The sequence below is a fragment of the Thiohalomonas denitrificans genome (genome assembly GCF_016841685.1).
In the GTDB taxonomy this organism is placed as follows: domain Bacteria; phylum Pseudomonadota; class Gammaproteobacteria; order Thiohalomonadales; family Thiohalomonadaceae; genus Thiohalomonas; species Thiohalomonas denitrificans_A.
This window is the reverse complement of sequence record NZ_JAENYR010000012.1, coordinates 1-56369: the sequence shown is the minus strand read 5'-3', so window position 1 is coordinate 56369 and position 56369 is coordinate 1. Positions and strand designations below refer to the sequence as shown.

Annotated in this window: 57 protein-coding genes and 1 tRNA gene (1 of these 58 running past the window's edge); 19 read left to right on the top strand and 39 right to left on the bottom strand. The window is 60.8% G+C overall.

Going from position 1 to position 56369, the window contains the following annotated elements; genetic code table 11:
• Both Q7L05_RS04295 and Q7L05_RS04290 read left to right on the top strand, forming a co-directional pair.
• Positions 1–27, top strand: partial view of a MarC family protein gene (locus Q7L05_RS04295; RefSeq protein WP_303902460.1) — the 3' end only. Its footprint begins 615 nt before the window's first position; the window shows 27 of its 642 coding nt (coding positions 616–642); its start codon lies beyond the left edge, outside the window; the stop codon is at positions 25–27.
• A 73-nt stretch (positions 28–100) separates the two neighbouring features.
• The gene (locus tag Q7L05_RS04290) at positions 101–1012 is read left to right on the top strand and encodes a transporter (RefSeq protein WP_303902458.1); all 912 of its coding nucleotides are present in this window, start codon (positions 101–103) and stop codon (positions 1010–1012) included.
• A gap of 621 nt (positions 1013–1633) precedes the next feature.
• On the opposite strand, the gene Q7L05_RS04285 is transcribed toward Q7L05_RS04290, so the two are convergent.
• The 4 genes from Q7L05_RS04285 to Q7L05_RS04270 form a co-directional block, all read right to left on the bottom strand.
• Positions 1634–2062, bottom strand: coding sequence for a YidH family protein (locus Q7L05_RS04285; protein ID WP_303902455.1), 429 nt, complete (start codon positions 2060–2062; stop codon positions 1634–1636).
• A gap of 359 nt (positions 2063–2421) precedes the next feature.
• Entirely contained in the window at positions 2422–3009 is a 588-nt protein-coding gene (locus Q7L05_RS04280; RefSeq protein WP_303902452.1) for an HdeD family acid-resistance protein, read from the bottom strand.
• A 32-nt stretch (positions 3010–3041) separates the two neighbouring features.
• Positions 3042–4520, bottom strand: coding sequence for an arylsulfatase (locus Q7L05_RS04275; protein ID WP_303902450.1), 1479 nt, complete (start codon positions 4518–4520; stop codon positions 3042–3044).
• A gap of 236 nt (positions 4521–4756) precedes the next feature.
• Complete coding sequence (locus tag Q7L05_RS04270) at positions 4757–6106, bottom strand: anaerobic sulfatase-maturation protein (protein ID WP_303902447.1); 1350 nt, start codon at positions 6104–6106, stop codon at positions 4757–4759.
• 206 nt (positions 6107–6312) lie between these two features.
• On the opposite strand from Q7L05_RS04270, the gene Q7L05_RS04265 reads away from it, so the two are divergent.
• Positions 6313–6876, top strand: coding sequence for a hypothetical protein (locus Q7L05_RS04265; protein WP_303902445.1), 564 nt, complete (start codon positions 6313–6315; stop codon positions 6874–6876).
• Positions 6877–7185: 309 nt separating this feature from the next.
• Here Q7L05_RS04265 and Q7L05_RS04260 read toward each other — a convergent pair whose 3' ends face one another.
• Together Q7L05_RS04260 and Q7L05_RS04255 are read right to left on the bottom strand one after the other, a co-directional pair.
• Positions 7186–8511: a DUF2254 domain-containing protein gene (locus tag Q7L05_RS04260; protein ID WP_303902442.1), complete on the bottom strand. Its 1326-nt coding sequence runs from the start codon at positions 8509–8511 to the stop codon at positions 7186–7188.
• 51 nt (positions 8512–8562) lie between these two features.
• Complete coding sequence (locus tag Q7L05_RS04255; protein ID WP_303902439.1) at positions 8563–8952, bottom strand: hypothetical protein; 390 nt, start codon at positions 8950–8952, stop codon at positions 8563–8565.
• 195 nt (positions 8953–9147) lie between these two features.
• On the opposite strand from Q7L05_RS04255, the gene Q7L05_RS04250 reads away from it, so the two are divergent.
• The 3 genes from Q7L05_RS04250 to Q7L05_RS04240 all read left to right on the top strand — a co-directional run bounded on the left by Q7L05_RS04250 (position 9148) and on the right by Q7L05_RS04240 (position 12900).
• Positions 9148–9870 carry an outer membrane protein gene (locus Q7L05_RS04250; RefSeq protein ID WP_303902436.1) on the top strand — a complete coding sequence of 241 codons (723 nt, stop codon included), beginning with the start codon at positions 9148–9150 and terminating at the stop codon, positions 9868–9870.
• Between the two features lie 198 nt (positions 9871–10068).
• Positions 10069–12435: a metallophosphoesterase gene (locus tag Q7L05_RS04245; protein WP_303902433.1), complete on the top strand. Its 2367-nt coding sequence runs from the start codon at positions 10069–10071 to the stop codon at positions 12433–12435.
• Between the two features lie 147 nt (positions 12436–12582).
• A complete protein-coding gene (locus tag Q7L05_RS04240) occupies positions 12583–12900 on the top strand; it encodes a potassium channel family protein (protein WP_303902430.1) in 318 nt (105 codons plus the stop codon).
• Here the strand turns inward: Q7L05_RS04240 and Q7L05_RS04235 are convergent.
• From Q7L05_RS04235 to mnmG, 17 genes are all read right to left on the bottom strand, one after another.
• Complete coding sequence (locus Q7L05_RS04235) at positions 12897–13691, bottom strand: bestrophin-like domain (RefSeq protein WP_303902427.1); 795 nt, start codon at positions 13689–13691, stop codon at positions 12897–12899. The two genes, Q7L05_RS04240 and Q7L05_RS04235, sit on opposite strands and share 4 nt — an antisense overlap.
• Before the next feature lie 400 nt (positions 13692–14091).
• Positions 14092–15924 carry a glutamine--fructose-6-phosphate transaminase (isomerizing) gene (gene glmS, locus Q7L05_RS04230; RefSeq protein WP_303902425.1) on the bottom strand — a complete coding sequence of 611 codons (1833 nt, stop codon included), beginning with the start codon at positions 15922–15924 and terminating at the stop codon, positions 14092–14094.
• 140 nt (positions 15925–16064) lie between these two features.
• Complete coding sequence (gene glmU / locus Q7L05_RS04225; protein ID WP_303902422.1) at positions 16065–17438, bottom strand: bifunctional UDP-N-acetylglucosamine diphosphorylase/glucosamine-1-phosphate N-acetyltransferase GlmU; 1374 nt, start codon at positions 17436–17438, stop codon at positions 16065–16067.
• 25 nt (positions 17439–17463) lie between these two features.
• Positions 17464–17952 (bottom strand): FKBP-type peptidyl-prolyl cis-trans isomerase, encoded by a 489-nt coding sequence (locus Q7L05_RS04220; protein WP_303902419.1) that lies wholly within the window; start codon positions 17950–17952, stop codon positions 17464–17466.
• A gap of 185 nt (positions 17953–18137) precedes the next feature.
• On the bottom strand, positions 18138–18566 hold the full coding sequence (locus Q7L05_RS04215; RefSeq protein ID WP_303902416.1) for a F0F1 ATP synthase subunit epsilon: 429 nt from the start codon (positions 18564–18566) through the stop codon (positions 18138–18140).
• 44 nt (positions 18567–18610) lie between these two features.
• Positions 18611–19987: a F0F1 ATP synthase subunit beta gene (atpD, locus tag Q7L05_RS04210; protein ID WP_303902413.1), complete on the bottom strand. Its 1377-nt coding sequence runs from the start codon at positions 19985–19987 to the stop codon at positions 18611–18613.
• Between the two features lie 42 nt (positions 19988–20029).
• Positions 20030–20893, bottom strand: a complete 864-nt coding sequence (gene atpG / locus Q7L05_RS04205) for a F0F1 ATP synthase subunit gamma (RefSeq protein ID WP_303902409.1) — start codon at positions 20891–20893, stop codon at positions 20030–20032.
• Between the two features lie 14 nt (positions 20894–20907).
• On the bottom strand, positions 20908–22449 hold the full coding sequence (gene atpA / locus Q7L05_RS04200; protein WP_303902406.1) for a F0F1 ATP synthase subunit alpha: 1542 nt from the start codon (positions 22447–22449) through the stop codon (positions 20908–20910).
• A 27-nt stretch (positions 22450–22476) separates the two neighbouring features.
• Positions 22477–23013 (bottom strand): F0F1 ATP synthase subunit delta, encoded by a 537-nt coding sequence (locus Q7L05_RS04195; protein WP_303902403.1) that lies wholly within the window; start codon positions 23011–23013, stop codon positions 22477–22479.
• Positions 23014–23025: 12 nt separating this feature from the next.
• On the bottom strand, positions 23026–23496 hold the full coding sequence (locus Q7L05_RS04190) for a F0F1 ATP synthase subunit B (RefSeq protein ID WP_303902400.1): 471 nt from the start codon (positions 23494–23496) through the stop codon (positions 23026–23028).
• 48 nt (positions 23497–23544) lie between these two features.
• Entirely contained in the window at positions 23545–23817 is a 273-nt protein-coding gene (gene atpE / locus Q7L05_RS04185; protein ID WP_092998002.1) for a F0F1 ATP synthase subunit C, read from the bottom strand.
• 50 nt (positions 23818–23867) lie between these two features.
• Positions 23868–24650: a F0F1 ATP synthase subunit A gene (atpB, locus tag Q7L05_RS04180; protein WP_303902395.1), complete on the bottom strand. Its 783-nt coding sequence runs from the start codon at positions 24648–24650 to the stop codon at positions 23868–23870.
• Between the two features lie 18 nt (positions 24651–24668).
• Positions 24669–25067: an ATP synthase subunit I gene (locus Q7L05_RS04175; protein ID WP_303902392.1), complete on the bottom strand. Its 399-nt coding sequence runs from the start codon at positions 25065–25067 to the stop codon at positions 24669–24671.
• Positions 25068–25636: 569 nt separating this feature from the next.
• Positions 25637–26521 (bottom strand): ParB/RepB/Spo0J family partition protein, encoded by an 885-nt coding sequence (locus Q7L05_RS04170; RefSeq protein WP_303902389.1) that lies wholly within the window; start codon positions 26519–26521, stop codon positions 25637–25639.
• A gap of 197 nt (positions 26522–26718) precedes the next feature.
• Entirely contained in the window at positions 26719–27519 is an 801-nt protein-coding gene (locus tag Q7L05_RS04165; protein WP_303902386.1) for a ParA family protein, read from the bottom strand.
• A gap of 19 nt (positions 27520–27538) precedes the next feature.
• Positions 27539–28186 carry a 16S rRNA (guanine(527)-N(7))-methyltransferase RsmG gene (gene rsmG, locus Q7L05_RS04160; protein ID WP_303902383.1) on the bottom strand — a complete coding sequence of 216 codons (648 nt, stop codon included), beginning with the start codon at positions 28184–28186 and terminating at the stop codon, positions 27539–27541.
• Positions 28187–28484: 298 nt separating this feature from the next.
• Positions 28485–30383: a tRNA uridine-5-carboxymethylaminomethyl(34) synthesis enzyme MnmG gene (mnmG, locus tag Q7L05_RS04155; protein ID WP_303902380.1), complete on the bottom strand. Its 1899-nt coding sequence runs from the start codon at positions 30381–30383 to the stop codon at positions 28485–28487.
• Between the two features lie 363 nt (positions 30384–30746).
• Between mnmG and Q7L05_RS04150 the strand changes: the two genes are divergently transcribed.
• Positions 30747–32063: a single-stranded DNA-binding protein gene (locus tag Q7L05_RS04150; RefSeq protein WP_303902377.1), complete on the top strand. Its 1317-nt coding sequence runs from the start codon at positions 30747–30749 to the stop codon at positions 32061–32063.
• 240 nt (positions 32064–32303) lie between these two features.
• The gene (locus Q7L05_RS04145; RefSeq protein WP_303902374.1) at positions 32304–32675 is read left to right on the top strand and encodes a DUF6763 family protein; all 372 of its coding nucleotides are present in this window, start codon (positions 32304–32306) and stop codon (positions 32673–32675) included.
• A gap of 6 nt (positions 32676–32681) precedes the next feature.
• Here the strand turns inward: Q7L05_RS04145 and Q7L05_RS04140 are convergent, their stop codons facing one another.
• The 3 genes from Q7L05_RS04140 to Q7L05_RS04130 all read right to left on the bottom strand — a co-directional run bounded on the left by Q7L05_RS04140 (position 32682) and on the right by Q7L05_RS04130 (position 33982).
• The gene (locus Q7L05_RS04140; RefSeq protein ID WP_303902371.1) at positions 32682–32954 is read right to left on the bottom strand and encodes a hypothetical protein; all 273 of its coding nucleotides are present in this window, start codon (positions 32952–32954) and stop codon (positions 32682–32684) included.
• Between the two features lie 16 nt (positions 32955–32970).
• On the bottom strand, positions 32971–33429 hold the full coding sequence (locus Q7L05_RS04135; protein WP_303902368.1) for a CBS domain-containing protein: 459 nt from the start codon (positions 33427–33429) through the stop codon (positions 32971–32973).
• 202 nt (positions 33430–33631) lie between these two features.
• A complete protein-coding gene (locus Q7L05_RS04130) occupies positions 33632–33982 on the bottom strand; it encodes a hypothetical protein (protein ID WP_303902363.1) in 351 nt (116 codons plus the stop codon).
• Positions 33983–34391: 409 nt separating this feature from the next.
• On the opposite strand from Q7L05_RS04130, the gene Q7L05_RS04125 reads away from it, so the two are divergent.
• The 4 genes from Q7L05_RS04125 (at position 34392) to Q7L05_RS04110 (ending at position 37361) form a co-directional block, all read left to right on the top strand.
• A tRNA-Asp gene (locus tag Q7L05_RS04125) sits at positions 34392–34468 on the top strand.
• A gap of 185 nt (positions 34469–34653) precedes the next feature.
• A complete protein-coding gene (locus Q7L05_RS04120) occupies positions 34654–35346 on the top strand; it encodes a hypothetical protein (protein ID WP_303902360.1) in 693 nt (230 codons plus the stop codon).
• Between the two features lie 64 nt (positions 35347–35410).
• The gene (locus Q7L05_RS04115; protein WP_303902357.1) at positions 35411–36091 is read left to right on the top strand and encodes a TIGR00153 family protein; all 681 of its coding nucleotides are present in this window, start codon (positions 35411–35413) and stop codon (positions 36089–36091) included.
• A gap of 16 nt (positions 36092–36107) precedes the next feature.
• Positions 36108–37361 (top strand): inorganic phosphate transporter, encoded by a 1254-nt coding sequence (locus tag Q7L05_RS04110; protein WP_303902354.1) that lies wholly within the window; start codon positions 36108–36110, stop codon positions 37359–37361.
• Between the two features lie 77 nt (positions 37362–37438).
• Here the strand turns inward: Q7L05_RS04110 and Q7L05_RS04105 are convergent, their stop codons facing one another.
• Positions 37439–38341, bottom strand: coding sequence for a Wzz/FepE/Etk N-terminal domain-containing protein (locus Q7L05_RS04105; protein ID WP_303902351.1), 903 nt, complete (start codon positions 38339–38341; stop codon positions 37439–37441).
• Positions 38342–38515: 174 nt separating this feature from the next.
• Here Q7L05_RS04105 and aroE point away from each other — a divergent pair, with 174 nt between their 5' ends.
• Positions 38516–39364, top strand: coding sequence for a shikimate dehydrogenase (aroE, locus tag Q7L05_RS04100; RefSeq protein ID WP_303902348.1), 849 nt, complete (start codon positions 38516–38518; stop codon positions 39362–39364).
• Between the two features lie 286 nt (positions 39365–39650).
• Here the strand turns inward: aroE and Q7L05_RS04095 are convergent, their stop codons facing one another.
• The 4 genes from Q7L05_RS04095 to gorA all read right to left on the bottom strand — a co-directional run bounded on the left by Q7L05_RS04095 (position 39651) and on the right by gorA (position 42719).
• A complete protein-coding gene (locus tag Q7L05_RS04095; protein WP_303902345.1) occupies positions 39651–40175 on the bottom strand; it encodes an RNA-binding protein in 525 nt (174 codons plus the stop codon).
• A 3-nt stretch (positions 40176–40178) separates the two neighbouring features.
• Positions 40179–40592: an RNA recognition motif domain-containing protein gene (locus Q7L05_RS04090; RefSeq protein ID WP_303902342.1), complete on the bottom strand. Its 414-nt coding sequence runs from the start codon at positions 40590–40592 to the stop codon at positions 40179–40181.
• A gap of 135 nt (positions 40593–40727) precedes the next feature.
• Entirely contained in the window at positions 40728–41249 is a 522-nt protein-coding gene (locus Q7L05_RS04085) for a gamma carbonic anhydrase family protein (protein ID WP_303902339.1), read from the bottom strand.
• Between the two features lie 123 nt (positions 41250–41372).
• Entirely contained in the window at positions 41373–42719 is a 1347-nt protein-coding gene (gene gorA / locus Q7L05_RS04080) for a glutathione-disulfide reductase (protein ID WP_303902337.1), read from the bottom strand.
• 220 nt (positions 42720–42939) lie between these two features.
• On the opposite strand from gorA, the gene Q7L05_RS04075 reads away from it, so the two are divergent.
• Positions 42940–44037: a GGDEF domain-containing protein gene (locus tag Q7L05_RS04075; RefSeq protein WP_303902334.1), complete on the top strand. Its 1098-nt coding sequence runs from the start codon at positions 42940–42942 to the stop codon at positions 44035–44037.
• A 174-nt stretch (positions 44038–44211) separates the two neighbouring features.
• Here Q7L05_RS04075 and Q7L05_RS04070 read toward each other — a convergent pair whose 3' ends face one another.
• Positions 44212–45192: a serine/threonine protein kinase gene (locus Q7L05_RS04070; protein ID WP_303902331.1), complete on the bottom strand. Its 981-nt coding sequence runs from the start codon at positions 45190–45192 to the stop codon at positions 44212–44214.
• A gap of 138 nt (positions 45193–45330) precedes the next feature.
• Here Q7L05_RS04070 and prlC point away from each other — a divergent pair, with 138 nt between their 5' ends.
• Together prlC and xth are read left to right on the top strand one after the other, a co-directional pair.
• On the top strand, positions 45331–47373 hold the full coding sequence (prlC, locus tag Q7L05_RS04065; RefSeq protein WP_303902328.1) for an oligopeptidase A: 2043 nt from the start codon (positions 45331–45333) through the stop codon (positions 47371–47373).
• 96 nt (positions 47374–47469) lie between these two features.
• Positions 47470–48249, top strand: coding sequence for an exodeoxyribonuclease III (gene xth / locus Q7L05_RS04060; RefSeq protein WP_303902324.1), 780 nt, complete (start codon positions 47470–47472; stop codon positions 48247–48249).
• A 126-nt stretch (positions 48250–48375) separates the two neighbouring features.
• On the opposite strand, the gene Q7L05_RS04055 is transcribed toward xth, so the two are convergent.
• Both Q7L05_RS04055 and Q7L05_RS04050 read right to left on the bottom strand, forming a co-directional pair.
• Complete coding sequence (locus Q7L05_RS04055; protein ID WP_303902321.1) at positions 48376–49353, bottom strand: Clp1/GlmU family protein; 978 nt, start codon at positions 49351–49353, stop codon at positions 48376–48378.
• 158 nt (positions 49354–49511) lie between these two features.
• The gene (locus tag Q7L05_RS04050; RefSeq protein WP_303902318.1) at positions 49512–49697 is read right to left on the bottom strand and encodes a hypothetical protein; all 186 of its coding nucleotides are present in this window, start codon (positions 49695–49697) and stop codon (positions 49512–49514) included.
• 368 nt (positions 49698–50065) lie between these two features.
• On the opposite strand from Q7L05_RS04050, the gene Q7L05_RS04045 reads away from it, so the two are divergent.
• Positions 50066–50545 carry an FKBP-type peptidyl-prolyl cis-trans isomerase gene (locus Q7L05_RS04045; RefSeq protein WP_303902316.1) on the top strand — a complete coding sequence of 160 codons (480 nt, stop codon included), beginning with the start codon at positions 50066–50068 and terminating at the stop codon, positions 50543–50545.
• A gap of 139 nt (positions 50546–50684) precedes the next feature.
• On the opposite strand, the gene Q7L05_RS04040 is transcribed toward Q7L05_RS04045, so the two are convergent.
• Positions 50685–52037: a deoxyguanosinetriphosphate triphosphohydrolase gene (locus Q7L05_RS04040; RefSeq protein WP_303902313.1), complete on the bottom strand. Its 1353-nt coding sequence runs from the start codon at positions 52035–52037 to the stop codon at positions 50685–50687.
• 92 nt (positions 52038–52129) lie between these two features.
• Positions 52130–52447 (bottom strand): DUF2288 domain-containing protein, encoded by a 318-nt coding sequence (locus tag Q7L05_RS04035; protein WP_303902309.1) that lies wholly within the window; start codon positions 52445–52447, stop codon positions 52130–52132.
• A gap of 287 nt (positions 52448–52734) precedes the next feature.
• On the opposite strand from Q7L05_RS04035, the gene Q7L05_RS04030 reads away from it, so the two are divergent.
• Positions 52735–53019: a hypothetical protein gene (locus tag Q7L05_RS04030; RefSeq protein WP_303902306.1), complete on the top strand. Its 285-nt coding sequence runs from the start codon at positions 52735–52737 to the stop codon at positions 53017–53019.
• A gap of 69 nt (positions 53020–53088) precedes the next feature.
• On the opposite strand, the gene cspE is transcribed toward Q7L05_RS04030, so the two are convergent.
• The 3 genes from cspE to Q7L05_RS04015 all read right to left on the bottom strand — a co-directional run bounded on the left by cspE (position 53089) and on the right by Q7L05_RS04015 (position 54450).
• On the bottom strand, positions 53089–53292 hold the full coding sequence (cspE, locus tag Q7L05_RS04025) for a transcription antiterminator/RNA stability regulator CspE (protein WP_092997917.1): 204 nt from the start codon (positions 53290–53292) through the stop codon (positions 53089–53091).
• A gap of 402 nt (positions 53293–53694) precedes the next feature.
• Complete coding sequence (locus Q7L05_RS04020) at positions 53695–54084, bottom strand: DUF3775 domain-containing protein (protein ID WP_303902302.1); 390 nt, start codon at positions 54082–54084, stop codon at positions 53695–53697.
• A gap of 45 nt (positions 54085–54129) precedes the next feature.
• On the bottom strand, positions 54130–54450 hold the full coding sequence (locus tag Q7L05_RS04015) for a DUF4156 domain-containing protein (RefSeq protein WP_303902299.1): 321 nt from the start codon (positions 54448–54450) through the stop codon (positions 54130–54132).
• A gap of 182 nt (positions 54451–54632) precedes the next feature.
• Between Q7L05_RS04015 and Q7L05_RS04010 the strand changes: the two genes are divergently transcribed.
• The gene (locus Q7L05_RS04010; protein ID WP_303902297.1) at positions 54633–56327 is read left to right on the top strand and encodes a B12-binding domain-containing radical SAM protein; all 1695 of its coding nucleotides are present in this window, start codon (positions 54633–54635) and stop codon (positions 56325–56327) included.
• Positions 56328–56369 lie beyond the last annotated feature (42 nt).

Genomic DNA, 56369 nt, shown 5'->3' with positions numbered 1-56369 from the left:
GGGCTCATCTCGCTGACCGGCCATTGAGAGGAAAGGCGTTGCGACACCAATGAATATGGAGATTCTCCCGGTACGAGTGACAGCCGCTGTCCGGAGAGGGATGCTAAAGCCCGCTCTCCTGCTCTTGGCTGCCATGACCGCATCAGCCCTGCAGGCTCAGGAGCTGGAGCCGAGGTCCTATGCCAACCTGCCGGTGGGCACCCGGTTCCTGCTCACCGGCTACTCCTACTCCGAGGGTGGCATTCTCGCGGACCCGGCCGTGCGTCTGGAAAATGCGGACGCAAAGGTCCATGCAGGCTTCGTTGGATACCTCCAGGCATTGGATGTAGCCGGCCGATCCGCCCGGCTCAAACTCCTGGTGCCCTACGCACGGCTATCCGCCAGCGGCCTACTGGCCGGACAACCCGGCGAGAGGGAGGTCTCCGGGCCGGCGGATCCGGCGTTGGGATTCTCGCTCAACCTCTACGGGGCACCCGCCGTGTCACCTGCGGAATTCGCCGACTACCAACAGAATCTGAGCGTCGCTGTCTCCTTTCTGCTGAGGTCGCCACTCGGCCAGTACGACAAGGAGAGACTCGTCAACATAGGCACCAACCGCTGGACCCTGCGCAGCGAAGTGGCCCTGTCGAAAACCCTGCGGCCGTGGACCTTCGACGCCTCGCTGGCGGCGAGCTTCTTTACCGACAATAACGAGTTTCTCGGCGACGGCACCCGTGAACAGGAACCCATCTACGCCCTCCAGCTCCACGCCATCCACGATTTCCCGTCAGGCATGTGGGCGTCCCTCGGAGGGACCTATTACGAGGGCGGCGAGGTCAACTCGACCAGCAATGGTGAATCCACCCGGCTCGTGGGCCCCCGCAACTCCCGAATCGGGGCCACTTTTTCATTTCCCGTCAATGCGAAGAACTCGATCCGACTCCAGGGAAACACTAGCGTCTCGACACGCGCTGGGACCACCTTCGATGTGGGCAGCCTGGTCTGGCAGCATCGGTGGGGCGGGAGCAAATAGTGCGCCCATGGCATGTCTGATAGGGGACCGGACGTTTGTTCCGCCTATATTTGGCGGCACGCCAGCACGGGCTCAGTTATGCGGCGCCAGGGAAGGCAGCCTATATCCGTATGAAAGGAGTCAACAGACTGTTACTCCACTGTCGGCGATGATCTTTGCCATCGCGTTGACCACCCCGGGTTTCGCTCCGCAACAGGGGAGCCCGATCGTCATGCCGGTCACTGAACTGTCCGCCACGGTGGAGAGCACCAATGCGGACAAGCGGACCCTGATCCTCGAAAAGGCCGAGGGGCATTCGATGAAGCGATAGCTACCTCGGTGAGGAAATCGTCTTAGGCCCCCGGCCTGGAGAAGAGGGGCGAGAAATCGCCCTCCTTTTTCCCTTTAGATGAGCCTGATTGGGTGCGAAGCCGGCATTTCTCGAACGCCAGCACTACGCCAACAGTTGTCATGAAGTATTTGAATCGCGCCAAGACGCGAAGAACGCCAAGACAACGACATCGATCTCTTGGCATCCTTTGCGCTTTGGCGAGAGTCTCCTATCGTGTTCAACACGTCGACTGACGCATAGGTCAACACTGGTTAGTCTCCCCGGCAACGCCAGGAGATTACCTCACTGATTTAGAAAAGCCGTATACCGAAAAAAATACTAGCAAAGGTGGCACAACCGAGCAGGATGACCGCGCCGCCAGCGACCAGCGTGGGTGTCATGGGAACCCGCTTTTTTCCCTGCTGCCTGCTAAGCCTTTTCAGGAGTTGATAATACTGCCAGGTCTGCCACACCAGCAGCACGGTCGAAACCGTTACCAGGATCATTCCAAACCGGCGCGGCCCGGTGGGCTGCCAACCGGTCGAGACGGCGCCGGACTCTTCGAGATACTGGAAGAATTTGTAGATGCTGAAGCCGAACGTCATCAACGCCAGCGAGGTACGTACCCAGGCGAGCAGTGTACGGTCGGCGGCGAAGATCGTGCGCCGCAGGGCCAGTTCGGTGCGCTCCTCGGCCAACGCCCGTCTGCTGTCGCCCGGCTTCTGCGTCTGCCTTTCCATGGCTACTCCGTTGAGGAAGCGGCCTTCCTCTCCCTCTTGATCGCTTCCTGCTCCTTTAAGAGGAAAAAATTGAGGAACGTCCTTGTAGCCTGACCGCCCGAGTTTCCCGAATTCTTGTCAGCTCGGTGCCTTCGGAGTGGTCAGGATGTTCGGGGCCAACTGAAACTCCAAGCCAGGACAAGCAAGTGCCGCAGCCGCAGGCGGGGCATCTGCTAGACGTCACGCCCGGTTTCGAGCGCGTTCTTACGCCGTTCCAAACGGTAATGACCACACCGACCCCGATGATCAGCACGCTGGCGGCCTCAGCGGCCAGCCGCAGCCGGCCGACGAGAACCTCTATTGCCTCCGCGCCGATCACCCTACGGGGTAAAGGTCTGCAGTCGCTTGGCCGCGATGCCCAGCATCATAAGGGCGGCGCCGTTGAAGATGAGCTCGATACCGATAAACAGACCAATCACCCACAGCCCGCTCTCCGGCCAACCCTGCCAGATGAGAATGCCGAGCGCGAGCGACACCACACCGTGCAGCGCCAGCCAGCCCCAGTTCGGATAGCGGGCCGATAGCGCCGCGACAATGCGGAAGATACCCACCACGATCAGGAACATCGCGATGAGCAGCGTCAAGGCAACCGCCGTGGCCGCCGGATTGGCTATGATCATGAAACCCACCACGGCGTAGAGCACCCCGACGAGGAGGTCGATAAAAAAGCCGCTCCAGGTCTTGCGCCAAACGCCGTAGGCGATCTCCATCACCCCACCGATGACCAGTAGCCAGCCGAACAGATACAGCGATGCCACCGTGGTGAAGATCGCCGAGCCGGCGGCGATGAAGCCGAGGATCATCAGGGCGATCCCGAGTCCCAAGAACCAGCCCGAATGGCGCTGCAACTCGTCGAGGCCCGCCAGATTCAGACGGTCCGCGGTTTCGGTATGTATCTTCTCTGCCATTTCCCACTCCTCCTTGTGTGCGGAACAACCACTCAGTGCGATGTGATTGCGCCGTGCTGTAACTGCTCCAGCACGCGATCCAGGTTGAACGCCGCCGGTTTCTGCCGGGGCGGGAAGTCCATGAGAGACTGTACTTGTTCGGCCACGAACGCCTGCGCGGGGACGAGAATGAAGGCGTGATCAAGCACCCAATCCCAGTAGGTGTTGGAGTTCTCGTCCGCCCGCTCGAAGGGATCGCGGCGAAGATTGAAGATCTTCGGAACGCGCAGCGGCACAAAGGGTTCGCTCCAGCAGGCGAGGGTCTTCGCGCGCTGCTCCATGAAGACCACCTTCCAGTCGCCGTACCGCAGGGCCACCAGCTGGCCGTCGTCGTTGACGTAGAAAAACGAACGGCGTGGGCTTTCGTCAGCGTCGCCCGCGAGGTAAGGGCGCAAATCGTAACCGTCGAGATAGGCCTTGAAGTGCTTGCCGTTAGCCTCGTGCCCCTGCTTGAGTTTCTCCACGACCTCGCCCTCGCCCGCCGCGGTAAGGAAAGTGGGCAACCACTCCTGGTGGGAGACGATGCCATTCAGCACGGTTCCGGCGGCAATTTGGCTCGGCCAGCGGACGAAGGCCGGCACCCGGAACGCCCCCTCCCAGTTGGTGTTCTTCTCACTGCGAAAGGGCGTGATGGCGGCATCAGGCCAGGTGTTGTAATGCGGACCGTTGTCCGTGGAATACAACACGATGGTATTGTCGGCGATGCCCAGCTCATCGAGCTTGTCCAGCAGGGTCCCGACATGGCCGTCGTGCTCGACCATTCCATCGTTGTAGGGGCCTTGGCCGCTCACGCCTCGGCTCTCCGGCTTGATGTGGGTTCGGAAGTGCATCTTGGTGGCATTCCACCAGATGAAAAAGGGCTTCCCTTCCCCCTGCGTCCGATCGATGAAGTCGAGGGTCTTCGCCGTTACCTCGTCATCGATGGTCTCCATCCGCTCCCGCGTCAGCGGCCCCGTGTCCTCGATCCGTCCGTCGGCGAAACTGTGGATGACGCCACGCGGCCCGAAACGCTGCCTGAATGCCGCGTCCTTCGGGTAGTCGGGATGTTCCGGTTCCTCTTCGGCGTTCAAGTGGTAGAGGTTGCCGAAGAATTCGTCGAAGCCGTGATTGCTGGGCAGAAACTCGTCCCTGTCGCCGAGGTGATTCTTGCCGAACTGACCCGTGGCATACCCCAGCGGCTTGAGCAGTTCGGCGATGGTCGGGTCCTCGCCCCGCAGCCCCACGTCCGCGCCGGGCATGCCCACCTTGGTCAAGCCGGTTCGAAAGGGATTTTGTCCGGTAATGAAAGTGGCCCGTCCCGCGGTGCAACTTTGCTGTCCGTAGTAGTCCGTAAACGCCGCGCCCTCGTGGCCGATGCGATCAATGTTCGGCGTGCGATAGCCCATCATGCCACGGTTGTGGTAGCTGATGTTCCACAGGCCGATATCATCGCCCCAGATGACCAAAATGTTCGGCTTCCCTGCCTTTTCCACGTGATCTCCTCCTCGATAAGCCACACTCCGGCGGTCGCCCGTCTTTCCCTTTACGCTAGTCCCAGGTTCCGATCATGCAAGACCTGAAGATGTATTCCGAAAGGGTTTTCCTCCACTACGAATCCGTTGCCGACGATACGCAGACCGTATCGGTGCGGCGGGAGCCGTGGATCGCATTTATCGCGGCTCTCCGCCGCTCCTGTGTGAGCCGTACGATGAAACCGCGTCCGCATCATCTATTTGCCGACGCGCTGCTCCCGCTTGAGCATTCGCATCACCTCCGCCGGGCTACGCTGTTGGCGGAGCAGGTTCGTCATGATCCGCATCGGCCGATCGATGTGCTTGAAGAAACGCTTGTAGCCGGCGCATAGATAGTTGAGCCCCGGCTCGCCATCCGGTGTAGTCGCAAAACGATTGCGGGGGCACTCCCCGTGGCAGGCAAACCGCACCTCGCACTCCCGGCAGTAACGGGGGAGCGTATCCCGCTTGGCGGCTCCGAACGACCGCTGTTGCGTGGATGACATCAGCTCCACCATGTGTTTTTCGGTAATGTTGCCGAGGCGATACTCGGGCTCCACGTAGTGGTCGCAGGAATAGAGATCCCCGTTGTGCTCCAGTGCCACAGCGTCACCACAAGTCTCGGCGAAGATGCACATGGAGGGCTGCAGCCCGACCCAGGAAGCAAGGGCCGACTCGAAAATTTGGAGATAAACCCGCCCGACGTCCCGCTTCACCCACTCATCGAAAATGGTGTTAAGAAACCGCCCCCACTGTTCGGGCCTGACGGAGCGCTCGGTGACAATGTCGCCCTGTTGGCTATAGAACGGCCTTGCGTGCTTGCGATCGCCCCACCCTTCGTTAGCGGCGTCACGCAATTCGGGCGTGACCCGCTCGACGATGGGGATGAATTGAATAAAACGCGCTTTCAACTCCTCGCGGAAGAATCGATAGACCCTCAGAGGTCGCATCACATTGCCGGCGTGGACGGTGCACAGAATGTTGAATTCGACCCCGTGCCGTTTCATCAGACGGGTCGCCCGCATCACCTTGTCGAACGTGGGACGGTTGTGCTTGTCCACCCGGTAGGCGTCGTGTAGCTCTCTCGGCCCATCCATCGACAGTCCGACAAGAAAGTTGTTCTCCCGCAGGAATTCACACCAGGCGTCGTTGAGCAGCGTACCGTTGGTCTGAATGGTGTGCTCGAAGGTCTTGCCGGACCGGGTGTACTTTTCCACAAGCGCCATTGCCCGCCGAAAGAAGTCCAGCCCCATCAGGGTCGGCTCTCCCCCCTGCCAAGCGATAGTAACGTGCGAACTCTCCTGCGACTCAATCAGCTGTTTGACATACGCCTCCATCACTTCGTCACGCATTCGAAAGCGGCTGCCGGGATAGAGGCTCTCTTTCGAGAGAAAGAAACAGTACTTGCAATCGAGGTTGCAAACCGCGCCGGTCGGTTTGGCGAGCACATGGAAATTGGAGGGGGCATCGCGCGGCCAAACCTTCGGCGGCTCCGGAAAAGCAGCGGGTTGCCGGCCGGCCGAACCCGGCGAACGGAAGTGCAGCGTGTGTTCACGGGTTTGCATCATTCGCCTCTCATTCCATTGGCCCATTCAAGTAAGCGGTGCCGACTTATGCCCGCCGGCACTTTGAGCATAGGGCACATTCCCATAAAGAGGTCGGGCGGCATTCTGAAACTCGCTTGGCCAATGTAGAGGAGCCAACAAATAGGCTATATTCTGGTCTATCCCGAAGCCCGGGATGAGTAATCTTTACTCTAGGGAAGGAGATCGCAATGAAAGGATTCAGCATCATTCCGGCTGCGCTGCTGGCTATGGCTTTCGCGTTCGCTTCGCAGGCACAGACCGCCGAGCAGCCGACCAAGCCGATTCTGGTGTCCGTATCCGAAACGGTGGCCACCGTGGAGGATATCGACAAGGACAAACGCCGTCTGACCCTCAAGGGGCCGGAGGGGCGCACGTTCGATCTGAAGGTGAGCGAAGAGGTGCAGAACTTCGATCAAATCGAAAAGGGCGATGAGATTGAAATCGAGTACCTGGGTTCGGTCTCCCTTCGCCTTAGTAACGAGCCGGCTCCGCCGGCCGAGTTTGCCCAGTTCACCGAAGTGGCCCCTTCCGGCGAGAAACCCCGGGTGGTTGAGGCGGCGACGCTTCAGATGGCCGCCACGGTCGACAAGATCGACAAGGACAAGCGAGAGGTCACCGTTACGGGACCGCGCGGCAATACCCGGATACTCAATGCCCCCGAGGAGGTAGACCTGGACAAACTCAACGAAGGCGACCAGATCCTGGTGACCTACACCGAAGCAGTCGCGACCTCGGTGAAAGAGCGGTCTTAAGGTTCCATCGAATCGGAGGGGGGGGCGGTTCCCCGCCCTCTCTCCGTCGAACGAAACAGCTGCTCCAAAGTAACTATTCACCCCCCCGTCATTCCCGCGAAGGCGGGAATCCACAGAACAGAAGCATGGATCAAAATGGATCCCCGCCTACGCGGGGATGACGAGTATCCTGGGACGGGGCGTTATCACCCCGGCGAGCAGTCACTCCCGATTTCAGTAGGTGCGGCATCCCTGCCGCAAACGACCTCCGAAAAAACGGCTTCGCGGCTGGAAGCCGCTCCCACTCGGATAGGAGTCTGAAGATCATCCTTAGATATCCCCGCCTCCTCCCAGTCCGCTGTGGTCAGGCGTTTCGGCCCACTGCCGGAGCGTGTCGTCTTCCCAGGCGCTGGAAATAAAGACCTCCCGCTCTTTGGCGAACTGCTCGACCACCGCTGCCCTATCGGGCGGGACAGCACGCGACAGGAACTGCAGCAGTGCCGCGAGACGCCTCTGGACCTGGAGCGATGTGGCACCGTACTGCATGATCTCCGAAAGCCCCAACCGTAGCAGGACCTCCCAACCGGGAGCGGCATAGACCACCCTGACCCTGCCCTCACGGTCCCGTACCGTCCCGATATCCAGATCCGAGTTGCCGAGCCGGTGCAACAGAAGCTCGATATGGTCGAGTGCCTGCACTGCCGTCGTGGGATCGTTGATTGCCGGCGACAGCGCGCGAATCGCCATGTCGACAAGGAGCCGCAGGGCGTATCGGGGATCGTCCCGGAAAGCGCGTTCGCGCCCTAGGATGATAGCCGAGTAGATTTTCGGCTCAGGAATCTCGGTTTCGCCTCCGCGTATCTGGGCCACCGCTTCGCCGTCACGCAGGGCGTCGCCCACCGCATAGGGAAGATGGATCACCTGGCCGGCGGGTCTGGCCAACTCCATGAGCCGCCGCGTGTCATAGCGGATGACGTAGCCCGGTGCGCCTTTGTACAGTACAGTCTGGGCAATGGGCAGCTCCGGCAGTGTCTGCCCTTCCCCGCCGCTGGCCCGGTTGGTGTTACCCGCCGTCAAGGGTGTGTACAGCCGGGCGATACTGAAGCGTCCGGCCGTGCTCAAGGCGAACAGCACATTGCCGATAGTGAGTGTCGTAAACACCCGAACCAAATTCGCCAGAATCACCACGGAAGCCAGCAGCCAGGCGAACGCCAGCCATACGGTGAAGGCGCTCACGATTTCGCCCCTCTCCAGCCCCAGGGTCCTAAGCGCCATCAGGCAATAGATGAATGTACCCGTGAAGATCCCCAGCGAGTGGCGCAGGCTGCGGACGTGGGCGAATACGCGGGTGATTCGCGGCGAGTAGGTACTGCTGCCAAACTGGACAATGACGAAAACCAGGGAAAAGACGATGCCGGTAAGGGTGATCATGCCCGAGGCGATGGTCGCCAGAATGGTGGAGATACTGGATTTGTCCAGCGGCGATACCAGCCAGGGGAAGAACCATTGATTGAACTGGGGCGCGGCATACCCCAGTGCAATGGCGCTGCCGATGTAGACCCAGGTGATCAGCCCCAGCCGCGGGCTTCGGGTGTGCTCCCGATGAAACTTGGGGACCCCCAGGCGGGCGATAATCGCACGGTAAATGGAAATCATGCCAGTTTCCCTCATTGCGTTGATCGACAGCCTAGGCCAAGTTATGCCGGCTCAACGTTCCCTCACGTACCGACGCAAACTACGGTTGACGGGGCCGCGAATTAGAAGGTAGGGAACAAATGCGAGAAGGAATGCCACCACAAGGGCCTCGATCGGATAGAACCAGCGAAACACGATGACCTGATAGACCCCGTCGATAATCAGCGCAAAGACGTAGACCCGCGCCACTGCCTTCCAACCCTCAGCGAGCAGACTACGTCGATGGCCGGGATCGGTGAATACCGCCCAGAAATAGGGCGGGCGTCTGGCCCGCGCATCCCGATAACCGTCACGAATGGCGAAGGAGAGAGCCATGATCGGCTGGAGTATCAACCGAAAGGTGAGCGGCCCGTGGATCCGATCCGCCAGGTTCTCCCAGAATCGACTGAAGATTTCATCCATGCCTTTATCCTCGGGCGCTTGTACGGTCTGCGGGATGAGAGCGTCTCCATCAACCTTTAGCCGATCTTCGGGTTGCCCGGCCGATATCGTACGGTGGCGGGATGCTGCGCAGGCCGCCAGTTTATGGCGAAGTGGCTTGGCCTCGCCTAGCCTTCCGCTTGAACAAGCACGAGCGACACAGGAGATGCAGACGTGATGAGCAGAGAAAAGGATTTCATGCGCATTGCCGCAACGTCGGTGGCCGGGCTCCTGATTTCAGGGGGTGCGTTGGCGCAGGACGTCGATCAAACCGGGTGGAAGTACGTTATCGCCCCTTATGCGTGGGGCACCAGCATCGACGGAAAAGTCACCGTGGGAGACCGTGAGGCGGATGTGAGCGCCGATTTCGGCGATGTTGTGGATTTCGTGGACACCGCCGCCGCCCTGCGCTTCGAGGCGATGAAGAAGTGGGGTTTTTTCGGTGATATCTGGTTTGCGAGCCTTTCCAATGAGGAAGAGACTCCCATCGGCAACGTCGAGGTCACTTTCGATCAGACCATTGCTGAAGCCGGCGCACTCTATGCCTTTCAATCCGACCTGGTTGGCTATTTCGGCGCCCGCTACCAACAACTGGATGGCGAGCTCGACATCCCGATCGGTGGAGAACGGAGTTCTGACAAGGATTGGACCGACGCCATTATCGGAGCCCGCTATACACCGGCACTCAGCCATCGATGGCAAGGCATTCTGCGCGCCGATGTGGGAGGGGGCGACTCGGACCTGACCTGGCTGGCCCAAGCCGGCGTAGGCTACCGGTTCAGCGACAGCTGGTCGGGACGCATCGCCTACCGCTACCTGGATACGGACTTTGACGAAGGCAATTTCCAGTGGGATATCGCCCAGGAGGGGCTGGGGCTCGGTCTGGCCTATGAATTCTGATTTCACCTTCCAGGGCGGCTCGACCGAGTCTCCCCGTATGTCATCGATGCAGAGCATCCACCAGGTCGGGCTGACCACGGAGCCTGGAGCATCGGGGGCTCAGGCACTGGCCGCAACAACGCGAAATTTCACGCTAGCCTTTCCGAGCTGCTATAGCCGAACGGAGCGCGAGCGCTGAAAGCCGGGGAGGGAGCGGACATGCCAGTGAAGACACAGCGGCCAGCCCTGAGCCACCGCCTGCTGCTCGGCCTCCCCGTTATCCTGGGCGGGATGCTCGCGCTGGCCGCCCCCCTCCTGGCCGGTTCCACCTCCGCCGCGGTTTTGGGCTTTCTGTTAGTTGCCGCTGGCGGCGTTCAGATCGTCAATCTGCTCGTCACCCCTGGAGGGATACCTAGCAAAGCCGCCTTCGTTGCACCCGGCGCTTCGGTGGTCGCCGGCCTGCTGCTTATGGAGGCTCCCGGTTTTACCTTTTCGGCTCTTGCCGCGCTGCTGGGACTGGCCATTGTCGTAGACGGCGGCGGCAAAGTGGTCGCCGGGCTGCGGTCCGGGGCCCGAGAGATCGCACCGTGGGCGGCAGTCGATGGCGGTTTCAAGGTCTTGTTGGGGCTGGCGGTCGCCCTGCAGTGGCCGATCGCCGGCGAGTGGTCCCTTGGCGTCGTAGTGGGACTCTGGCTTCTCTCAACCGGATGGGAACTCCTATCGGGCAAGGAGCCGAAGCCGGTCAGCGCCGAGGAGGTGGACATCACCAAACGCCACCCGGACCCGAAGCTAAAGCTGCCCCCGAATCCGCTCTTCGCCCGGGTGCGTGAGCGGTTCCTGGCCGAAGAGAAGCCGCGCCACCAAATCTCAAGATACTGGCGATGGGTCTTCATTCTCACCTTTTTCATTATTCATGCCGGCCGGATGCAGGTGGAGGGCACGGTTGGTGGCTGGTGGGGACCGGCAATGGCCACCGTGGGGGATGTTCTTGTCGCCCTGCTGCTGGCCTTTCTGGTAGTAGGCCCGGTGCGCCTGTTTTGGCGCTGGCTGACCCGGCCTTGGGAGCGCCGTGCCTGGCGGCGCTACCTGAGGCGACTGGACAGCGACCCGGACGCCCGCCCCTCGTTCCGCGAGCGTTGGGTCCTGCGGCGCATGCGCGCCGATCTCTATGACCTGCGCGGGCGCCGCTCGCCGAGCGCGATTATTGGGTGGGGTCTTACCTACGGGCTGCCCCTTGCGGCGGTGTTGGTGGCGATTACGCCGGTTTTGGGTTTCAGCTGGTTCTTCAACACCGAGAGTTGGACGGCCGCGCTCAATGAGCAGTGGGCCACCGAGCGCACCGATCCGTGGCGAGAGGCGATGGTCAAGGCAGTTCGGGAGGAATTCCCGACAGTGAGCGATAGCGAACGCTTCCAGGTGAACCCGGAGGGGGTACAGGGCGGCGATTTCAGTTTCCTGGTGATCGGCGATCCGGGCGAGGGGGATCCATCGCAGTACGTGTTGCATGACCAGATTCTGCGTGTCGGGAACCGGCCGGAAGTGAAGTTCATGGTGATCTCTTCCGACGTCATCTACCCCTCCGGCGAGATACATGACTACGAAGACAAGTTCTATCTTCCCTTCAAAGGCTTCGACGAGCCTATTTACGCTATACCAGGCAATCATGACTGGTTCGACGGCCTGGATGGTTTCAGCGCGAACTTTTTTGAGCCGAAAGCGGCCGTGACGGCCATGCGGGCGCGGCGCACGGCGGATCTGAACCTCACCGCTCCGACCGAAGAGCAGGTCGACGATTTGGTCAGCCGGGCCAGGGCGCTTCGCGACTACTACGGCCTTTCGGTCGCCCATCAGCGCGGGCCATTTTTCGAGCTGCAGACCGACGACTTTGCCCTGCTGGCGCTCGACACCGGTGTATTGCGCACCACCGACCCGGCGCAGATGGCCTGGTTCCGTAATGCACTCGACCGCGCACGGGACAAGTTCAAAATGGTGATTTTGGGACACCCGCTCTACGCAACCGGCCGCTATCAGGGTAATGCCAATCCCGACTTCCGCGCGATCCATCATTTGCTGCGGGAGCACAGCGTCGAGGTGGTCATGGCAGGCGATACCCATGCCTTCGAGTTCTACCGGGAACCGGGTACGGAGAGCGCTCGGCCGACACTCTACTTCACCAACGGCGGCGGTGGGGCCTACCTCAGCATCGAGTCGCCGCTGGACTGGGCGGAGCAACCGCCGGTCAAGAATTGGGCCTATTACCCGCGCACCGATCGAATCACCGCCAAGCTCGACGCCCAGGTGCCGCTGTGGCAAAGGCCGCTTTGGCTATGGGTGAAGCACTTCGACGCATGGCCGATGTCGATCCAGCCGTTGGCCACCGCTTTCAGTTACGACAAGGCGCCTTTTTTCCAAAGCTTCATGGAGGTTCGCGTGGAGCGTTCGGCCAACCGCGTGCTGCTGCGGCTCTATGGGGTCCAAGGGGCTTTACGTTGGAGGGATTTGCAGATCGGCGGCGAAGTACTTCCATCAGGCAAGGGGAGAAATGACAACGTCGAGTTCGTCGTGCCCCTGAATTCGACCGAATAAATTAAAGCGGTCAAACGGACGCATCCGCATGACCGCGTGGGCCAATACGCTGCTGGTAACGGGTACGGTTTTTCTCACAACCTTGAGTATCCAGGGACTGGTTGCGATAGGCCTTTTACGGGGAACCGGGGAATCGGCCAACGCGTGATGCCGAAATACCCCTATTGGGACGCTACTTTGTTGCTGGAATTGACGCTGTTGGCGCTGCTACAGATGGCCGTATGGGCCGCCGTCTTAGTCCTTTGTGGCGAGTTTGTCGAATACACGGCGGCGTTCTACCACTCGGCCGTGAATTTCACCACGCTGGGTTACGGCGACATCGTGATGTCCGAGCGCTGGCGTGTGCTTGGCCCCCTCGAGGCCGTCAACGGCATACTGATGCTGGGTCTGTCCGCTTCGATGCTGTATGCGACCTTTACCCGTATCGGTCAAGCGATGGCCGAGCAACCAAATAGAGGTTCCTAGGGCTCACCCATGCTTCGTCGAAGATCGACTAACGATTGCTGACTGACGCTGAACAGGGTCTGTCCCGGCCGGTCGATATCGATAACCAGCATCAACACCATCGACAACGTCATCGCCAGCAGGACCGTGACCAACCAACTACGCCCACCCGATAGCCCGGCGTGCACCCCCACCACCGTGATCGCGGCAAAGGCAAGAAAATAGAGGGCGCTCCACACGCTCCGCGGTATTCGGTAGCGGGCGACTGTCATGCGGGTCTCGTGCAGGTCGATCACTTCGTTGAGCGAATCGATGAACAGCCCCAGCGTAACCGCGCGCGGGAATTCCTTGCCCAGGGTCACCGCATGCTGCCAAAGCTGCTCGTGGATTTCCGTCGATTCGGCGACGGCTAGGCGCAGTTCCTCTAACGACTCGGCTTCCGCCCCTTCGATCCGCAGTTCGACGTAGCGCTTGAGCAGCGTTTCAATTTGAGCATCGTGTGGCGCCGGCAGCAACTGCGAACGCAGCCATGTCGTGCCGATGGCGTTTGCTTCATCCAGCACCGCCTGCTTGCGGGCGTCTAAACGGTTTCCGGCCATACCGAAGGAGAAGGCGAGCATAAAGGCAAGCAGCCCAAGAGACGCGGCCATGATCGCACCTGTCTGCGAAGATTCCGCCACATCAGTGGATTGCCAGCGTTTGCCGACCCGGAAGCCCACTTCGCTGAAAGCAAGCAGCAATACGACCGAAAGCAGGAAGATAGCCCAGAGCGGAAGATAGTCGAGATAGCGAATGGGTAATATGTCCGACATCCCAGCGACACTCCGTGTCGTTCCGCTACGGGGGCGCGGCCTGTCTTGAACTCGCGCTTCGCGTTCGAAGGGGTGAGGCCCGTTGTTCCAAAAGTGTAGCTAACCGCTCCGCCTTCGTGCGTTTAGATCCTTCCAATTATCGACTTATGGGGGCGCGAGTCGAGAGCTTCATCGTTGAGGCGCTATCGCCCCTGAAAACCGGGTTGCGGAGAGTGGCTATTCTACAGCGCCAGACGAATGACGTACCCCGTCCTCGATATTGGGGGCAGGGACGACTCCAGAGTAAACGGCGTTCCGGAGCGCACTGTGGCTCATGCCGAGACTGCCAGTGCATCCCCGATCGGGATGCAACCATCCGAAAGAAGTACTGCGGCATCAACTTGAAGGGGTGATCTGATCCCTACTCCACCGTTACCGATTTCGCCAGGTTTCGCGGCTGGTCCACATCCGTGCCCTTGAGCACGGCCACGTGATAGGCGAGTAGCTGCAGGGGGACCGTGTAGAGAATGGGAGAGGTGACTGTGTCGACAGCATCGAGTTCAAGCACGTGATCGCCGTCGTCCATGTGAATGCCTTTGCCTGCAAAGACGAACAGTTCGCCGCCCCGGGCCCGGACTTCCTGCAGATTGGATTTAAGCTTTTCCAGCAGGGAGTCGTTGGGCGCCACGGTGATGATGGGCATTTCGCTGTCCACCAGTGCCAGGGGACCGTGTTTGAGCTCGCCCGCCGGGTAGGCCTCGGCGTGGATGTAGGAGATCTCCTTGAGCTTGAGTGCTCCCTCCATGGCCACCGGAAAGTGCGGGCCACGGCCGAGAAACAGGGCATGGCGCTTTTCCGCGAAGTGACTGGCCATGGCCTCGATTTGGCTATTGAGTTCCACGGCACGCTCCACCTGACGCGGAAGTTGCTCCAATGCGGCGACAATCGACTCCTCCCGTCCGGTCTGTGCGAGGCGATGCCGACGCCCAACGGCAATCACCAACAGAAGCAGCGAGACCAGCTGAGTCGTGAACGCCTTCGTGGAGGCGACACCGATTTCGGGGCCGGCCCGGGTCATGAGTACCAGGTCGGTCTCGCGTACCAGCGAGCTTTCCGGAACATTGCAGATCGCCAGGGTATGGTCGGCAAATCCGGTGCGCCGAGCCTCCCGGAGAGCAGCCAGCGTATCGGCCGTCTCACCGGACTGGGAGATCAGCACCAGGAGATTGCCCTCCTCGGGAATCGGCTCCCGATAGCGGAACTCGCTGGCGACCTCGACGCTGCACGGCACGCCCGCGATACCCTCGAACCAGTAGCGGGCCACCATCCCGGCGTGATAGCTGGTGCCACAGGCCACGATGGTGACGCGGCGCACCTGGTCGAGAACGGCACCGGCTTCGTGGCCCAGGCTGGCCTCGAGGAGCCGTCCCGCGCTGATGCGACCCTCCAGCGTGTCGGCGATGGCCCGCGGCTGTTCATGGATCTCCTTGAGCATGTAGTGGCGGAACTCACCACGCTCGACGGAATCGGCAGAGAGTTCGGAATCTCTGATGGGGCGGGTGACCTTCCTTCCGTCGCCATCGTAGATCACGACACGTTCGCGGTTGATGTCGGCAATATCACCCTCTTCCAGGAAGATGAAGCGGCGGGTAACCGGTAACAGGGCCGCCACGTCGGAGGCGATGAAGTGCTCACCAATGCCAATACCGATGACCAAAGGACTACCCTGTCGGGCCGCCACCAACCGCTCCGGGTCACGATCGGTGATAACGCCAAGGGCGAACGCCCCTTCAAGATCGGAGGCAGTGTTTCTGACCGCATCGAGGAGGTCGCACCCCTCGTGCAGATAATCGTGAATCTGGTGGACGACGACCTCGGTGTCGGTCTCGGAGGTAAAGAGGTAATCCCGTGCCAGCTGGCGGCGCCGCAGCTCTTCGTGGTTTTCGATGATGCCGTTGTGGACCACGGCCACCATATTGCGACAAACGTGCGGATGGGCATTGTTTCCACTGGGCCTGCCGTGAGTGGCCCACCGGGTATGGGCGATGCCGATGTTGCCGGTCAATGCCTGTCCGTCCAGGGCATCCGCCAGTCCGTCGACCTTCCCCGGCAGACGCACGCGCTGCAAGGCCCCTTCCTCATCGATGACGGCTACCCCTGCCGAATCATAGCCCCGATACTCGAGGCGACGCAGGCCTTCGATGAGAATCGGAACGACATCCCTTTCCGCTACTGCTCCGACGATTCCGCACATGCTCTAAACCTCAATGTTCAGTTGCTAGTTGCTAGTTGCTAGTTGCTAGTTGCTAGTTGCTAGTTGCTAGTTGCTAGTTGCTAGCAACGCACATAACAGTCACCTTTTTCAACGCTATCCTAGCAACTAGCCACTCGCAACTAGCCACTTTTCTTAATCGGCCGTTTCCAGCCCTTGATGGTGATCTGCTTGCTCCGGCTGAGGGTCAGTTCGCCCACCGGAGTGTCTTTGGTAATGGTAGATCCGGCACCGATGGTTGTACCATCAGCGACGTCAACCGGAGCCACGAGTTGCGTATCGGAACCGATGAAGACAGCGTCGCCGATGACCGTCTGATGCTTGTTGGCGCCGTCGTAGTTGCAAGTAATGGTGCCGGCACCAACGTTGACATCGGAACCCATGGTGGTATCGCCGATGTAGCTGAGGTGGTTGACCTTGGAGCCGGGGCCGATGCGGCTCTTCTTTACTTCCACGAAGTTGCCCACCTTGGCCCCTTCGGCCATCTCCGTGCCGGGACGGATGCGGGCAAAGGGGCCGACCTGGCAATTCGGTCCAATGCGGGCCTGTTCGATGATGCTCATCGGCTCGACGGTAGTGCCCTCTCCGATAACCGCGTCCCGCAGGATGCAATTGGCGCCGATGGTGACTCCGTCTCCGAGGGCGACCTCACCCTCGACGAGAACATTGACATCGATACGGACATCCCGGCCTACCCGCAAGGTACCGCGCAGATCGAATCGAGCCGGATCGATCAACATCGTCCCGTCACGCATCAACTCCTCGGCGCGACGGCGCTGATAGCTGCGCTCCAGGGCGGCAAGTTGTACTCGATCGTTGACACCCAGTATCTCTTCGAGATCGTCGTCGATCACCGCTTCCACGGCGACCCCGTCGGCACGGGCGAGGGCGATAATATCGGTGAGGTAGTACTCGCCCTGGACGTTGTCGTTTTCGATCCGGCCCAGCCACTCCTTGAGGCGTGCGGCAGGCATGGCCATCATGCCCGTATTGACTTCGCAAACACTCCGCTCCTCTGCTGTGGCGTCCTTCTGCTCGACGATACGCTGCACCCGGCCTTTACGGTCCCGGAGGATCCGGCCGTAACCGTGGGGATCATCCAGGAGCGCCGTCAGCAGCACCAACCGGTCTCCGGATACGGCATTGACAAGCCGCTGAAGCGTGTTCCGCCCGATAAGCGGCACGTCGCCATAAAGGATCAGGGCCGTCGCCTCGTCGGCGACTCCAGGCAGCGCGGCAGCTACCGCATGGCCGGTCCCGAGTTGCTCCACCTGTTCGGCCCAGTGCACCGACTCCTCTTCGAAGGTGTCGATGACCTGTTTGCCGCCATAACCGTAGACGACGTGTATCCCGGTCGGCTCAAGCTGTCGGGCCGTATCGAGGACGTGGCCGAGCAGCGGCTTTCCCGCGAGGGGATGAAGAACTTTCGGGAGGGACGAGCGCATGCGCGTACCCTGTCCCGCAGCCAGAATAATGACTTCCAGATAATTGCTCATTGACGATTGAGGCGTTGCTTTGAGGTCAGTGTAGCGTGCCGGTCCGCTCCTGCACGTCCCCGGCTGCAACCTCTTCGGGAGTCGCGTCGCGGATGTCGGAAACTGTGACGTGGAACGTCAAATCCTTGCCGGCGAACGGGTGATTTCCGTCGAGCGTGACGGTTCCTTCGTCGACGTGAGTGACCACCATGGTGAGTTTTTCGCCCTTTTCGTTTTCAAACTCGGCCTGGGCCCCCAACTTGCGATAGTCGGGTGGAACGTTTTCGATGGCATCGGAAAAGGATTTGGCAGGGTCCCACTCACCGAAACCCTCTTTGGCCGACAGGTTGACCGTAACCTCGTCGCCCACCATCTTACCCTCGAGCGCCCGTTCGATGGGTTCGAAAAGCCCGCGGTCACGGCCGTGCAGATAGGATACGGGAACTTCGATCTGTTCGACGACCTCCTGCCTGTCATCCAGGATGCTGTAGGTCACCGAGACGACTTTATTGACGCCTACCCGGGGCTCACTCATCGCTTGCACTCCTCCCAACGAAAAAAGGGGCAGTTTAGCACTGCCCCTCTCTATTCTCACTAAATGGGAAGCTTCACCGCAGAGGACACAGTGAACCGAGCCTCCAGCGGCAATCGTTCCCGCTCGTTTCGCCCAATGCTAGCCGGTATTTACTCTGGGTTCTCTGTGGTTACCTACCCTAGCGGTTAGCGACGGCCCTGGCGCTGCCGCAGACGTCGAATGGTCTGCAACTGTGCGGCGGCCTGTGCCAGCTCCGCTTCGGCCAGGGCGTACTCTCCGTCGGAGAGCCGGTCCTTCATCGCCTGCTCGGCACGCTCTTTCGCCTGCCGGGCGGCGGCCTCGTCGAGGCTCTTGGCACGCACCGCGATATCCGCCAGAACGGTCACCGTGTGCGGCTGAATCTCGATCATCCCGCCGGAAACGAAGTAAAACTCCTCTTCGCCGCCCGGCATCCGAACACGCACCTCACCGGGCGCCAGCTGCGTCAGCAGCGGGGCGTGGCGGGGCATGATGCCCAATTCGCCCTCAGCTGCCGGAGCAAACACAGCTTCCACCGTACCGGAGTAGATCTCCGACTCGGCAGAGACGATGTCGACGTGCATTGTCATTGACATAGCTTCAGTTCCAAGTGACCAGTGTCAAGGTGAAAACATCCGGGCTAGAGAGACTTCGCCTTCTCCACGGCTTCCTCGATGGTGCCGACCATATAGAACGCCTGTTCCGGCAGATGGTCGTATTCACCCTCGACAATGCCCTTGAAGCCCCGAATCGTCTCCTTCAGCGAGACATACTTGCCGGGCGCCCCGGTGAAGACCTCGGCCACGAAGAACGGCTGCGAGAGAAAGCGCTGGATTTTCCGGGCGCGAGTCACCGTCTGCTTGTCCTCTTCAGAAAGCTCGTCCATGCCCAGGATTGCAATGATGTCACGCAACTCTTTGTAGCGCTGCAGCGTACCCTGGACCGCACGGGCCACGTCGTAGTGGTCGTTGCCAACGACCAGCGGGTCGAGCTGGCGGGAAGTGGAATCCAGCGGATCCACGGCCGGATAGATACCCAGCTCGGCGATCTGACGGGACAACACCACCGTGGCGTCCAGGTGCGCGAAAGTGGTCGCCGGGGACGGGTCGGTCAAATCATCCGCCGGGACATACACGGCCTGAATGGAGGTGATCGAGCCGGTCTTGGTGGAGGTAATACGCTCCTGAAGCTGGCCCATCTCCTCAGCCAGCGTCGGCTGGTAACCGACTGCAGAGGGCATACGACCCAGCAGGGCGGAGACCTCGGTGCCGGCCAGGGTGTAGCGGTAGATGTTATCGATGAACAGCAACACGTCGCGACCCTCATCACGGAAGTACTCCGCCATGGTCAGGCCGGTCAGTGCGACACGCAGGCGGTTGCCCGGTGGCTCGTTCATCTGACCGTAAACGAGTGCTACCTTGTCGAGAACGTCCGACTCCTTCATCTCGTGATAGAAGTCGTTACCCTCGCGGGTGCGCTCGCCGACACCGGCGAACACCGAGTAGCCGCTGTGCTCGATGGCGATGTTGCGGATGAGCTCCATCATGTTGACGGTCTTGCCCACGCCCGCACCGCCGAACAGGCCGACCTTACCGCCCTTGGCGAACGGGCAGACCAGATCGATAACCTTGATACCCGTCTCCAGCAGTTCGGTACTGGCGGCAAGCTCTTCGTAGATAGGCGCCTTGCGGTGAATCGCCCAGCGCTGCTCTTCACCGACATCGCCGGCTTCGTCGATGGGATTACCCAGGACGTCCATAATACGGCCCAGCGTGGCCTTACCGACCGGCACCGAAATCGGTGCACCGCTGTTGCCCACATCCATGCCACGCTTGAGCCCGTCGGACGAGCCCATGGCGATGGTACGCACGACCCCGTCACCGAGCTGCTGCTGCACCTCGAGGGTCAAGCCCAGCTCTTCGACGTTCAGGGCGTCGTAGACCTTGGGCATGGCATCGCGCGGAAATTGTGCGTCGACCACCGCGCCGATGATTTGAACGATCTTTCCAGAACTCATGGTAAGTCCCCTTAAAATACTCGAAACCTTGCTGCGCGGACCTTATACAGCCGCTGCGCCTGCGACGATCTCCGACAACTCTTGGGTGATTGCTGCCTGTCGGGCCTTGTTATAGGCCAACTGCAGCTCCTCGATAAGGCTTCCGGCATTGTCGGATGCCGCTTTCATGGCCACCATTCGGGCAGCCTGTTCGCAAGCGATGTTTTCGACCACGCTTTGATAGACCAGCGACTCCACATAACGCATCAGCAGCTGCTCCAGAACCTGCTCGGCGTCCGGCTCGTACAGGTAGTCCCAGTGATGCTTGAGTTCGGGGTCGAGCTCTCCGGCCCGGATCGGCAGGAGCTGTTCGACCGTCGGCTTCTGCATCATCGTATTCACAAACTCGTTGAACACGATATACAGCCTGTCGATCTTCCCTTCATCGAAGGCCTCCAGCATCACCTTGACCGCACCGATCAGGTCCTGGAGTCCGGGAGCATCTCCAAGGTGAGTCGTCTGGGAGACGATGTTCACCCCTATTCGTTTAAAGAATCCGGCGGACTTCTGTCCGATGAGGCAGGCATCCACCTCGACATTCCGATCCCGCCACTCCTTGACGGTCTGCAGCGCTACCTTGAACTCGTTGGTGTTCAAACCACCACAAAGGCCCCGATCCGACGAAACAATAATCATCCCGACCCGCTTGACCTCGCGATCCGCGAGGTAGGAATGCTTGTACTCCGCATGCGCGTGTGCCAGATGACTGATCACAGTACGCATCTTGTCGGCATAGGGCCGGGAAGCCACCATCCGGTCCTGCGCCTTGCGCATCTTGGAGGCGGCCACCATCTCCATGGCGCGGGTGATCTTCTGAGTGTTCTTGACACTCCCGATCTGGGTACGTATCTCTTTTCCGCTGGCCATCAGATGCCTCCCGCTTACCAGGTATGGTTGGCTTTAAAGTCTTCGACGGCTTTACGAAGCGCATTTTCGATGTCGTCGTTGTAATCGCCCGAAACGTTGATCTTTTCAATCAGGTCCGACTGCTCAGATCTCATATAGGCCTGCAGCGCCTGTTCGAAATCGACGACCTTTTTTACATCAACGTCGTCCAGGAAACCCTGGTTGGCGGCAAACAGCGACACGGCGACCTGAGCAACGCTCATCGGCTGGTACTGCATCTGCTTCATCAGTTCGGTAACGCGCTGACCACGCTCGATCTGCTTGCGGGTCGATTCGTCCAGGTCGGAAGCGAACTGAGCGAAGGCCGCCAGCTCACGATACTGGGCCAAATCCAGACGCACACCACCACCGAGTTTCTTGATGATCTTGGTCTGGGCGGCGCCACCGACACGCGAGACCGAAAGGCCGGCGTTAATGGCTGGACGGATACCCGCATTGAACAGGTCGGTCTCGAGGAAGATCTGACCATCGGTGATGGAAATCACGTTGGTCGGGACGAACGCCGACACGTCACCCGCCTGGGTCTCGATAATCGGCAACGCGGTCAGGGAGCCGGTCTTGCCTTTCACTTCGCCGTTGGTAATCTTTTCCACCTCCGCTGCATTGATGCGTGATGCACGCTCCAGCAGGCGGGAGTGGAGATAGAACACGTCACCGGGATAGGCTTCACGGCCGGGCGGGCGACGCAGCAGCAGTGATACCTGGCGATAGGCCCAGGCCTGCTTGGTCAGATCATCGTACACGATCAGTGCGTCTTCGCCGCGGTCACGAAAGTATTCGCCCATCGCACAGCCGGCGTAGGGACCGATGTACTGCAGTGCAGCGGAATCGGAAGCGGAAGCGGCCACCACGATGGTGTGCTTCATGGCGCCGTGCTCTTCCAGCTTGCGCACCACGCCCGCGATGGAGGAGGCCTTCTGGCCGATCGCTACGTAGATGCACTTAACCCCGGTATCCTTCTGATTGATGATCGCATCGATGGCGACAGCGGTCTTACCCGTCTGGCGGTCACCGATGATCAGCTCACGCTGACCGCGACCGATCGGTACCATCGCGTCAACCGATTTCAGACCGGTCTGCAGCGGCTGGTCGACCGACTGACGATGAATGACGCCGGGCGCTATCTTTTCGATCGGCGAGGTCTCCGTGGAGTCGATCGGCCCCTTGCCGTCGATAGGCACGCCCAGAGAGTTGACCACGCGTCCCAACAGGGACTCGCCCACCGGCACCTCCATGATACGACCGGTACAGGTGACCTTGTCGCCTTCGGAAATATGCTCGTAGGCGCCCAGGATGACCGCGCCGACCGAGTCACGTTCAAGGTTCAGCGCCAGGCCGAAGGTGTTGCCGGGGAATTCGAGCATTTCGCCGGACATGACGTCGGCCAGCCCGTGAACGCGCGCGATACCGTCGGTCAGACTGACGACGCTACCTTCGGTACGCGCCTCGGTAACCACGTCGTACTCGGCGATGCGCTTCTTAATCAGTTCACTGATTTCTGAAGGATTCAGTTGCATTGTTATGTGTCCTCTAATCGGTCCGGTTTACCGCAGCAGCTGATGACTTAGCCTATCCAGCTTGCCGACAACCGAACCATCGATGACCACGTCTCCCGCACGGATAATGGCCCCGCCAATCAGCTTTTCGTCGATTTTGCAGTCAAGCGTGACCTTGCGGCCAAGCCGCTTCGTAAGGGCCGACGCAATCGCCTTCTTCTGTGCATCCGACAAGGAGCGGGCGGAGGTTACCTCGGCCCGCAGAGTCCCTTCGGCGGCAGCGCGCTCGACCTCGTACAAATCGGCAATTTCCGGCAACAGCTCGAGCCGGTTATTTTCCGCCAGGACGCGGATCGTGTTCTTGGCGCCAGCATTGAGGCGCTCGCCACAGACATCGAGGAAGATCGTCACCGTCTGGTGACGCTCGACCCTCGGATTGTCGAGCAGCGCCGCCATGTCTGGATCGCTTGCGACGGTAGCGGCAAAGGCCAGCATGTCAGACCACCCCTTCAGGTCGCCTTCATCCTGGGCGAGACTGAAAATGGCCTGGGCGTACGGGCGTGCGATGGTTATCAGTTCAGCCATTGGGTACAGCCCTTATATCTGCGCCACGAGGTCCTTGAGAAGGTCCTCTTGTGACTTCTCGTCAATCTCCCGGGCGAGCACTTTCGATGCGCCGGCCACAGATAGCGAGACGACTTTGCCACGCAGACTCTCTTTGGCACGATTGACTTCCTGCTCGATATCCGACTCGGCGGACGCCTTGATGCGTTCCCCTTCGGTACGGGCAGTCTCTTTGGCCTCCTCAACGATCTCGCTGCCACGCTTCTGGGCTTGGGCGATAATCCCCGCGGCCTTCTCTTTGGCTTCGTGGATCACCTCAGCGGCGCGTTTCTCCGCAAGCTCCTGCTCGTGTTTGCCACGTTCAGCGGCCGCAAGACCATCAGCAATGCGCTTTTTCCGGTCCTCCATCATCTGGGTCATCGGATCCCAAAGGAACTTCCAGACGAACCAGACCAGGACGAAGAAGGTCAGCATCTGCCCGAAGAGGGTTGCTGTTACATTCACGTCTTCTCTCTCCCGTATGGGTTGGCGAAACTGGCTGGAAAACCCGGTTTAACCGACCAGCGCGCCCACGAACGGGTTGGCGAATACAAACCACATGGCCATACCCAGCACGATCATCGGGAAGGCTTCCATGAGGCCGCCGGTGAACAGCATCTGACCCATCAGCTGCGGACGCATTTCCGGCTGACGTGCGATACCCTCGATGTACTTGGAGCAGATCAGGCCCCACCCCAGAGCGGAACCAAGGCCGGCGGCGGCCAGGATGATACCGACACCGATTGCGGTGAAGGCGTAGACGTTAGCGAGAATGGATGGATCCATTGGAGCTCTCCTCGGTATAGTTGTGAAAAGTTGGTTAAGTAAGTGGGACGTCAGTGATCGGCCTGCGAAGCCATGCTGAGATAAACGATCGTCAGCAGCATAAAGATGAAGGCCTGGAGAGTAATGACCAGAATATGGAAAATGGCCCAACCGCCACCCAGTGGCCACTGAACCCACCAGGGTAGCAGGGCGATCAGAAGGAAGATCAGTTCGCCGGCGAACATGTTTCCGAACAGACGAAGCCCCAGGCTGACCGGTTTGGCCACCTCTTCGATAGTGGTCATGACGATATTGACCGGTATCAGCCATTTCCCGAAGGGGTGAAACAGGAACATCTTGATGTAGCCGATCACACCCTTGGAGCGAATGTTGTAGATAATGATGAGGCCGAATACCGAGAGCGCCAGGGCGAAGGTCGTACCCAAATCGGTGGTCGGCACAGCCTTCAGATAAGGAATACCCACCATCTCCGCGAGCTTGGGCAACAGATCGACCGGAATCAGATCCATGGCGTTCATCAGGAACACCCAGACGAAGATGGTCAGCCCCAGCGGCCCCACCAGCCGGTCGCGACCATGGAAGATGGATTTCACCTGACTGTCTACGAATTCGAGAATGGCTTCAAGCAGATTCTGCATGCCGGTGGGTTTCTCGGCATCAAGGCTACGCCCGATCTTCCAGCTGACCAGCATGATGAGAGTGGCCAGCAGTCCTCCGAAAAACAGGGTATCCAGGTGCCATGTCCAGAACCCCTCGCCGGTACCGAGATTGGTCAGATGGTGCTGGATATAAGTAACCGGACTATCGGTTGCAGGTGCGGTCGCGCTACTCACGGTTTCACTCCAGAACAATTATGAATTCGGTTTTTGCAGGTGGGGGTGCGCACTGTTGAAGAAATATCCAACTTGCGCCACGCCGAAGCCCACGATAATGGCGACCGGGTTCAGATCCAGAAAGACAATCCCGATGGCAATCAAGGCCGGCGTGGCCACAATGCGGATGACCGCGCCGGTAAACAACTCCATCATTCCGCGCTTGGGGTCCTGGTTAGCCGAGTCGGAGGCCCGTGCGAGTCGCTGTGCACTGATGAGGGTATTGAACAGGGCGATTGCTCCCCCAAACACCACGGCCGAAACCGGTTCCCAGCCTCTCAGTGCAAGATAGACGCCGGCCGCCAGCAGGACCAGGAGCGCCTGGATCGTCAGGAGCCTGCGGGTCATACCCAGCAGGACCTTTGCCGCATAACTCATCAAGTAGACAACCGGGCGGCTCGAGCGCGCCCCTCTGTTCTCGGTTGGTTGTAGATCGCCGAGTCGAGCTTCAGCGGCGCGAAAGTATATAAACCTCAGCCCGGAGCGTCAATGATGCACCAATAAATGAACCTTATATAAGCAATAATCAATGTGACAATAAGGGAATATGCAAGCCTGGAGGTCAGGGGCGCCGCAAGTACGGTGGCTGGTGGCCTGTCCCGAGAATAGCGACCATCACGAGGGCAAGAGTGATTGAATCGGATTTTTTGGTCATTTGAGGCGAATACGACTGCATGGACGCAGTCGTTAGAGGGACGCATGCCGCCATGGATGGAGGAGTAGAGCGAAGCAGGATGCCCGAGCCGAGTAGGTCAGTCTATTCCCGGACAGGCTCCCAGTGCAGTGTGGCGTTCTCCTCACTGGAGGCGCAAACCTTTGTAGTCGGGCTGCAGCCCGACGAGTGACAAGCCGGCAAAGGAGCCAGAGCGTGCTTTCGTAACTCCGGTGGCTTACGGCGCGCCCGCGCAGGGGAATTCCGAACGGGCGGTGCATAGCGCACCTCACCCTCATGAAATGTGGTCGAGGATTCCGTCCAGTTCGTCGAGGGTGTTGTACTGGATCACCAGTTTGCCCTTGCCCTTGGAGCCGTGCTGAATGGCCACACGGGCACCGATGCGCTCTCCGAGTGTTTCCTCCAGGCGACGAATATCCGGATCGGCCTTCTCCTCCGGCTTTTTCTCCGGCGTACCTTCGGAGAGCCGCTTGACCAGCTTTTCGGTCTCACGCACGGATAATCCCTTAGCCACCACCTGGCGGGCGGCCTGACCCTGGAGGTCATGGCTCAGGGCCAACAGGGCACGGGCATGGCCCATCTCCAGAACGCCGTTCTCCACCAGGCGCTTGACGTCCGGAGCGAGACCCAACAGACGCAGCAGGTTGGATACGGCGGCCCGCGAGCGGCCTACCGCCTCCGCCACCTGCTGATGGGTCATGCCGAATTCGTCGACGAGACGCTGCAGGGCGTGCGCCTCTTCCATGGCATTCAGTTCTTCACGCTGGATGTTCTCGATCAGCGCCATGGCGATGGCCGCCTCGTCCGGCACATCGCGAATCACGGCCGGGATGTCGTGCAATCCGGCAATCTGAGCGGCGCGCCAGCGGCGCTCACCGGCAATGATCTCGTAGCGTCCCTTTTGCGCCAACGGACGAACGACGATGGGCTGAACCACGCCTTGCGAGCGAATGGAATCGGCCAACTCTTCCAGCGTATCGGGGTGCATATCCAGCCGCGGCTGATATTTACCGCGCTGGATCACATCCACCGGCAGGTGACGGAAGTCACTGTCGTGTTTTTCCTCACCCGTGCTGTCTCCGGTTGCCTCTGCAGCGGAACTGCCGGAACCAAGCAGGGCGTCCAGGCCTTTACCGAGCCGTCGCTTTCTAGTTGCCATGATTTTCGTCGTCGGTAGGTTCGTCGTAGCCCGAGCGTTTCATAAACTCACCGCAGAGAGGGCAAGAGCGCTAAGAACACAATAGTGATCGCGGCACGTGAAAGTGTAACCGCAAATGGCAGCAAACGTTACGGCGCGCAAGCGGCTTGTTGAACGGTTTCGTTATGTCTTTCGCGTCTTTGCGGCGTAAATCGGGATTATTCAGCGCTTACGGATTCTGCCGCGGGCGCCTGACGCTCATAGCGGCGCAGGATTTCGCCGGCAAGCGCCAGATAGGATACGGCCCCGCGCGATACACGGTCGTACGCCATCGCGGGCACTCCGTGACTGGGCGCCTCCGCGAGCCGAACGTTGCGGGGAATCACGGTGCGATAGACCTTGTCCCCGAAATGGGTGATCAGTTGGCGTGAGACGTCGACGGCGAGATTATTGCGCGGGTCGAACATGGTCCGCAGCAGGCCTTCGACCTCCAGAGCGGGATTCACAGAGCCGCGAATCTGCTCAATGGTATCGAGCAGCGCACTGAGCCCCTCCAGGGCGTAGTACTCGCACTGCATGGGAATCAGCACCGAATCGGCAGCTACCAGCGCATTCACGGTGAGCATGTTCAGGGAGGGGGGGCAGTCGATCAATATGAAGTCGTACTCCGCGGCAATCGGTCGCAGAGCGCTTCGAAGCCGCCGCTCCCGTCCCTCCGCCCCCATCAGTTCCACTTCCGCCGCGGTCAGATCGGAGGTTGTCGGGAGTACATCGTAGCCGGCCTCTTCGGCACGGACAATGACCTCGGCAGGGGCAACGCCATCAAGGAGGACATCGTAGGAGCTCCTTTCGAGTTCGTCCCGGTCCACGCCGCTGCCTACGGTGGCGTTCGCCTGCGGGTCGAGGTCGACCACCAGCACACGCCGTTTGGTGGCCGCAAAAGAGGCCCCCAAATTGATACAGGTGGTGGTCTTGGCGACCCCGCCTTTCTGGTTCGCCACCGCAATAATCCTGCCCATAACCTCTACCCTTCCTGACTTACTCGTTGCTGATGACGATGAGGTGCCGCTGTTCCTGCTCGAGTCCCGGCACCGTGAGCCGTATTGCCTGCGCCGATAGGCCCGCGGGCAGTGCCGCAAGCTCCGCTTCCGGCCGCGCTCCCTTCATGGCCAGCACCCGGCCCCGGGGCGCCAGCAAGTGGCTGCATCCGGAGGCAATCTCGGAAAGGGAGGCGAAAGCGCGGGCGATCACCACATCGAAGGGTGTATCGGGGCGGTACGCCTCCACGCGGGAATGTATCACAGTCACATTGCCAAGCCCCAATTCGGCTTTGGCTTGCGTGAGAAAGCGCGTCTTTTTGCCGTTGGTGTCCAACAAAAAGAAGGTATCCCCCGGACAGGCCACCGCCAGCGGGATCCCCGGCAACCCCGGCCCGGTCCCCACATCGATAACGCGCAGCGCATCGCCCGGGTCCCGCCCCTGCGCCAGATACGGCGCCACCGCCAGCGAATCCAGCAGATGCCGCACCACCATCTCCTGCGGCTCCCGGACCGCAGTCAGGTTATAGGCCCGGTTCCATTTCGCCAACAGGCCGACGTAGGCGATCAACAGCTCCCGCTGCGCCTCCGACAACGCCAGCCCCATCGCCTCCAGGCCGGTCGCGAGGCTCTGGTTCAGGAGGGTCATTGGAAAATACTTTCAACGCAAAGACGCAAAGACGCAAAGGGCGCCAAGAGGTAAAAAACTGTCTGCGACCGACTCAAGTGTTCTTGCTCTGTGATTGATCTAACGTAATTCACAAAGGGCCTCACCCGCATGGGGAGGGAAATTCGAATAACCATGAATCTCTCGCCAAGACGCCAAGCTCGCCAAGAAAGCATCGATAGATCGGTTTTCTTGGCGAGCTTGGCGTCTTTGCGAGAATAAACCGTTCTGTGTTCTTCCGTGGATTTCGTGGCAAAAGCAAGGAATGGCTGAATAGTTACTAGCATCTTTTCGTTGAGATCGGTTGCCCCGAGCTCTTTTTCAGGTAGACCAGCAGGAGAGAGACAGCGGCGGGGGTGATGCCGGGGATGCGGGCGGCCTGGCCGAGGGTGGCCGGGGCGTGGCGATTGAGTTTTTCCTGCACCTCGGCGGAGAGGCCGCGCACCGCGGTATAGTCCATGCCCTCGGGCAGGGGCGTGTCTTCGTGGCGGCGCGCGCGTTCGATCTCCTCGCGCTGGCGATCGATGTAACCTGCGTATTTGGCCTGGATAGCCACCTGTTCGGCGGCCGCCGGTGCCTGCAGACCCGGTCCTGCTGCGGCCAGGGCCATGAGTGAGTCATAACATACATCGGGACGGCGCATGAGCTCCGAAAGCCGGTAGTCGCGTGTCAGGGGCTTCCCGAAGACCCGCTGCGCGTCCGCCGCGTCGATATCCCGGGGGCGCAAAACCGTTGACTCCAGCCGCGCCTGCTCTCTCTCGATGGCCTCGCGCTTGGCCTCGAAGACCTCCCAGCGAACATCGTCCACCAGGCCCAGCTCCCGACCGATCGGCGTCAGGCGCAAATCGGCATTGTCCTCACGCAGCAACAGGCGGTATTCGGCACGGCTGGTGAACATCCGGTAGGGTTCGGTGGTGCCGCGGGTGATCAGATCATCCGCGAGCACACCCAGATAGGCCTCGTCACGGCGAGGAGACCACGCCTCCTGCTCGCGAACCCGGCGGGCAGCGTTCACGGCGGCCAGCAGCCCCTGGGCCGCGGCCTCCTCGTAACCGGTGGTGCCGTTGATCTGGCCGGCGAAGAACAGGCCGTGGATAAAACGGGTCTCCAGCGATGGCTTCAGGTCCCGCGGGTCGAAAAAGTCATACTCGATGGCATAACCCGGGCGCGTGATATGGGCGTTCTCCAAACCGGCCATGGAGCGTACCAGCTTGATCTGCACATCGAACGGCAGCGAGGTGGAGATGCCGTTGGGATAGACCTCATGGGTATCCAGCCCCTCCGGCTCCACGAAAATCTGGTGCGAATCCCGCCCGGCGAAGCGCACCACCTTGTCCTCGATCGATGGGCAATAACGCGGCCCCACCCCTTCGATTGCCCCGGAATAGATGGGCGAACGGTCCAGACCGCCGCGAATGATATCGTGGGTGCGGCTATTGGTGTGGGTGATATAACAGGGGACCTGCCGGGGGTGATCACCGGCTCGGCCAAGAAACGAGAACGCAGGCGCCGGATTATCCCCCGGCTGCGGCTCGAGCCGGTCGTAATCGATGCTGCGCCCGTCGATGCGCGGCGGTGTCCCGGTCTTCAGACGGGCCACCCGAAAGGGCATCTCCCGCAACCGGTGGGCCAGGGCGTTGGCGGGCGGGTCCCCGGCACGACCGCCCTGATAGTTCACTTGGCCAATATGGATCATGCCGCCCAGGAAGGTACCCACCGTAAGCACAACGGTTGGGGCCTGAAAGCGCAACCCCATCTGGGTCACCACGCCGGCGACCCGCTCCCCCTCGACGATAAGGTCCTCCACCCCCTGCTGGAAAAGGGTGAGGTTTTCCTGGTTTTCGAGGGCGCGGCGCACCGCCTGGCGGTAGAGCTGCCGATCGGCCTGGGCCCGGGTGGCGCGGACCGCCGGCCCCTTGCTGGCATTGAGGATCCGGAACTGGATGCCGGCACGATCGATGGCCCGCGCCATCACTCCCCCAAGCGCATCCACCTCCTTGACCAGATGCCCTTTGCCGATCCCGCCGATGGCCGGGTTACAGGACATCTGTCCGAGGGTTTCGATGTTTTGCGTCAACAGCAGCGTGCGCACACCCATGCGCGCCGCGGCCAGGGCCGCCTCGGTACCGGCGTGACCGCCGCCGACCACGATGACATCGAAAGAGTGGAGGTAATCCATATCAGGCTCCGTAACAGAGGCGCTATTGTAGCCCGGAGCCGACACGGGGTTAACCGCAAAGACGCAAAGAGCGCAAAGAAGACACGGAAAAGAATGCACCGCAGAGGCGCAGAGTACGCAGGGATTCGCGAGGGTGTATCCGCAAAACGGCGAGGCCCGCCGTCGGGTCGATCTTTCCGGTACCCATCGCGGCGAGGCGCCGCTCCTACCCCAAGAATCATCCCTCCGGGAATCTCCGCGTCTCTGCGGTGCAAGGCCGTTTTCCTTTGCGCCCTTTGCGTCTTTGCGGTTAAACACCCCGGGAACTTACGCCCCGCCGAAAGAACCAATAGACATACCGCTTTGTTAGTGATTGAAGAGGCCATGAAACAGACCTTTACCGATGATCTACGCCTACTGACCATGACGCTGCCGAGCCCGTTGCACGAGGCGGTGGAAGCACTGCCCGCCGATGAGCTGCTGGAGATCATCCTGGACCTTGGGCGGACTCCTCAGGCTCGACTGGACCGTGGCGCCGTGGAGCTGTCGAACCGGCCCATTGCGCGCGAATTGCTCACCGAAGTGGTTTCAGCGCTGGGTGATTTCGGCGCCGACAACCGTGCCGGCATCGAGGGCACGCTGCACCGCATTTCCGCACTGCGTAACCGCCGCGGGGAAATCGTCGGCCTGACCCTGCGCGTGGGACGTGCAATGCAAGGCACCATCGACCTGGTTCGGGAGTATGTCGAGAGCGGCAGCAGCCTGCTGCTGCTCGGTCGTCCCGGAGTGGGTAAGACCACCAAGCTCCGGGAGATCGCCCGGGTGCTGGCTGACGAGTTCGACCGGCGGGTGGTGGTGGTGGATACCTCCAACGAAATTGCTGGTGACGGTGATGTTCCCCACCCCGCCATCGGTCGCGCCCGGCGCATGCAGGTACCGCATCCAAACCGGCAGCATGCGATCATGATCGAAGCGGTGGAGAATCACATGCCGGAGGCCATTATCGTCGACGAGATCGGTACCGCCGAAGAGGCCCTCGCCGCCCGCACCATCGCCGAGCGCGGCGTCCAGCTGATCGCCACCGCACATGGCAACAGCCTCGACAATCTGGTGATGAATCCCACCCTCGCCGACCTGGTGGGCGGTGTACAGACCGTCACGCTGAGTGACGAAGAGGCGCGTTTTCGCCACAGCCGCAAGAGCGTCAACGAACGCAAGACCTCGCCCACGTTCGACGTGGTGATCGAGCTGACCGAGCGGAAAGCCTTCACCGTCCATCCCGACAGTGCTGACGCGGTCGACCAGTTGTTGATGGGCAGAACCCCTCACGGGGTTCGTTTTGGAAGCATCGCCGAGAGCACCGAAACGCAACCGGCGGCCCCGGTCGGGCCGGAGCACGAGCAGCCGACGGAGGATCCCGACCATCCTCTTCGCATCCACGCCCATGCCCTCTCCCGCGATTCAGTGGAGCGGGTGATTCGCGACATGCGTCTTGATGCCCGTACGGTACGCAGTCCCGAACAGGCGGACTTGATCCTGACGCTACGCTCCCGGGCCGCCGACCCCCGCATCCTGAACCTGGTGGCAACCACCGGTATCCCGCTACGACAGGTCAAGAAGAACACCACCGCCCAGATCCGGCGCCTTCTGCAGACCACCTTGCGGGAAAACGACGAGTGGGAGGAGCGCTTCGCCAGCTAGCGATTTCTTTGCCGCAGAGGGCACAGAGGGCACAGAGGGCACAGAGGGCGATGATTTAAAAAATATGGATTTTCGGCGGAATTCATGGCGTCGAGACGACCTCCTCCCGCCAGCCAAGGAACCCGGAACATCGATTTCGACCTTCTGTATTCGCTGTGTTCTCTTTGGCTGGTTTCTGAAGGTCCGAAAGGTCGACGGCTGCTGCGCTAGACTTTTGGCAATCTCATACGGAGGTGAACCATGGCGAGCGATTTGGATCCGATAGTCGGCAACTGGTACCGCGACAAGGTCGAAAAGAGCCAGCGCTTCGAGGTGGTGTCATTGGAGGAGGATGCCGGCACGGTCGAGGTTCAGCACTTCGACGGCAATGTCGAAGAGTGGGATCTGGATGATTGGTACCAGATGGATTTGGAGTCTATCGAAGCACCGGAAGACTGGACCGGACCGATGGACGAAGAGACCCGGAGCGACCTGGTCTATATGGATTCGGACATGAAGCCCGAGGAGTGGGATGAACCCTATCAGGAGGCCCATGAACGTACTCGTGGTCCCGACGAAGAGTACCGCGGAGACGAGTGGGCCGACAAGGACCTTGGCAAGGAAGAGGAGTAACCGCGTTTACCGGTGCCGGCGGCAGATGCGGAGCTGGTTGAGCCATTCGCCGGCCATCCGGCGCCTTACCGTTCGGTCAAATTGAGTGGCAAGCAGTTGCTCTTTGGATGCGGACAGCTGGACAATGACCCAACCCCCGCGGGATTGACACCCCACCTCGATGCTCCATTCTCCGCCCTCGGCCTCCACTTCGAACAGGAACGCGGCCAATTTCAGGTCCTTGAGTACGCTCGATGCCGCCTCCCGGGCCTGAATCCGTTCCGCAGAAGCCGAGGCCATCCCACACCCATCCGCGTTAATGGTGGTGGGCTACGGCCTTGAGGGCATTCATGGCGTCGTCATAGGAAAGGTCCGGCGTCAGCCGCCCACGGGTTCCGCGTTCGGCGCTGGCGACGATATCGTCCATCGACAGGATACCCACCAGCTCCCCCTCCCGGTCGAGGACGGGCAATCGCCTGACCTTCTGCGCCCACATGGTCTTGACGGCCTGCTTGACGTCTTCGTCGGCCTGGCAGGTGTACAGCGGCCGGGAGCCGACAAGTTCACCACACTTCATTTCCCAAAGCGGCTTGTGGTTCAGCGCGGCGGTGACGGCGATATCCCGGTCGGTGATAATCCCTACTGCCCGACCGGACTCATCCATCACAGGCAGGGCACCGCAGTCGCCGTCCCACATCAACAACCCGGCTTTTTCCAGGGTGGTGTTTAGGTCGCAGATCGTCACGCTGCGCTGCATCACGTCGGTGACATTCATGTTCAGCCCTCACGGCAGAGCATTGCGGTAGCCTCTTGCCGAAACCATAGACTGAGGGGAGCCTTTGTCAAAAGCGCCAGGAGCCTGTCCGAGAATAGCGACCGTCACGAGGGCACGACTCCATGGATGGAGGAGTTAGAGCGAAGCAGGAGGCCCGAGCCGAGTAGGTCCGCCTATTCTCGGACAGGCTCCCAGACGGCTATCAAGCCAGTCGGTAGGCCGTTTCATCCTCCAGAGCAAGCATCTTCTGGACCATGGTCAGGCCCTCCCGGGTGAAGGTGTCCAGATCACCCCATTGGTCCGAGGCGCCGATCACCTCGGACCCGTCGGGCATCGAGACCCGCAACGCCCAGCGCCCTTCGCCAATCTCGCCACCGTTGGGCTCGATCGACAGGAACAGATTCGGCTTCGGATTGGCCTCCTGAACGACGGCCATGATGTAGCGATAGTCCACGCCATCCCCACTCTCGACCTCACCCAGTACCGTAACCAGAAATTCGCCGAACTGATAGCGCCGCTTGGGAATTGCGGTCTTGATCACGGGTGCACTCACAATTAATTCCCTACGGTTCTGTTATGGAATGACAGATTAGCAAACCTGACGATGGCTGAGAATCCTTGCATCCAGACACGCCGCCCGAATCAGGCGCGGCCTGCCGCCAGGGTAAACGCATACTCCCATTTTTGATGCCGGCGAGCGAACCAAGTCCTTGATAGCCGGTATGCTGTGAATACTGCAGGAAGTGACAATTATGCAGGAGCAATCATCTTTCATCGGTGTACGCTCACGGCAGCATCCCTCGACAAGTGGCTCCTGCATTGTCTAACACCGCCATTCCTGGCGGCGTGCTGCCGACGGCCTGCTATCAAGGACTTACACCGCTCGCTTCAAAGTAGGCGCCCTCGGCCTGCCGCAAAAAGAGTTGACGCAAGCGCCCAGTGCAGTAGAATGCCGCGGCTCTGGAGCGGTAGTTCAGCTGGTTAGAATACCGGCCTGTCACGCCGGGGGTCGCGGGTTCGAGTCCCGTCCGCTCCGCCAAAATTTGAAAAGGCCATCCTCCCGGGGTGGCCTTTATCGTTTCAGAGCACTATTTCATTACCTCACCGCACCACCGCTCCCTCATTATTTCGGCAAGCTGACAAACTCGGGGCACGTTGCCCTTGACGGGGCGTTCGGCAGTGCTTTTAGTTTCGGTATACAGCAGCGAAACTGGAGCTTGAGCAATGAGCAGACCGGATTTTGCTCACACCGACCTTGGCACCCTGACCTCAGGGGATCTTCGTCTCTTGATCGAAAACATGCCCCAGCCCGGCGACAGCTACGAGGCCATTGCGCAGGTGCTGGAGACCCTTCCCTCGACCATCGAGTCGATGCTGACCAGCGACTACATCTACCAGCTGATCCATGATCGGCGGCAATTGATGCTCGGTATGTCTCCCTTCCTTCTTTTCAGCGTATTGCTGCGCCGGTCACTGGGGCGACCACGGACAGTACTGGACCGTCGGGTGCTGAACTATCTGGCCAATCTGCTGGCCCTGTTTGTGCGGACCGACCGCGTCTTTCGGGTGGAACCGGGGGACCGGGAGCCACACCACTATGTCGTCGAACTCATTGCCGAAGCCGATGACGCCGACCCGAGACGCGCCTTTGTCACCTACGCCCACGTCGGCAATTACGCCCTTTGGCTGACGGGATTGCAGATGCAGTGGCTTGAGCAGCGCTACCATTTCGGTCGACGTCCGATCTCGCCCGATTACTATGCCGGGTTCGGGCAATCCTCCTTCGAACGGGCAGCCCGGCACCAACTGGCACGCGGATTCGGCCTGGATGACGTGTTCATGCGACTGGCGGTGATGTTCGATCACTACCGGGGGGGGCTGGCCACAATGCAACGGGACCATCTAACGGGATCGTAGGGCTTTTGTGGTCCCACTCATCTCACAGGTATAATCCGCGCAATTTTTAATCATCGGTGAGCCTATGGCCCCCAGAAACTATATTTCCAGCCTGTTCGGGACCTCGCCCGTCGCCCCGCTACAAAAGCATATGGCGGAAGTGCAGGCGTGCATCTCGGAACTGATCCCCTTTTTTGAAGCGGTACTCGCGGATGATTGGGAGCGCGCCGCGGCCGAACAGCAGCGGATCGCCGACCTGGAAGATGCGGCCGACGACCTCAAACACGACCTGCGGCTGCACTTGCCGAGTGGCTGGCTGATGGCCATGTCCCGCCGGGACCTGCTGGAGGTCCTCACCGTCCAGGACCGCATCGCCAACAAGGCCAAGGATATTGCCGGGCTGATCCTGGGCCGAAAAATGACCTTCCCCGACCCAATCGGAACACCCATCCTGAATTTTGTGCGCCGCTGTGTGGATGCCAGTGGGCAGGCTCGTTCGGTAATCGACGAACTTGATGAACTGGTGGAAACCGGCTTTCGGGGTCACGAGGTGGAGCTGGTCCAGTCGATGATCACCGAACTGGACAGGATCGAGTCCGACACGGACGCCATGCAGGTGGAAATTCGTGCCCTCCTGTTCAAGCAGGAGAAGGATTTACCGCCGGTGGACGTCATGTTCATGTACCGCATCATTGAATGGATTGGCGACCTCGCCGATCTGGCTCAGCGCGTAGGCAGTCGCCTCGAACTGATGCTGGCGCGCTGAACGGCCGGAGGCGAGGATGGAATACGCAATTACCTTTATCGTATTGGCCTGTATTTTTGGTGTGTTCATGGCCTGGGGCGTGGGGGCGAACGACGTCGCCAATGCCATGGGCACCTCGGTGGGCTCGAAGGCGCTGACGGTACGGCAGGCGGTCCTGATCGCCGCCGTCTTTGAATTCTCTGGCGCCTATCTGGCGGGCGGACAGGTGACGCAGACCATCCGCAAGGGGATGATCGATTCGGACCTGTTGGCAGGAACCCCCGAACTGCTCGTCTACGGAATGCTGGCCTCCCTGCTGGCGGCGGGCATCTGGCTACTGATCGCCTCCCGCATGGGCTGGCCGGTCTCCACCACCCACTCCATCGTGGGCGCGATCGTCGGTTTTGCGGCCGTCGGGATCGGTGTCGAGGCGGTTCACTGGCCCAAGATCGGTACCATCGTCATCAGTTGGGTGATTTCGCCTGCGGTGGCGGGGATTCTCTCCTACTGGCTGTTTGTCAGTGTGCAGCATCTGATTCTCGATACCGACGACCCGCTCGCGAATGCCAAACGCTACGTGCCGGGCTACATCTTTCTGACCGGCTTTATGCTTACCCTGGTTACCCTCTACAAGGGCCTGAAGCACATCGGGCTGGAATTCAGCACCGGCGAGGCTTACGGGATTGCCGCTGTAGTCGGGCTGTCCGTGATGGCGCTCGGCAAGATCATGATCGAACGTCTGCATTTCGATCCCGCCGCCGATCGCTCGTTCCACTATGCCAACGTGGAGAAAGTCTTCGCGGTCCTGATGATCTTCACCGCCTGCGCGATGGCCTTCGCCCACGGCTCCAACGACGTAGCCAACGCGGTCGGCCCGCTGGCCGCAGTCGTCGGCATCGTCCAGAGCGGCGGCGTAGTGGCGCAACAGATGACAATGCCCGCATGGGTCCTGCTGCTCGGCGGCGTCGGCATCGTCGTCGGCCTGGTCACCTACGGTCACCGCGTGATGGCGACCGTGGGGCGGGGGATTACGGAACTGACGCCGAGCCGCGGTTTTGCCTGTGAACTCGCCGCCGCGACCACGGTGGTGGTGGCCTCCGGAACGGGCCTGCCCATCTCCACTACCCATACCCTGGTCGGTGCCGTGCTCGGGGTGGGATTCGCCCGCGGCATCGCGGCCCTCGATCTGCACGTGGTCCGGACGATCTTTCTCTCCTGGATCATCACGCTGCCGGCCGGGGCCATTCTGGCGATCACCTTCTTCTATATCCTGCGGGGGGTGTTTGGGTGAGGATCGCCCCATCCGCGATATCGATTTCGGGCGTGGCCCGCCGGAAAGCCGCAACGCAGGCGCTGTCGCTGAACCCTTCAGTTCACCGTCTGCGCCTGCCGCACCTTGGTGAGGAATTCGGCAAAGAAGGCGCCAAAAAATCCGGCAAACAGCCCGAGTATCGCCGCCAGAGCCACGATCACCCCAATGCCCGCCCCTCCCGGGCCGGATCTGACCGTCTCACCGGCCGGGTCGGTCGGGTCGGTCGGCCTGATCGAATCCAGCGCGAGCCCAAGCGCCTTGGCCTCGGCAATGAGCTGCTCTCGTTGCTCTTGTGATCGCTTTAGCCCCTCTTGCGCCTCGAAGAGTCGCTCGGAGACGTCGAGCAGCGGGGCACCGACCCGGTTGGCACCGTCGACGGCGGCAAGCCGCAGTGAAGTTTCTTCAAACACCGTCGCCAATCGGGCGCGCGATCGAATCTCTCCATCCAACTGCGCATGACGCATCTTGGTGCGCGCCAATCTCGCTTCGATCTCACCCTTGGCGGCATCGAGCAGGTCGTCGTGCGCGTCGGCCAAACGGACGATGGCAGCCTGATGAACCGCTGCGATCCGTTCGGCCCGGGCTGCCGTACCCTCACTCGTGATGGTCATGCGGCGGCCATCCTTGGAAACAGCGGCGCGGGCATGGAGACCCTCGGCCACTGCCGCAATCGCTTCTTTCGCCGCATCTTCGATCAGTACTGCTGATGATATCGGCAGATAGTTTCGTTTGGATCCCGAGCCCTGCCACCACCCCCCGATCTCGGTGGTTGTCTCATACGTGTACACCGGCTCCCGCAGCGTCGCCATCAAAGTGCCGGCGATGAGGCCCAGGAGGGTCAGGCCGATCACCATCCACCTTCGGCGCAGAAGCACCAGCCCAATGTCTATCAGCGAAATTTCGTCATCCGGAGGCAAACGTGCGTACGGGTTGAGAGCAGTGCATTGTTCTGGGTGCATAGCCTGTTGGGTGTGTGTGGAACCTAACTTAAAAGATAGCTGCACTTTTCCCCGGCACCACCACACCTCGCCGCAATGGTGATGTGCATCACACGGGCGCCTGCCGCCACAAGGATTTGCCTGTGACCGGACAACGGACTAACCTCGTTGCCCCACGGTAACGAGGTGAGCCAAATGGGCCTTCTCGACTTCGACGCCAAACCGGACGCCTATGCGGTGATGGGCAACCCCATCGCGCACAGCAAATCCCCCCGCATCCATGCCCTGTTCGCGAAACAGACGCGACAGCGGCTGACCTATACCGCCATTCTGGTGGAGCCCGGCGGGTTTGCTCAGGCGGTAGGCAACTTCCACGCCAATGGCGGCAAGGGGCTCAACGTCACCGTGCCGTTCAAGCAGGAAGCCTGGCGGCTGGTGGATGAGCGCAGTCCACGGGCAGAGCGTGCCGGAGCGGTAAACACCATCACCCTGCATAAAGATGGGAGCCGGTCTGGCGAAAATACGGATGGCGTGGGACTGGTGAGCGATCTCTCACGCCTCGGAGTAACTCTGAGGGGACGCCGAGTTCTGATCCTGGGTGCCGGTGGTGCGGTACGGGGAGTGCTGGAACCGCTTCTCGACGAGGGGCCCGCCGAGCTGTTGATCGCCAACCGTACCGTTACCAGGGCCGAGGAGCTGGCGAGCGCCTTTGCCGGGGCGGGAGCGATAACCGGGTGCGGATTCGACGAGCTGGAAGGCCGACAATCCGATGTCATCATCAATGGCACCACTGCCAGTCTGCAGGGCGAAGTCCCTCCCCTCCCCGACGCAATCCTGGCCGAAGGCGCAACCTGCTACGACATGATGTACGCTGCCGAACCCACCGCGTTCGTCCAATGGGCCCGCGAGCGCCATGCGGCCGCGGCACACGACGGTCTCGGCATGCTGGTCGCACAGGCGGCGGAATCCTTCTACATCTGGCGCGGTGTCCGGCCCGAAATCGGGCCGGTGATTGAGACCCTTCGTCGCGAGCTGTCGGGCTGACGATCGGCCGATTGTGGAGTGGTGGTTTTCACCGCAGAGGCGCGGAGTGCACAGAGGGGTCAGACTTGGTCAGACTCCGCTTGGTAGCAGGTCGGGATTTAACCCGACCCGGGGAGATCGAACTGAGTATTACACGATTTCCCGTATGGACCACCAGGAGCCTGTCCGAGAATAGCAATGGGCTCCAAAATGTAGGTTGGCGCTGAGGAACGAAGCCCAACAAAACAGCGTGGGGGTTCGCATCACTCACCCCAACCTACAAAAAACAATGTTCTCGGACAGGCTCCTAGGCCCGGCGCTCCTGCCGGCGCCGTTCACCATGGCGGCGCTCGGCGACACGACGCTGCGCGACCCGCTGTTCGATAAAGGGTATCTCCCCGGCAAGGCTGGAGGACGGCGTCTTTTGGGTCGGCGAACGGCGATCCACAGCCCGACGTTCCTGCCGTCGGCGTTCGTCCGATCGTCTCTCGGTCTTGCGTCGATCCTCCACAATCAACGGTTGCGCCAACCATGGACGCCGGCGACGTCGATCCGGCCCCCTCCAGGGCATCCTGCGAGGGCGGCGACGCTCGGGCTCCGCGTGTTCAGTGACCTCCACCGGCTGGCCCTTGAGCTCCCGGTGATTGAGTTCACGGATGGCGCGGCGCGCCTCCTGATCCGGCTCGATCACGCCATAGGCGCAGTGGTTGATGCGACCATCGACCAGTTTGTTGATGATGAGAAAACCTGAGCACCGCCCGTAGCCGCGGAAAAAACGGCGCAGGTCATCACCGGTTACCGAATCGGGCAGGTTGCCGACAAAGATCTGCATGAATCAGCCCATTTGCAGCTCTTGATACGGGTCCGCGCAACGGAGGGGAGTGCCCGTCAAGGCACTCTCGGAAAAGGCCCGCCGCTCACTCCGGCGACGCTCGATACCTCCCCAGTGTCGTAACCGCCAATTGAGCGCCCGCCGTTCATTACCGGCGGCCCGGTAATGGAACTCCCGCACCCTCACCCGGTAGCCCTGCAATCGCCTTTTGGCCATAAGCCGCACCGCGTACCGGCCGATGGCCCTGGAAGCCAACGTAACGCGTCCATAGTGACCGATACTCCCGTGGCGGTCACGAAACTCGACGACCTTGGCCGAACGAATCATCCACACGGGGAGGAAGACACTGCGCCGGAATGCCACGCGCAACTCGGCAGATTCGATCCCGGGGGGGAGATTACCGACAAAAAGCTCCATGCTCGCACTCCCTTCGACGAATCCCTGTTGTTTTTTTGCAGTAGATGCGTAGTGGCCACACCGACACGGGTAAGCGCATCGAATGGTGCGAAAACGGCCCCGCACCGTCTCCCAGAGCATAGAACGGACTCGCGTTCAGCGATAGGCTTCGGCCAGCGACACATACAGCGCCGCCTGGTAGGTGAACCGCTCACGCTCTTGCGTCGAAAGCGCCCGCCCCCGGCGAACCGGACTGCCCAGCCAGAGGTAACCGCCCTCCAGTTCCCGCCCGGGCGGGACCAGACTCCCCGCAGCCAGCAGTGCCCCGGATCGCACCACTGCGCCGTCGAGGACGATCGCCCCCATCCCGATGAGACAGCGGTCCTCGACCGTGCAGCCGTGGAGCGTGGCATTGTGCCCCACGGTCACATCATCCCCGACCCGACAGGGAAAGCCACCCGGCGCCTGGTCATGATCATGGGTGACATGCAGGACCGTGCCATCCTGGATACTGGTGCGGGCACCGACGCGGATGGCGTTGACATCGCCCCGTAGCACGGCGCCCGGCCAGATGGAACTCTGCGCCCCGATCCCCACATCGCCGATCACCACTGCCGCCTCGTCGACGTAGGCCGTGGCATCGATGGCCGGGGTGAAATCGCGAAACAGTCGAATCATGGCTCTCCCTCCCCGAATTACTCACCACAAAGACGCGGAAAGCGCAGAAATTCGCTTCGAACGGGGCTCCTCAGCTCGCTACAGCGGTGAAGATTACCGTGCACACGCCTCTGCGGTGATTCCTCAGCGCATCGTCACCAGCTCTTCCGAGCTGGTGGGATGAATGGCAACGGTGTCATCGAAGTCCCTCTTGGTGGCGCCCATGCGAATCGCCACGGCGAAGCCCTGGAGCATTTCATCGACCCCGTGCCCGAGCATATGGCAACCCACGACCTTCTCCTGCGCGCCGACACAGACCAGCTTCATGGCGGTTTGGGTCTTGTGCTCCGTAAGAGCGTGGTACATGGGCGTGAAGCGGGTCTGGTAAACCTTGACCGCATCCCCATGGATCTCCCGGGCCTCGGTTTCGGTCAGCCCCACGGTACCGATGGGGGGATGGCTGAATACCACGCTGGGGATATTTTCATAATCGAGGCGGCGCTCGCTCTGTCCGCCGAACAACCGGTCACACAGGCGGCGTGCCGCGGCAATCGCCACGGGAGTGAGCTGGGCACGACCGGTGGCATCACCTACCGCATACACCCCCGGCACCCGGGTGTTCTGATACTCATCGGTGGGGATGCAACCGTTCTCCAACTCGATCCCCGCGGCTTCCAGGTTGAGACTGCCGGTCAGGGGCCGGCGACCGACCGCCCAGATCAGGGCATCGAAGCCGGTCAACTCATGTCCGCCAGTGCAGTGGACATTCAGTTTGCCATCCTCGCCCTTCTCCATGGATTCCACCTGGGTATAGGAGAGGATGTTCACACCGGCGTTCACCATCTCTTCCATCAGTCCTTCGCGCACGACTGCATCAAAACCGCGCAGGAAACCGCTGGAGCGCACCAGCAGATCGACTTCGCTGCCCAGCGAGCGCAGCAGACCGGCAACCTCCACGCCGATATAGCCGCCACCCACCACCGCTACCCGCTTGGGCTGCTCTTTGAGGGCGAAGAAACCGTCGGAAGTAATGCCGTGCTCGGCGCCCGGGACAGGCGGCACCATGGGCTCGCCGCCCGGCGCAACGACGATGTGGTCGGCGCTGTACTGCTCGCCGTTGACCTCCACCGTATGGGCATCCACGAAACGCGCCTCGCCGTTGATGACATCGACATTGGAATCGGCCAGGTAGGTGGTGTACCAGTCGTTGATCCCCTGGATGAAACGGTCGCGGGACTCCACCAGTTGCGTCCAGTCGAAGTCGTTGACCACCACATCGAAGCCGTAGCCGCGCGCATCGTCCAGGGCATGGGAGATAGCAGCGGCGCTCCACATCACCTTCTTGGGAACGCAGCCAACATTGACGCAGGTCCCCCCGAGCCGGGCTTTTTCGATAACGGCGGCCTTTTTGCCGTGAAGAGCGGCACGTTCGGCGGCGGAAAGACCGCCGGAACCGGCACCGATGGCGATGAGGTCGTAGTGTTTGGGCATTGACTTTTCCCCGTTTTCTTCTTGAGTTCTAAAGGCTTGGGTAAGCGGGATTGTAGCAACTCGACCTCACCGATACCTCTTCGACTCCACATGTAAGGTCCTGTTAGGATAGGAAGAATGATTATTAGACTAAATAAGCCTCGTGAGGTTGGGAATGGGGGATTTTCAAGGAGGCTGGTCGACTAACGGCGATCAGAGACTGCGTGTGAAGGTACGCCAGATGATCCGGCGTGTAAGCCCACAGGATCTGATTTCAACCGCCCGCCACTCGCAGGATTTTCGCAATTCACGGGCAGAGTACATCTCTATCCGGATTCGAATCCTGGCCTATCTTTTTGCCGCGCTGGCGCTCCTCTGGATACCCATCGACTTCGTTCTCATGCCCGAAATGCACTTTGAAGCGGTGCTCGGGCTACGCCTTGGTTTTTCGACGCTTCTTATCCTGCTCGGTACCTGGAGCCGCCAGTGCAACCGGCTACGGGCAGCGCGTGCCAGGGTAGCCCTGTTCCTGTTCATCCCCGGCCTCTTCTATTTCGGCTCCCACCAGGTCCTCGGAGGCCTGCCGAGTAACGGCGTGCTGATCGGCTACTCCTTTCTGCCATTTCTGATGGTGGCGTTGCTGGCAGTGGTCCCGCTGACCCTGCTGGAAGGCATCTTCCTGATCACCCTTTCAATCAGCTTCTTCATCGTCACCAACTGGCGCGCCGGCAGCCTCTTCACCCTTGCGACCATGAGCGATTTCTGGTTGCTGTCATTGCTGGCCCTGATCGCGTTGTGGGTGGAGATGACCCAATTACACATGTTGATGCGCCTTTACCGGGAAGCGACCCGCGACGCCCTGACGGGCCTGGTCAACCGCCGTGTGCTCTATACGTGGCTCGACCAGGAGGTTAATAACCGTACCGACAAGGAGGGACATATCTCGGTGCTGTTGTTCGACCTGGATCTGTTCAAGCGCATCAATGATACCTATGGGCACCTGGCCGGGGATGCTGTGCTGCAGACGTTTGCCCGCGTACTCCAGACTGTGTTGCCCCCGGGTAGTCTGGTCGGCCGCTACGGAGGGGAGGAGTTCCTCGCCATACTGCCCAGCACCGACCGCGAGGCTGCCCGTCAGGCGGCAGAATCGGTTCGTGAAGCCTGTCATGGGGCATCGGTGCGACACCCCGATAACGACGATGTCATCCACTTCACCACCAGTACCGGGGTTGCCGAGCGCCGTGTGGATGAGACTGCCGGGACCCTGCTCGGCCGGGTCGACCAGGGCCTGTACGAGGCCAAGGAATCGGGCCGCGATCTGGTGGCCGTCGCCAAGTAGGTGCTCGTTTATGCTTATGCGCGAATGAGGCTCCAGCCTGGACAATACTTGAACAAAACGGTAACTGATATAGCCTGAGATGTAACTCGGATATTGATGACCTGCCGTTACACCCCAATTGGGGAAGGCTACCCTGCCTTCCTTTTTTTTGCCTGAAAACCCCGGAACCACCTGTCAAAGGTCATTTTCGTACGAGGATACCTCGATGCGGCGCAGCTGTTCCCGCAGGGTCATGATGTGTTCATCCCAGTAGGTCCCCGCCTCGAACCAGGGAAACGCCCGCGGAAAAGCCGGATCATCCCAGCGGCGCGCCAGCCATCCGGCGTAGTTGAGAATGCGAAGGGCCCGCAGGGGCTCGATGAGTCGCAGCTCCCGGAAATCGAAGTCGTGGAATTCCTCATAACCGGCCAGGACATCAAACATCTGCTCGCGCAACTCGGTCCCCTCCCCGGAGACCAGCATCCACAGGTCCTGTATCGCCGGGCCGTTGCGGCTGTCATCCAGGTCGACAAAGTGGGCCCCCGCCTCCGTCCAGAGGATATTGCCCGGATGACAATCGCCGTGAAGGCGCTGAATGCGTAAATGGGGGATCGACGCGAAGGCCGCCTCGATGTTCTCCAGGAGTTCGCTCGCCAGTTGCTCGTATTGACTGCGGTGCTCCGGCGGAAGCCAGTCATTCTCCAAAAGCCAGGTCACTGCCGAACGTCCCAATTCCGGGCCGATGCCGGGTCGCTCCCGAAACGTTCGCACCGCGCCCACGGCATGGATCCGGCCCAGCAAACGGCCGATTCGGAATCGCACCTCGGCATCGTCCAGCTCCGGTGCCCGGCCGCCGCGCCGGGGAAACAGCGCATACCGGAATCCACCCTGCCGATGCAGTGTTTCACCCTCCCCGCCGGCCAGCGGCGCCACCACCGGGATCTCCCGCTCCGCCAGCTCGAGGGTAAAGGCATGCTCTTCCAGGATGGCGGCGTCTGACCAGCGGTTGGGGCGATAGAACTTCGCCACCAGAAAACTGCCGTCGTCGAGGGCGATCTGGTAGACGCGATTTTCGTAGCTGTTAAGCGCCAGCAATCCGCCCGTAGGCAGATAACCGACGGCCTCGACGGCATCGAGAATCATTTCCGGCGTCAGTGAATCGTAAGGGTGGGACAAAATGCATCCTATGAGATTAGTGGGTTAAAATACGTACTATAAGCCTACGCCTTGTGCCCGATGCTGGCATGTATATTGGGTATCGAGTAAGGCCTTTTCGCCATTTTTTGAATCTGCCACCGCCAACTGAGGAGTACCATGCCCAATCCGCTGCTGGAGATGACCGGTCTGCCGCCCTTTCAGGACATCCGTCCCGAACACGCCGAACCCGCTGTCGATACGGTTCTGGCCGAAAACCGCGCCACCCTCGAGTCCCTGCTCTCTTCCGGCGGCCCCTACGGCTGGAACAATCTGGTCGCGCCGCTCGAGGCGATGGAGGACCGCCTGGAGCGGGTATTTTCGCCCATCAGCCACATGAACGCGGTGGTCAATTCGGATCCCTTGCGGGAGGCCTACAATAACTGCCGCAGCAAGATCAGCGCCTATCATACCGAACTCGGCCAGAATGCAAGGCTATTCCGTGCCTTCACGGCGATTGCCGAAGGTCCGGAATTCCAGCAGCTGGACACCGCGCAGCGCAAGGTCATCGATGATGCCCTGCGAGACTTCCGCCTTACCGGTATCGACCTGCCGGGAGACAAGCAGGAGCGTTTCAAGGCCATCAGCCAGAAGCTTTCGCTGCTGACCTCGCGCTTTGATGAAAATCTGCTGGACGCCACCCACGGCTGGCAGAAATCCCTGACCGATGAAGAGCGGCTGGCGGGACTCCCCGAATCGGCCAAAGGGCTACTGCGCCAGTATGCCGAGCGCGAGGGGCTGGAAGGCTGGCTGGTCACCCTGGAGTTCCCCTCCTATTTCGCCGTCATGACCCACGCCGACGACCGTCCACTACGGGAGGAGGTCTACCAGGCATTCAGCACCCGCGCCTCGGATCGCGGCCCCCGGGCCGGCCAGTGGGACAACAGCGAGATCATGGAGGAGATCCTGCGTCTGCGCCACGAGCAGGCGGAACTACTCGGCTTTGCCAACTATGCCGAACGTTCCCTGGCCACCAAGATGGCCGAATCACCCCGGCAGGTGGTGAATTTTCTCCGTGATCTGGCCAGCCGTTCCGTTGCCCTGGCCCGCCACGAACTGGACGAACTCACCACCTTCGCCCGCGAACGCGATGGACTCGAGTCGCTCCAGGCCTGGGATATCGGTTACTACGCCGAGAAACTGCGGCAGGTACGCTACGACTTCTCACAGGAGGAGCTGAAGCCCTACTTCCCCGCCGAGCGCGTGGTACCCGGCATGTTTTCAGTGGTGAAACGCCTCTACGGCATCGATATCCGGGAGGTGAAAGGGGTACCGGTCTGGCATGAGGATGTGCGCTTTTACGAGATAAGGGACAACGAGGATCAACCGCGCGGCGGCTTCTATCTGGATCTCTATGCCCGACCCCACAAACGCGGCGGCGCCTGGATGGACGAGTGCATCAGCCGGCGCCGGCTCGAGGACGCTACCATCCAGAACCCCGTCGCCTATCTCACCTGCAATTTCGCACCGCCGGTGGGCGAGGACCCCGCACTGCTCACCCATGACGAGGTCACCACCCTGTTCCACGAATTCGGCCACGGACTGCACCACATGCTCACGCGGGTGGATTACGCCGATGTCTCCGGCATCAACGGCGTGCCCTGGGACGCGGTGGAACTGCCCAGCCAGTTTATGGAAAACTGGTGTTGGGAGCGGGAGGCGATAGACCTGTTCGCCGCCCATTACCGCACCGGGGAACCGCTGCCGGAGGCGCTGTTCGATAAGCTGAAGGCCGCGCGCAACTTCAACGTCGGTATGTTCATGGTGCGGCAACTGGAATTCAGTCTGTTCGACTTCCGCCTGCATCTGGAATACGACCCCGGGGAGGGCGGGCGCATCCAGGAGGTGCTCGACGATGTCAGGACCGAGGTGGCCGTCGTCCACCCACCCGAATACAATCGCTTCCAGCACGGTTTTGCACATATCTTTTCCGGAGGTTATGCCGCCGGTTACTACAGCTACAAGTGGGCCGAAGTGCTTTCGGCAGACGCCTTCTCCCGGTTCGAAGAGGAAGGGATCTTCAACCGGGAGACCGGAGCGGCGTTTCTGGAAGCCATTCTGGAGCAGGGGGGCGCCCGTGACCCGATGGACCTTTTCGTGGAATTCCGCGGACGCAAACCACAGATCGACGCCTTGCTGCGCCATAGCGGAATCGCCGCTTGATGATTCATTGTCGCTGCCTTGAACCACCAAACGCACAGAGAAACGCACTCAGATGATTCGACTTACAAGGCACTCCGTGCCCTCCGTGAACCACCGATGAAAATCGCTACCTGGAATGTCAATTCGCTGCGCGTGCGGCTACCGCATGTGCTCGACTGGCTGGAACGGCACCAGCCCGATTTCCTGGCCCTCCAGGAGATCAAGATGATGGATGACGAGTGCCCCGTCGACGCGCTACGTACAGCGGGATACCACACCCTCGTCTCCGGCCAGAAGACCTACAACGGCGTTGCGATTCTCAGCCGCGAGGCCGCCGAGGGTGACGTGAATGACGTCATCCGCGACCTGCCGGGCTTCGACGACCCCGCCCGGCGGGTGCTCGCCGCCAACTATGGTGCCTTACGGGTCATCAATCTGTATGTACCGAACGGTCAGCGTGTCGATTCCGACAAGTACACCTACAAGCTCGATTGGCTGGAACACGCCACGGCCTGGCTAAAGGAGGAGTTGCAGCGCCGGGAAAACGTCCTGGTGGTGGGCGACTTCAATATCGCACCGGAGCCGCGGGACGTATACGACCCCGAATTGTGGAAGGGCCGCGTGCTGTTCTCGGAACCGGAGCGGGCGGCATTCAGGGGACTCCTCGAACTGGGCCTTGCCGATACCTTCCGGCTGTTCCAGCAGGAGGAGGGAAGCTTCAGCTGGTGGGATTACCGCATGGGCGCCTTCCGCCGTAACCGGGGGCTGCGTATCGACCACATCCTGGCCAGTCCCGCTCTGACCGAACGCTGTACCGCCAGCGGCATCGATACCAAACCGCGGCGCCTCGAGCGCCCCTCCGATCACGCCCCGGTAGTCGCCGAATTCCGAGTCTGAAAAAGTAATATCACTGAGTGAACAGAACGCTTTCATTGTGAATGGCACACGAGTCACGAGGTGCATGGGGGATACCGGGCACGCCTTTTTCTGACGTTCACAATCCGCGGTGAATCACCAACCGGATCACAGGGGCACGCGCTGGTGCCTACCGTCGGGACGAACCAGCAGCTCCCCCAACCGCAGGGTTCGGATGCCGGCTTGTGCCGCCGGGGTCCGGATGCGGACCGACTGCCTTTCGAAATCGATGGCCTCGACGATCCCCAGCCCCACCGTATCGTCCCGGTAGTCGCCCAGCCCGCACAGACGATCGACTTCGAAGCCGGGGTTCAGGCGCCGGGACTTACGGGGTAGCACCACCCCCGGGGGCGCCACCGCCACCAGCCCTTCAGCCGTCCGCTCCGCCCAGAGAGCCCCGGGGATCGACTCCCACCGACCGGCAAAAAGCGGCGTTTCTCTCAAGACCGTCTCTTCGAGGTCGAGGGTGATGCTTTCCGCAGCAGCGAAATACACGCGAAAACGCTCCTCCCGCGCCCGCCGGCGCGCACTATCGGACCTGGACCGTGCCTCCGGGGAGACCGTAAGGCGAAGCACCGGCAAATGGCGATTGCCCTGTAGCAGAGGCTCCAGTTCATCTTCCCGCTGCAAGGCGATTAATAGGTCGGGGCGCACCGCATCGATAAGCTGATCCTTGAGGGCCCGTCCGGGGCCCTGCACGAGGCCGGTGGTATCGATGATCACCACGTCGGCCTCGGCACGCTCTGCCAAATCGCGAGTCCCGGTGACAAGGGGAAGAAAGTGTCCCATCGGATTCACCGCGCCGATGAAGTACAGGGCCGCGGGCCTGCCGTCCGCCAGGGGCTGCCCGGGTTGTGGATAAGCCAGCGTGACGCTGGCCGGCGGCCCGACGTCTTTCTGGCCGATGTCGGCATCGACGAAAGCAACCCTTCGCCCTTTCAGGGCCGCACACAACCAACTGCAATAGGTACTTTTTCCCCGACCCGACGCCCCAAGCACCAGCACGCGACGGAAGCCCTCGCGCGCAATCCGCCGCGCCGATTGACACCAGCCGTCAGGGATATCGATGTCAGGAGATAGCGTCACGATGAACGGGTCTGGGATCCTGTCGGACTTAACACTGATCTACTGCATAAAAGCCGGATTTGGCTCAATCAGGCTTGGCCGCACGGCTCCAGGGATGGAGGAGTTAGAGCGAAGCAGGATGCCCGAGCCGAGTAGGTCCGCCTATTCTCGGACGGACACTAGAATGCGCCGGTGCCCCTGTGGTGGACATCGGCGCGGGTCAGCGCCGACGGAAACGAGCCCCGCGGCCATTTTCGTACACCGGAGCCCGGATCTTCCCCGGACTGGTGCGTGGCGAGGCCGGTAAAAACCATCGGTACCGCACCCATAGTCACCTCCGGGGCGAGGCGCCTGCTGTTCGCCATGTCGGATGACGCCCAGCCAATGCGCCCTGCCAGCGGGCGGTGGACAGCACGGCCACTCCAGCAAGTGTGAGTGAGTGCCCTGCTGCACAGTGGCGATGCGGTACTTCCGGCCTCGCTCCACGGGCTTCCCTGCGTATCCCGGCAAGGCCTCATCCTCTTACCTTCCGGTATCGGCGAAATCCCTGTCGCCGCTGCCGCGGATTCCGCCGACGCTGCCCTTACTCCCAAGGTATAAGACCGACTTTACAAGTCAAGCATCAAACCGGACTTTTCGGGAGGAACCCTCAAGGCCGGTGATGGTCCCTTATGTTACGATCGTACAACTTATGGCCGGGTGGCCTTAATTCACCGACCCAAAGGTAAATTGAATGCAGATTGCAGAGCAAAAGGTCGTCACTATCGATTACACGCTGACCGATGATCAGGGCACCGTTATCGATCAATCCGAAGGCGGCAAGTTCGCCTACCTTCATGGTGCCCGGAATATCATCCCGGGCCTGGAAAAGGCTTTGGAAGGAAAAGGCGCCGGTGATGCGGTCAAGGTCGAAGTTAGCCCGGAACAGGGTTACGGTCCCCGCGACGACAACCTGCAGCAGCAGGTGCCGCGTGAAATGTTCGGTGAGCACGAGCCGCAGCCGGGCATGCAGTTCAATGCACAGACTCCGGACGGTCAGACGATCACCGTCACCGTGGTCAACGCCGAAGGCGACCAGGTCACCATCGATGCCAACCACCCGCTGGCCGGCATCAACCTCAACTTCGAAGTGCAGGTCGTGGACGTTCGCGACGCCACCGAGGAAGAGCAGACCCACGGACACGTGCACGGGGCCGGCGGTCACGATCACTGATCCCGCCAAAATCCCGTAGTTCGACGGGATACAGCCGCAGCTCGCAGGGTCCATGCTCACTCTGCGACTGCGGCTTTTTTATGCAAACGCGCCTGTCAGGTGCCCATGCGTAAGGCGCGTTCTGAAAATTCGCCGCATCTCAAGCGTGCGGCAGCGAAATCCCCCGCACCTTTTTGAAGGTCGCCACGGCGTAGGTGTCGGTCATGCCGGCAATAAAGTCGGTAATGCCGAGCAGGCGCTGATAAGGGTCGGCGGCAGGCAGGCCCCCTTCACCCAGGAATTGGGCCGGAACCAGTTCCAGCAGCTTTTGCGCACGGCGCGACGCTTTCTGGCGGGTCGCCACCTCGTGGGCGGCACCGGCGAAGATATCGAGCAGCCCGCCCAGTACCTCAAAGCCGGCGGCCTCGATCTCGACCACCGGTCTTGCAGTGTAGATGTGGCTGATGGCGAACCGTTTAATCGACTCCAGCGCATCGGCCTGGGGGATCTCACCGACCAGTTCCCCATCGAATTCACCACTGAGAATGGCCTCCTCCTGGTCCAGGAAGGCCCGGGCGGTGGCATTGACCAGGCTACCGATACCGGCGGCACGCAGGTATTCGACCCGCCGCTTCGGCTCCGCGATACCGCTCAGGCGTTCACTCAGATCCCGATCGACGAGGGCCGAGAGATGATCGATGGCGGTGTTGTAATCGATACAGCCCTGCCGGAAGCCGTCCTCGAAATCGATGATGTGATAGCTGATGTCATCGGCAGCCTCCACGAGGAAGGCGAGCGGATGCCGATGCCAGGCAGCGCCCGGGAGCCGCGCCCGCAGCCCGGTGGCTTCGGCGACTTCGACGAAGAACGGCTCCTCGGCATGAAAGAAGCCGTGCTTTTTGCCGCTGATTCCATCCTGGCGAGACTCAAGCCCGGAGCGGCACGGGTATTTGGTAAACGCCGCCAGTACCGCATGGGTAAGCCGCAGGCCCGGATTGTCGGGGCTCTGCAGGCGGGTCAGGATCCGGAAACCCTGGGCATTGCCCTCGAACCGCAACAGGTCGGTACGCTGCTGCTCGCTCAACGACTCCAGCAGCACCTGCCCCGGCGGCTCCTGTTCAAACCAGTGACGGATAGCATCTTCGCCGGAGTGACCGAACGGTGGATTGCCAATGTCATGGGCCAGACAGGCAGCGGCCACGATGGCGCCAAAATCAGCCGGTTGAACCCTCTCCATCCCGTATTTGGCAGTTATCACCTCACCCACCTGCGTGCCGAGGCTGCGGCCGATACAGGAGACCTCGATGGAGTGCGTCAGGCGGGTGCGGACATAGTCGCTGTCCGCCAATGGAAACACCTGCGTCTTGTCCTGCAGACGCCGAAAGGCCGACGAAAAGACGATGCGGTCGTGGTCGACCTGAAAGTCGGTACGGATGCGCCCGGGCTCAGCGGGGCGGGCATCCCCCAGACGTCGGTTGGAGAGAAGGCGGAGCCACTGTTCGCAGTTGTTCATAGCGCAGTATCCATATCGCTTCAGAGGGGGTTCGACTTGCGATGATCGCCACGGAGAACAGGGGGCTCTCGCCTCCTCTGTGCACTCAGCGGTCAATCTTCTGAAGGCGGGATCTCCTGGACGATCACCCAGGGGGCGGTGACCACCGCCCAAAACTCGGCGCTACGTTCGTACCAGCCCGCGGCCTCCGCCTCCGATGGGTGGGCCACCCGACCACTGGCGAGCCATTTTTCCAGGGCCTCCTTTTCGTCCCTGACCATACAGGCGGCGACCTCTACCAGGTCGAGTTCCACATCAACCCGGATTACTACCCCACGGGCAAAATGGCGCCCCAGCTCGGTCCATCTAATCCTGGCGGTCTCGGCAGTGAGCCCGGCGCGGACTTCGTCAAGGGATTCGGGTTGTGCCATATCGGATTCCTGGACTGGATGTTCGCGTGCCATTTTCGCACACGGACAAGGCGAAGGCTGCACCGGTTTCCGGCAGATTGCCGGGGTACCTGCTATTTTTATAGAACTACCGAAGGCGCATCGGCTGATGGGCGATCGGCAACACAAAACGACTCGCCGGGAGGGCATGGCCCCGATTCCACCGTGTCGGTTCTCAGAAACCTGCAAATCCGTCAGCCGAACGCGCCACATCCAGTGGAGTCTTCTGGTATCAAAGGACGCCCGCTTTCGGACGTCAAGGAGGGATAATGATCATGAGTGGAAAGGCGGGTCCCGAAGAAAAGCCCCGGCAACTGATGCCGAAACGCTATCGATTCAGCGTGGATCGGATAGAGAAAGCGGATGCGCCCGACGGCAACAATAACCGGCCGTGGCACCGCTATGTACTGGTGAGCGAATGTACGGAAATCACCGGATTTTGCACCGGCAACAGCGAAGAGGTGCAGGCCCACGCCCACCAGGTCGCTGAAGAACTCAATACCCGCAACGGCTCGGCGCCAGGGGGGTGGACTTCACGGCAAATGCAGGCCTGAAGTCCTCCGATCGGTTCCCCAAAGAAAAAGGCCCCGCAAGCGGGGCCTTTTTCGGGTCCGTGTCGTGGCTCAGGCCGCGTTCACGTTGGCCGCGGCCGGACCTTTCGGGGTGTCCTGCACCTCGAAGGTGACCCTCTGGCCTTCGTTCAGGGTTCGGAAACCCGCCCCCTGGATAGCGGAGAAGTGTACAAACACATCTTTGCCGCCGTCCTCCGGAGTAATGAAACCGAAGCCCTTACTTTCATTGAACCACTTGACCGTTCCTGTAATCACGGTAATCCACCTCTTGAAACTGACAATACTTTTTACTGCGTGCGGCCACCCCTGGAAGAACGATGCGGGAGTTTCAACTGAATGTTCAGGAGTGACTACCGACTACGACTACAGGAAGGAGACTGCACACACAACTAAGCATACGCCCAGTTTGTTTGGTTCGCCAGTCGTTGTGTCAATTTTTTTCGCCCCGTCAGGTTGAATTCAAATGACATCAATCAACGCTCAACACATTACCAAAACAGACTCTGCTACATGCTAACTTCTTTCCCGACCGTATCGGCCAGTTACGTATAGAGACCCGTTAGTCCTGCCAAGGTTCCCGAATGATGCAAAGGTCAACCGGCTCCCGCCGAGCAGGTCGTTTCTGAGTCCGACAGGCTGCCGCGGGCGAGACCCGATTCATTCTTCCTGGTAGCCGAGCGCAGCCAGCCCCTCTTCCAGATAGTCGGAAACCATGGGGGTGGAAAAAAGCACGTCTGCGGTATTATCGGCATAGAGATCGCGACCCTGCTCGAGGGCCTCTTCCCACTGCTCGGGAGCGAAATCGCCACGGCCGACCCACATGAGTGCCATCAACGTCACCTGCTGGTCGGGCTCCAGGTCATCAACCAGCGTACGCCCCTCTTCGAGCACCGTGTCCTCGTCGTGACCGGCGACCACCTGCATCGCCCATTCCGCGTCATCCGACGGGACCGTCTGTTCATCGGGGAACACGACGCTGTCCTTCGCCTGGAATTCCCGCGCGCGCTCAATAACGGCGCGCACGATATCGGGGTTGAGTTCGATCATGGCATCCTCCTCCGAAGCGCACGGATTCAGACTACTGCAGATCCATCAGCGGGGACAGCGGTAGACCGCAAATGTCTGGCGTCCTGATTCGATCTTGCTGATCGGCATCACGGCGTTGGCCTCCAGATCCTGCGCCGCACTGTTGCGGGCCAAGGTTACCAGTTCACTCTGAACCTTCGCGGCACTACGCTCAATGCCCGCTACCCGATCCATCAGCGAAACCGTGGTCTTTCCAACCTGTTCGCACTCCTCGGCTTCCACTTCGGAGGTGAGGAGCCGCACCTCCTCCGCTTCCGGAGTCAACGATACCCAACTGCACCCCGAAAGGAGCGCAACGGCCAAGGCTACTGAGATACCTCTATTCATGGGAAACTCCAAAAACCGTGCATAAGCATGAACCCGGATTATTAACCGCAAAACCGAAAGGACGCAAAGAAACCGCTTTCAGCGTCCGGCGAAACCGGCAGAGATCAAACCGCCCGAAATCAACCGTAGAGATTAAAGCCCACAGAAAGTAAAGCCCGCAGAAAGTGAAGTAAGATCGGAAAATGAGCGCCAATCCGCCAATTGCACTGATCACCCTTCACGCCGGGTTTCACCACTCGTCTCTTGCCCTGCGCTCCATCGCCGCCTGCTGTCGGGACGAACCCTTTTACCCGGATATTCGGCTGTTCGAGACCACCATCAAAACCGACCTGAACCAGCTCATCCGCCAAATTGCTGCATCGCCCCCCCGGCTGGCGGGTTTTTCCACCTACCTGTGGAACATCGATCTCTGCCTTGCGGTGGCCGAAGCACTCAAGGCCCGTTCCCCGCAGACCACCATCGTCTTCGGTGGACCCGAAGCGGGCCCGCGTGGGGAGGAGCTGATAGCAGCCCGGCCGGCCGTGGATTTCGTCGTTGAGGGGGAGGGGGAATTCGCCTTCCGGGATCTCGCGCGGGTCCTGCTACGCAACGAAGGGCGACTGGATACCGTTTCCGGGCTGGTATGGCGCGATCACGGGCTGACTCGCCGCAATCCCATTCTTCCGGTACCCCCGCAAGAGCTGATCTCGCCCTATACCGAAGGGCTACTGGATGCGGACAAACCACTGATTTATTGGGAGACCTCGCGGGGCTGTCCGTTCTACTGCAGTTTCTGCACCAGTGCCGGCGATCGGCTTCGCATCCTGCCCGACAGCCGCATCGAGGCCGAACTGGAGGTGCTCGGCCGTCTCGAGCACAAGACGGTCAAGCTGCTGGACCGCAGCTTTCATCTGGGGGCCAAACGGACTCTTCGGCTGCTCAAGCGGTTTCTCGACACCCCCGACTCGCTGCGCTTCCACCTGGAACTCAATCCGGATCGGGTCACACCCGAGGCCATGGCGCTGTTCGAATCGGCGCCGCCGGGGAAATTCCAGTTCGAGATCGGGCTGCAGACGCTGGACAATGCGGTTCTCGACCGGATCGAGCGGCGCATGGATGTCTCCAAAGGCGTTGAAAACATCCGCCAACTGGTAGCCATGAACCGCCACCCGGTACACCTGGACCTGATCGTCGGCCTGCCGGATGAGGATGCGGAGCAGTGCCGCGCCTCGATGGACAGGGTGTTCAGTTTGGGAGCCGATCACCTGCAGCTGGGCACCCTCAAGCTGCTGCCCGGCACCACCCTGCGCGGCCAGGCACCGCAATACGAATACCACTTTGATCCGAACCCGCCCTATGAGGTCCACAGCCATCGAAACCTCTGCGCGAACGCACTGAGTCGCTTCAAAAGGTATGCGGAACTGATTGAACGACTATGGAATTCGGGCCTGCTGCGTCACACGCTCGCCTGGTGGGTACCCGCCCGCTTCGATAACGCTATCAGCCGACTGCTGGATGCCCTGCTGGAAGTCGCCCCGGACTTGGCTCACCGCCCGCCTCCCCACCGGATGTTCAATGCGGTAGCCACCCTCCTTGAGCCGCACGCCAGCGAGGACCCCGTCCTGAAACAGCTCTTTGCCTGGGACTATGGCCAGTTCGCCCTGCCCGGCAAGCAGGCGCCCGCCGTGGTGCACGCGGCCATTACCTGGCAAGCCGTCGATATCGACGGCCGCCACAGACGCAGGCCGGTCTACACCATTGGGAAGAGTGCAGCCAGGGTGATCAACAAACGGCGCCGAGAGCCACTCGCCAGCGGCCGTTACGCCCTCTGGCCCCGCAAACACCTCAAGGGACGACCGGTGACCAGAATCCGCATCGAGGATCGTGTCCGAGAATAGCAATGGGCTCCAAAATGTAGGTTGGCGCTGAGGAACGAAGCC

Bases quoted from the DNA above. Each gene is read 5' to 3' on its own strand.
- mnmG (WP_303902380.1), bottom strand. From the start codon at position 30,383: ATGGATTACCTCCACTCTTTCGATGTCATCGTGGTCGGCGGCGGTCAC.
- atpG (WP_303902409.1), bottom strand. From the start codon at position 20,893: ATGGCCAGCGGAAAAGAGATACGTACCCAGATCGGGAGTGTCAAGAAC.
- atpA (WP_303902406.1), bottom strand. From the start codon at position 22,449: ATGCAACTGAATCCTTCAGAAATCAGTGAACTGATTAAGAAGCGCATC.
- Q7L05_RS04270 (WP_303902447.1), bottom strand. From the start codon at position 6,106: ATGATGCAAACCCGTGAACACACGCTGCACTTCCGTTCGCCGGGTTCG.
- Q7L05_RS04040 (WP_303902313.1), bottom strand. From the start codon at position 52,037: ATGAACAACTGCGAACAGTGGCTCCGCCTTCTCTCCAACCGACGTCTG.
- Q7L05_RS04150 (WP_303902377.1), top strand. From the start codon at position 30,747: ATGAAACAGACCTTTACCGATGATCTACGCCTACTGACCATGACGCTG.
- Q7L05_RS04095 (WP_303902345.1), bottom strand. From the start codon at position 40,175: ATGCAGATCTTTGTCGGCAACCTGCCCGATTCGGTAACCGGTGATGAC.
- atpD (WP_303902413.1), bottom strand. From the start codon at position 19,987: ATGAGTTCTGGAAAGATCGTTCAAATCATCGGCGCGGTGGTCGACGCA.
- Q7L05_RS04170 (WP_303902389.1), bottom strand. From the start codon at position 26,521: ATGGCAACTAGAAAGCGACGGCTCGGTAAAGGCCTGGACGCCCTGCTT.
- Q7L05_RS04175 (WP_303902392.1), bottom strand. From the start codon at position 25,067: ATGAGTTATGCGGCAAAGGTCCTGCTGGGTATGACCCGCAGGCTCCTG.
- Q7L05_RS04135 (WP_303902368.1), bottom strand. From the start codon at position 33,429: ATGAATGTCACCGACGTGATGCAGCGCAGCGTGACGATCTGCGACCTA.
- xth (WP_303902324.1), top strand. From the start codon at position 47,470: ATGAAAATCGCTACCTGGAATGTCAATTCGCTGCGCGTGCGGCTACCG.
- aroE (WP_303902348.1), top strand. From the start codon at position 38,516: ATGGGCCTTCTCGACTTCGACGCCAAACCGGACGCCTATGCGGTGATG.
- gorA (WP_303902337.1), bottom strand. From the start codon at position 42,719: ATGCCCAAACACTACGACCTCATCGCCATCGGTGCCGGTTCCGGCGGT.
- Q7L05_RS04240 (WP_303902430.1), top strand. From the start codon at position 12,583: ATGCCGAAATACCCCTATTGGGACGCTACTTTGTTGCTGGAATTGACG.
- Q7L05_RS04290 (WP_303902458.1), top strand. From the start codon at position 101: ATGCTAAAGCCCGCTCTCCTGCTCTTGGCTGCCATGACCGCATCAGCC.
- Q7L05_RS04280 (WP_303902452.1), bottom strand. From the start codon at position 3,009: ATGGCAGAGAAGATACATACCGAAACCGCGGACCGTCTGAATCTGGCG.
- Q7L05_RS04035 (WP_303902309.1), bottom strand. From the start codon at position 52,447: ATGGCACAACCCGAATCCCTTGACGAAGTCCGCGCCGGGCTCACTGCC.
- Q7L05_RS04115 (WP_303902357.1), top strand. From the start codon at position 35,411: ATGGCCCCCAGAAACTATATTTCCAGCCTGTTCGGGACCTCGCCCGTC.
- Q7L05_RS04110 (WP_303902354.1), top strand. From the start codon at position 36,108: ATGGAATACGCAATTACCTTTATCGTATTGGCCTGTATTTTTGGTGTG.
- Q7L05_RS04030 (WP_303902306.1), top strand. From the start codon at position 52,735: ATGATCATGAGTGGAAAGGCGGGTCCCGAAGAAAAGCCCCGGCAACTG.
- Q7L05_RS04260 (WP_303902442.1), bottom strand. From the start codon at position 8,511: ATGATTTCCATTTACCGTGCGATTATCGCCCGCCTGGGGGTCCCCAAG.
- Q7L05_RS04285 (WP_303902455.1), bottom strand. From the start codon at position 2,062: ATGGAAAGGCAGACGCAGAAGCCGGGCGACAGCAGACGGGCGTTGGCC.
- Q7L05_RS04165 (WP_303902386.1), bottom strand. From the start codon at position 27,519: ATGGGCAGGATTATTGCGGTGGCGAACCAGAAAGGCGGGGTCGCCAAG.
- Q7L05_RS04140 (WP_303902371.1), bottom strand. From the start codon at position 32,954: ATGGCCTCGGCTTCTGCGGAACGGATTCAGGCCCGGGAGGCGGCATCG.
- Q7L05_RS04195 (WP_303902403.1), bottom strand. From the start codon at position 23,013: ATGGCTGAACTGATAACCATCGCACGCCCGTACGCCCAGGCCATTTTC.
- Q7L05_RS04075 (WP_303902334.1), top strand. From the start codon at position 42,940: ATGATCCGGCGTGTAAGCCCACAGGATCTGATTTCAACCGCCCGCCAC.
- glmU (WP_303902422.1), bottom strand. From the start codon at position 17,438: ATGAGCAATTATCTGGAAGTCATTATTCTGGCTGCGGGACAGGGTACG.
- Q7L05_RS04105 (WP_303902351.1), bottom strand. From the start codon at position 38,341: ATGCACCCAGAACAATGCACTGCTCTCAACCCGTACGCACGTTTGCCT.
- Q7L05_RS04090 (WP_303902342.1), bottom strand. From the start codon at position 40,592: ATGGAGCTTTTTGTCGGTAATCTCCCCCCCGGGATCGAATCTGCCGAG.
- Q7L05_RS04045 (WP_303902316.1), top strand. From the start codon at position 50,066: ATGCAGATTGCAGAGCAAAAGGTCGTCACTATCGATTACACGCTGACC.
- glmS (WP_303902425.1), bottom strand. From the start codon at position 15,924: ATGTGCGGAATCGTCGGAGCAGTAGCGGAAAGGGATGTCGTTCCGATT.
- Q7L05_RS04245 (WP_303902433.1), top strand. From the start codon at position 10,069: ATGCCAGTGAAGACACAGCGGCCAGCCCTGAGCCACCGCCTGCTGCTC.
- Q7L05_RS04010 (WP_303902297.1), top strand. From the start codon at position 54,633: ATGAGCGCCAATCCGCCAATTGCACTGATCACCCTTCACGCCGGGTTT.
- Q7L05_RS04235 (WP_303902427.1), bottom strand. From the start codon at position 13,691: ATGTCGGACATATTACCCATTCGCTATCTCGACTATCTTCCGCTCTGG.
- Q7L05_RS04220 (WP_303902419.1), bottom strand. From the start codon at position 17,952: ATGAGTGAGCCCCGGGTAGGCGTCAATAAAGTCGTCTCGGTGACCTAC.
- Q7L05_RS04015 (WP_303902299.1), bottom strand. From the start codon at position 54,450: ATGAATAGAGGTATCTCAGTAGCCTTGGCCGTTGCGCTCCTTTCGGGG.
- Q7L05_RS04120 (WP_303902360.1), top strand. From the start codon at position 34,654: ATGAGCAGACCGGATTTTGCTCACACCGACCTTGGCACCCTGACCTCA.
- Q7L05_RS04255 (WP_303902439.1), bottom strand. From the start codon at position 8,952: ATGGATGAAATCTTCAGTCGATTCTGGGAGAACCTGGCGGATCGGATC.
- prlC (WP_303902328.1), top strand. From the start codon at position 45,331: ATGCCCAATCCGCTGCTGGAGATGACCGGTCTGCCGCCCTTTCAGGAC.
- Q7L05_RS04050 (WP_303902318.1), bottom strand. From the start codon at position 49,697: ATGGCGAACAGCAGGCGCCTCGCCCCGGAGGTGACTATGGGTGCGGTA.
- rsmG (WP_303902383.1), bottom strand. From the start codon at position 28,186: ATGACCCTCCTGAACCAGAGCCTCGCGACCGGCCTGGAGGCGATGGGG.
- Q7L05_RS04145 (WP_303902374.1), top strand. From the start codon at position 32,304: ATGGCGAGCGATTTGGATCCGATAGTCGGCAACTGGTACCGCGACAAG.
- atpE (WP_092998002.1), bottom strand. From the start codon at position 23,817: ATGGATCCATCCATTCTCGCTAACGTCTACGCCTTCACCGCAATCGGT.
- Q7L05_RS04265 (WP_303902445.1), top strand. From the start codon at position 6,313: ATGAAAGGATTCAGCATCATTCCGGCTGCGCTGCTGGCTATGGCTTTC.
- Q7L05_RS04250 (WP_303902436.1), top strand. From the start codon at position 9,148: ATGAGCAGAGAAAAGGATTTCATGCGCATTGCCGCAACGTCGGTGGCC.
- Q7L05_RS04085 (WP_303902339.1), bottom strand. From the start codon at position 41,249: ATGATTCGACTGTTTCGCGATTTCACCCCGGCCATCGATGCCACGGCC.
- Q7L05_RS04020 (WP_303902302.1), bottom strand. From the start codon at position 54,084: ATGATCGAACTCAACCCCGATATCGTGCGCGCCGTTATTGAGCGCGCG.
- Q7L05_RS04215 (WP_303902416.1), bottom strand. From the start codon at position 18,566: ATGTCAATGACAATGCACGTCGACATCGTCTCTGCCGAGTCGGAGATC.